This window comes from Pseudoruegeria aquimaris, from assembly GCF_900172235.1.
GTDB lineage: Bacteria > Pseudomonadota > Alphaproteobacteria > Rhodobacterales > Rhodobacteraceae > Pseudoruegeria > Pseudoruegeria aquimaris.
This window is the reverse complement of the sequence record NZ_FWFQ01000023.1, coordinates 1-54,830: the sequence shown is the minus strand read 5'-3', so window position 1 is coordinate 54,830 and position 54,830 is coordinate 1. Positions and strand designations below refer to the sequence as shown.

54 protein-coding genes and 1 tRNA gene (1 of these 55 running past the window's edge) are annotated in these 54,830 nt (G+C 67.1%); 31 read left to right on the top strand and 24 right to left on the bottom strand.

Features of this window, described 5'->3' with window-relative positions; all coding sequences use genetic code 11:
- Together mnmC2 and PSA7680_RS14665 are read left to right on the top strand one after the other, a co-directional pair.
- Positions 1-549: the 3' portion of a tRNA (5-methylaminomethyl-2-thiouridine)(34)-methyltransferase MnmC2 gene (mnmC2, locus tag PSA7680_RS14670; protein ID WP_085869477.1), read on the top strand. 144 nt of this gene lie to the left of the window's left edge; the window shows 549 of its 693 coding nt (coding positions 145-693); its start codon lies off the left edge, out of view; it ends in the stop codon at positions 547-549.
- Positions 546-1,445 (top strand): DMT family transporter, encoded by a 900-nt coding sequence (locus PSA7680_RS14665; RefSeq protein ID WP_085869476.1) that lies wholly within the window; start codon positions 546-548, stop codon positions 1,443-1,445. Before mnmC2 ends, PSA7680_RS14665 begins: the two co-directional genes overlap by 4 nt.
- Positions 1,446-1,532: 87 nt before the next feature.
- On the opposite strand, the gene PSA7680_RS14660 is transcribed toward PSA7680_RS14665, so the two are convergent.
- Positions 1,533-3,476, bottom strand: a complete 1,944-nt coding sequence (locus PSA7680_RS14660) for a transglycosylase SLT domain-containing protein (protein WP_085869475.1) — start codon at positions 3,474-3,476, stop codon at positions 1,533-1,535.
- Positions 3,477-3,640: 164 nt separating this feature from the next.
- Between PSA7680_RS14660 and dapA the strand changes: the two genes are divergently transcribed.
- The gene (gene dapA, locus PSA7680_RS14655; RefSeq protein WP_085869474.1) at positions 3,641-4,516 is read left to right on the top strand and encodes a 4-hydroxy-tetrahydrodipicolinate synthase; all 876 of its coding nucleotides are present in this window, start codon (positions 3,641-3,643) and stop codon (positions 4,514-4,516) included.
- 36 nt (positions 4,517-4,552) lie between these two features.
- On the opposite strand, the gene PSA7680_RS14650 is transcribed toward dapA, so the two are convergent.
- Both PSA7680_RS14650 and PSA7680_RS14645 read right to left on the bottom strand, forming a co-directional pair.
- Positions 4,553-4,993, bottom strand: a complete 441-nt coding sequence (locus tag PSA7680_RS14650) for a c-type cytochrome (protein ID WP_085869473.1) — start codon at positions 4,991-4,993, stop codon at positions 4,553-4,555.
- Between the two features lie 2 nt (positions 4,994-4,995).
- On the bottom strand, positions 4,996-5,442 hold the full coding sequence (locus PSA7680_RS14645; protein WP_085869472.1) for a c-type cytochrome: 447 nt from the start codon (positions 5,440-5,442) through the stop codon (positions 4,996-4,998).
- A 135-nt stretch (positions 5,443-5,577) separates the two neighbouring features.
- On the opposite strand from PSA7680_RS14645, the gene smpB reads away from it, so the two are divergent.
- The 8 genes from smpB (at position 5,578) to PSA7680_RS14605 (ending at position 11,112) form a co-directional block, all read left to right on the top strand.
- A complete protein-coding gene (smpB, locus tag PSA7680_RS14640) occupies positions 5,578-6,063 on the top strand; it encodes an SsrA-binding protein SmpB (RefSeq protein WP_085869482.1) in 486 nt (161 codons plus the stop codon).
- A gap of 103 nt (positions 6,064-6,166) precedes the next feature.
- On the top strand, positions 6,167-7,024 hold the full coding sequence (gene sseA, locus PSA7680_RS14635) for a 3-mercaptopyruvate sulfurtransferase (RefSeq protein WP_085869471.1): 858 nt from the start codon (positions 6,167-6,169) through the stop codon (positions 7,022-7,024).
- A gap of 2 nt (positions 7,025-7,026) precedes the next feature.
- Positions 7,027-8,211, top strand: a complete 1,185-nt coding sequence (locus PSA7680_RS14630; protein ID WP_085869470.1) for an amino acid aminotransferase — start codon at positions 7,027-7,029, stop codon at positions 8,209-8,211.
- Between the two features lie 95 nt (positions 8,212-8,306).
- Positions 8,307-8,822, top strand: coding sequence for a DUF1643 domain-containing protein (locus PSA7680_RS14625; protein ID WP_085869469.1), 516 nt, complete (start codon positions 8,307-8,309; stop codon positions 8,820-8,822).
- Between the two features lie 87 nt (positions 8,823-8,909).
- Positions 8,910-9,221: a DUF5665 domain-containing protein gene (locus PSA7680_RS14620; protein WP_085869468.1), complete on the top strand. Its 312-nt coding sequence runs from the start codon at positions 8,910-8,912 to the stop codon at positions 9,219-9,221.
- 111 nt (positions 9,222-9,332) lie between these two features.
- The gene (locus PSA7680_RS14615; protein WP_085869467.1) at positions 9,333-10,211 is read left to right on the top strand and encodes a calcium-binding protein; all 879 of its coding nucleotides are present in this window, start codon (positions 9,333-9,335) and stop codon (positions 10,209-10,211) included.
- A gap of 156 nt (positions 10,212-10,367) precedes the next feature.
- Positions 10,368-10,637, top strand: coding sequence for a 30S ribosomal protein S15 (gene rpsO, locus PSA7680_RS14610; RefSeq protein WP_085869466.1), 270 nt, complete (start codon positions 10,368-10,370; stop codon positions 10,635-10,637).
- A 166-nt stretch (positions 10,638-10,803) separates the two neighbouring features.
- Positions 10,804-11,112, top strand: coding sequence for a hypothetical protein (locus PSA7680_RS14605; RefSeq protein ID WP_139838679.1), 309 nt, complete (start codon positions 10,804-10,806; stop codon positions 11,110-11,112).
- A gap of 153 nt (positions 11,113-11,265) precedes the next feature.
- On the opposite strand, the gene PSA7680_RS14600 is transcribed toward PSA7680_RS14605, so the two are convergent.
- The 4 genes from PSA7680_RS14600 to PSA7680_RS14585 all read right to left on the bottom strand — a co-directional run bounded on the left by PSA7680_RS14600 (position 11,266) and on the right by PSA7680_RS14585 (position 15,910).
- Entirely contained in the window at positions 11,266-12,630 is a 1,365-nt protein-coding gene (locus PSA7680_RS14600) for an ArsB/NhaD family transporter (RefSeq protein ID WP_085869464.1), read from the bottom strand.
- Positions 12,631-12,674: 44 nt separating this feature from the next.
- A complete protein-coding gene (locus PSA7680_RS14595) occupies positions 12,675-13,163 on the bottom strand; it encodes a CBS domain-containing protein (RefSeq protein WP_176244153.1) in 489 nt (162 codons plus the stop codon).
- A 426-nt stretch (positions 13,164-13,589) separates the two neighbouring features.
- Positions 13,590-14,927 carry an NDP-hexose 2,3-dehydratase family protein gene (locus PSA7680_RS14590; protein ID WP_085869462.1) on the bottom strand — a complete coding sequence of 446 codons (1,338 nt, stop codon included), beginning with the start codon at positions 14,925-14,927 and terminating at the stop codon, positions 13,590-13,592.
- Entirely contained in the window at positions 14,924-15,910 is a 987-nt protein-coding gene (locus PSA7680_RS14585; RefSeq protein ID WP_176244152.1) for a glycosyltransferase family 2 protein, read from the bottom strand. Before PSA7680_RS14585 ends, PSA7680_RS14590 begins: the two co-directional genes overlap by 4 nt.
- Positions 15,911-16,205: 295 nt before the next feature.
- On the opposite strand from PSA7680_RS14585, the gene pnp reads away from it, so the two are divergent.
- The gene (gene pnp / locus PSA7680_RS14580; RefSeq protein WP_085869460.1) at positions 16,206-18,347 is read left to right on the top strand and encodes a polyribonucleotide nucleotidyltransferase; all 2,142 of its coding nucleotides are present in this window, start codon (positions 16,206-16,208) and stop codon (positions 18,345-18,347) included.
- A gap of 79 nt (positions 18,348-18,426) precedes the next feature.
- On the opposite strand, the gene PSA7680_RS14575 is transcribed toward pnp, so the two are convergent.
- The gene (locus PSA7680_RS14575; RefSeq protein WP_085869459.1) at positions 18,427-18,714 is read right to left on the bottom strand and encodes a hypothetical protein; all 288 of its coding nucleotides are present in this window, start codon (positions 18,712-18,714) and stop codon (positions 18,427-18,429) included.
- 301 nt (positions 18,715-19,015) lie between these two features.
- Between PSA7680_RS14575 and PSA7680_RS18990 the strand changes: the two genes are divergently transcribed.
- Both PSA7680_RS18990 and PSA7680_RS14565 read left to right on the top strand, forming a co-directional pair.
- Positions 19,016-19,585 (top strand): peptide-methionine (R)-S-oxide reductase, encoded by a 570-nt coding sequence (locus tag PSA7680_RS18990; protein ID WP_085869458.1) that lies wholly within the window; start codon positions 19,016-19,018, stop codon positions 19,583-19,585.
- Between the two features lie 72 nt (positions 19,586-19,657).
- Complete coding sequence (locus PSA7680_RS14565; protein WP_085869457.1) at positions 19,658-19,894, top strand: hypothetical protein; 237 nt, start codon at positions 19,658-19,660, stop codon at positions 19,892-19,894.
- A gap of 3 nt (positions 19,895-19,897) precedes the next feature.
- On the opposite strand, the gene PSA7680_RS14560 is transcribed toward PSA7680_RS14565, so the two are convergent.
- Positions 19,898-20,290: a rhodanese-like domain-containing protein gene (locus tag PSA7680_RS14560; RefSeq protein ID WP_085869456.1), complete on the bottom strand. Its 393-nt coding sequence runs from the start codon at positions 20,288-20,290 to the stop codon at positions 19,898-19,900.
- A gap of 153 nt (positions 20,291-20,443) precedes the next feature.
- Between PSA7680_RS14560 and PSA7680_RS18600 the strand changes: the two genes are divergently transcribed.
- Positions 20,444-20,581 carry an entericidin A/B family lipoprotein gene (locus PSA7680_RS18600; RefSeq protein ID WP_139838678.1) on the top strand — a complete coding sequence of 46 codons (138 nt, stop codon included), beginning with the start codon at positions 20,444-20,446 and terminating at the stop codon, positions 20,579-20,581.
- A gap of 60 nt (positions 20,582-20,641) precedes the next feature.
- On the opposite strand, the gene lepA is transcribed toward PSA7680_RS18600, so the two are convergent.
- From lepA to PSA7680_RS14525, 6 genes are all read right to left on the bottom strand, one after another.
- Complete coding sequence (gene lepA / locus PSA7680_RS14550; RefSeq protein ID WP_085869454.1) at positions 20,642-22,441, bottom strand: translation elongation factor 4; 1,800 nt, start codon at positions 22,439-22,441, stop codon at positions 20,642-20,644.
- A gap of 157 nt (positions 22,442-22,598) precedes the next feature.
- Positions 22,599-23,144, bottom strand: a complete 546-nt coding sequence (locus tag PSA7680_RS14545) for a sarcosine oxidase subunit gamma (RefSeq protein WP_085869453.1) — start codon at positions 23,142-23,144, stop codon at positions 22,599-22,601.
- A complete protein-coding gene (locus PSA7680_RS14540) occupies positions 23,137-26,067 on the bottom strand; it encodes a sarcosine oxidase subunit alpha family protein (RefSeq protein WP_085869452.1) in 2,931 nt (976 codons plus the stop codon). Before PSA7680_RS14540 ends, PSA7680_RS14545 begins: the two co-directional genes overlap by 8 nt.
- Positions 26,064-26,348 (bottom strand): sarcosine oxidase subunit delta, encoded by a 285-nt coding sequence (locus PSA7680_RS14535; protein WP_085869451.1) that lies wholly within the window; start codon positions 26,346-26,348, stop codon positions 26,064-26,066. The genes PSA7680_RS14540 and PSA7680_RS14535 overlap by 4 nt, the downstream gene beginning before the upstream one ends.
- 12 nt (positions 26,349-26,360) lie before the next feature.
- The gene (locus PSA7680_RS14530; RefSeq protein WP_085869450.1) at positions 26,361-27,614 is read right to left on the bottom strand and encodes a sarcosine oxidase subunit beta family protein; all 1,254 of its coding nucleotides are present in this window, start codon (positions 27,612-27,614) and stop codon (positions 26,361-26,363) included.
- Between the two features lie 145 nt (positions 27,615-27,759).
- Entirely contained in the window at positions 27,760-29,190 is a 1,431-nt protein-coding gene (locus tag PSA7680_RS14525) for a Glu/Leu/Phe/Val family dehydrogenase (protein ID WP_085869481.1), read from the bottom strand.
- A 380-nt stretch (positions 29,191-29,570) separates the two neighbouring features.
- On the opposite strand from PSA7680_RS14525, the gene PSA7680_RS14520 reads away from it, so the two are divergent.
- The 4 genes from PSA7680_RS14520 to PSA7680_RS14505 all read left to right on the top strand — a co-directional run bounded on the left by PSA7680_RS14520 (position 29,571) and on the right by PSA7680_RS14505 (position 33,140).
- The gene (locus PSA7680_RS14520; RefSeq protein WP_176244151.1) at positions 29,571-31,316 is read left to right on the top strand and encodes a TadE/TadG family type IV pilus assembly protein; all 1,746 of its coding nucleotides are present in this window, start codon (positions 29,571-29,573) and stop codon (positions 31,314-31,316) included.
- Positions 31,317-31,321: 5 nt separating this feature from the next.
- The gene (locus tag PSA7680_RS14515; protein ID WP_176244150.1) at positions 31,322-31,867 is read left to right on the top strand and encodes a TadE/TadG family type IV pilus assembly protein; all 546 of its coding nucleotides are present in this window, start codon (positions 31,322-31,324) and stop codon (positions 31,865-31,867) included.
- Positions 31,867-32,448 carry a TadE/TadG family type IV pilus assembly protein gene (locus tag PSA7680_RS14510; protein ID WP_085869447.1) on the top strand — a complete coding sequence of 194 codons (582 nt, stop codon included), beginning with the start codon at positions 31,867-31,869 and terminating at the stop codon, positions 32,446-32,448. Before PSA7680_RS14515 ends, PSA7680_RS14510 begins: the two co-directional genes overlap by 1 nt.
- 140 nt (positions 32,449-32,588) lie before the next feature.
- Positions 32,589-33,140, top strand: coding sequence for a ricin-type beta-trefoil lectin domain protein (locus PSA7680_RS14505; protein WP_085869446.1), 552 nt, complete (start codon positions 32,589-32,591; stop codon positions 33,138-33,140).
- Positions 33,141-33,177: 37 nt separating this feature from the next.
- On the opposite strand, the gene PSA7680_RS19135 is transcribed toward PSA7680_RS14505, so the two are convergent.
- Both PSA7680_RS19135 and PSA7680_RS14495 read right to left on the bottom strand, forming a co-directional pair.
- The gene (locus PSA7680_RS19135) at positions 33,178-34,218 is read right to left on the bottom strand and encodes a DUF4274 domain-containing protein (RefSeq protein ID WP_176244149.1); all 1,041 of its coding nucleotides are present in this window, start codon (positions 34,216-34,218) and stop codon (positions 33,178-33,180) included.
- Positions 34,219-34,292: 74 nt separating this feature from the next.
- Positions 34,293-35,246, bottom strand: coding sequence for an NAD(P)-dependent oxidoreductase (locus tag PSA7680_RS14495; RefSeq protein WP_085869445.1), 954 nt, complete (start codon positions 35,244-35,246; stop codon positions 34,293-34,295).
- Between the two features lie 208 nt (positions 35,247-35,454).
- Between PSA7680_RS14495 and PSA7680_RS14490 the strand changes: the two genes are divergently transcribed.
- A complete protein-coding gene (locus tag PSA7680_RS14490; RefSeq protein WP_085869444.1) occupies positions 35,455-36,366 on the top strand; it encodes a pirin family protein in 912 nt (303 codons plus the stop codon).
- A 133-nt stretch (positions 36,367-36,499) separates the two neighbouring features.
- Here the strand turns inward: PSA7680_RS14490 and PSA7680_RS14485 are convergent, their stop codons facing one another.
- Positions 36,500-37,087: a TetR/AcrR family transcriptional regulator gene (locus tag PSA7680_RS14485; protein ID WP_085869443.1), complete on the bottom strand. Its 588-nt coding sequence runs from the start codon at positions 37,085-37,087 to the stop codon at positions 36,500-36,502.
- Positions 37,088-37,210: 123 nt separating this feature from the next.
- On the opposite strand from PSA7680_RS14485, the gene PSA7680_RS14480 reads away from it, so the two are divergent.
- The 9 genes from PSA7680_RS14480 to PSA7680_RS18860 all read left to right on the top strand — a co-directional run bounded on the left by PSA7680_RS14480 (position 37,211) and on the right by PSA7680_RS18860 (position 44,207).
- Positions 37,211-37,462, top strand: a complete 252-nt coding sequence (locus tag PSA7680_RS14480; RefSeq protein WP_085869442.1) for a hypothetical protein — start codon at positions 37,211-37,213, stop codon at positions 37,460-37,462.
- Between the two features lie 140 nt (positions 37,463-37,602).
- Positions 37,603-38,889: a homoserine dehydrogenase gene (locus PSA7680_RS14475; RefSeq protein ID WP_085869441.1), complete on the top strand. Its 1,287-nt coding sequence runs from the start codon at positions 37,603-37,605 to the stop codon at positions 38,887-38,889.
- 69 nt (positions 38,890-38,958) lie between these two features.
- Positions 38,959-39,924 (top strand): class II fructose-bisphosphatase, encoded by a 966-nt coding sequence (gene glpX / locus PSA7680_RS14470; RefSeq protein ID WP_085869440.1) that lies wholly within the window; start codon positions 38,959-38,961, stop codon positions 39,922-39,924.
- Positions 39,925-39,932: 8 nt separating this feature from the next.
- Positions 39,933-40,487, top strand: a complete 555-nt coding sequence (locus tag PSA7680_RS14465; RefSeq protein WP_085869439.1) for a cysteine hydrolase family protein — start codon at positions 39,933-39,935, stop codon at positions 40,485-40,487.
- 2 nt (positions 40,488-40,489) lie between these two features.
- A complete protein-coding gene (recJ, locus tag PSA7680_RS14460; protein WP_085869438.1) occupies positions 40,490-42,229 on the top strand; it encodes a single-stranded-DNA-specific exonuclease RecJ in 1,740 nt (579 codons plus the stop codon).
- 126 nt (positions 42,230-42,355) lie between these two features.
- Positions 42,356-42,430: transfer RNA gene (locus PSA7680_RS14455), tRNA-Glu, on the top strand.
- A gap of 175 nt (positions 42,431-42,605) precedes the next feature.
- On the top strand, positions 42,606-42,959 hold the full coding sequence (locus PSA7680_RS14450; protein ID WP_085869437.1) for a hypothetical protein: 354 nt from the start codon (positions 42,606-42,608) through the stop codon (positions 42,957-42,959).
- Positions 42,960-42,996: 37 nt separating this feature from the next.
- Complete coding sequence (locus tag PSA7680_RS14445) at positions 42,997-43,539, top strand: hemerythrin domain-containing protein (RefSeq protein WP_085869436.1); 543 nt, start codon at positions 42,997-42,999, stop codon at positions 43,537-43,539.
- 104 nt (positions 43,540-43,643) lie between these two features.
- Entirely contained in the window at positions 43,644-44,207 is a 564-nt protein-coding gene (locus PSA7680_RS18860) for a PhnA domain-containing protein (RefSeq protein ID WP_085869435.1), read from the top strand.
- 124 nt (positions 44,208-44,331) lie between these two features.
- Here the strand turns inward: PSA7680_RS18860 and uvrB are convergent, their stop codons facing one another.
- Positions 44,332-46,512 carry an excinuclease ABC subunit UvrB gene (uvrB, locus tag PSA7680_RS14435; RefSeq protein WP_085869434.1) on the bottom strand — a complete coding sequence of 727 codons (2,181 nt, stop codon included), beginning with the start codon at positions 46,510-46,512 and terminating at the stop codon, positions 44,332-44,334.
- Between the two features lie 266 nt (positions 46,513-46,778).
- Between uvrB and PSA7680_RS14430 the strand changes: the two genes are divergently transcribed.
- Both PSA7680_RS14430 and PSA7680_RS14425 read left to right on the top strand, forming a co-directional pair.
- Positions 46,779-47,090, top strand: a complete 312-nt coding sequence (locus tag PSA7680_RS14430) for an ETC complex I subunit (RefSeq protein WP_085869433.1) — start codon at positions 46,779-46,781, stop codon at positions 47,088-47,090.
- A gap of 120 nt (positions 47,091-47,210) precedes the next feature.
- The gene (locus PSA7680_RS14425; RefSeq protein ID WP_085869432.1) at positions 47,211-48,128 is read left to right on the top strand and encodes an MYG1 family protein; all 918 of its coding nucleotides are present in this window, start codon (positions 47,211-47,213) and stop codon (positions 48,126-48,128) included.
- Positions 48,129-48,180: 52 nt separating this feature from the next.
- Here the strand turns inward: PSA7680_RS14425 and PSA7680_RS14420 are convergent, their stop codons facing one another.
- From PSA7680_RS14420 to PSA7680_RS14400, 5 genes are all read right to left on the bottom strand, one after another.
- On the bottom strand, positions 48,181-49,068 hold the full coding sequence (locus PSA7680_RS14420; RefSeq protein ID WP_085869431.1) for an NAD-dependent epimerase/dehydratase family protein: 888 nt from the start codon (positions 49,066-49,068) through the stop codon (positions 48,181-48,183).
- Between the two features lie 60 nt (positions 49,069-49,128).
- On the bottom strand, positions 49,129-49,968 hold the full coding sequence (locus tag PSA7680_RS14415) for a c-type cytochrome (protein ID WP_085869430.1): 840 nt from the start codon (positions 49,966-49,968) through the stop codon (positions 49,129-49,131).
- A 108-nt stretch (positions 49,969-50,076) separates the two neighbouring features.
- The gene (locus PSA7680_RS14410) at positions 50,077-53,277 is read right to left on the bottom strand and encodes an efflux RND transporter permease subunit (protein WP_085869429.1); all 3,201 of its coding nucleotides are present in this window, start codon (positions 53,275-53,277) and stop codon (positions 50,077-50,079) included.
- Positions 53,278-53,281: 4 nt separating this feature from the next.
- Positions 53,282-54,475: an efflux RND transporter periplasmic adaptor subunit gene (locus PSA7680_RS14405; protein ID WP_085869428.1), complete on the bottom strand. Its 1,194-nt coding sequence runs from the start codon at positions 54,473-54,475 to the stop codon at positions 53,282-53,284.
- Between the two features lie 163 nt (positions 54,476-54,638).
- The coding region (locus tag PSA7680_RS14400; protein WP_217808310.1) for a transposase at positions 54,639-54,830 on the bottom strand (192 nt) is incomplete at its 5' end.

Genomic DNA, 54,830 nt, shown 5'->3' with positions numbered 1-54,830 from the left:
CGCTTCCGCCCCGGCTTCCACATCGCGGAGCTGGGCTTCGGCACAGGGCTCAACCTCTTCGCCGCGCTGCTCTGCTGGCGTGAAAGCGGGCAGCAGGGGCCGCTGGCCTTCACCAGTTTCGAAGCCTACCCGATGCGCGCCGAGGAGATGGCCCGCGCGCTCGCGGCCTTCCCCGAGGCCCGCGCCATCGCCGATCCCTTCCTGGAACAATGGGAAGCCGGCGCGCGACGGATCACCCTGCCCGATCTCACGGCCGACATCCGCATCGGCGATGCCCGGCGGGAACTGGCAAATTGGGAAGGCAAGGCCGACGCCTGGTTCCTCGACGGCTTCGCACCCGCGCGCAACCCCGAGCTCTGGGAGGAAGCGCTGATGGCCGAGGTCGCCCGCCACACCGCGCCCGGCGGCAGCGCCGCCACCTACACGGCCGCCGGCTTCGTGCGCCGCGGCCTCGAAGCCGCCGGCTTCACGGTGGAGCGCACCCCCGGCTACGGCCGCAAGCGCCACATGACCCGCGCCACCCTCACCGGGGCCCCCACCCCGCCATGACCGAGCAGAACACCCGCCTCGGCATCCTGCTGATGATCGCCACCACCTTCGTCTTCGCCCTGCAGGACGGCATCTCCCGCCACCTGGCGGCGGAATACAACACGCTGATGGTGGTGATGATCCGCTACTGGTTCTTCGCGGCCTTCGTCGTGGTGCTCGCCGCGCGCAGCCCCGGCGGACTGGCAGCCACCGCCCGCACCGGGCAGCCCCTGCTGCAGATCTTCCGCGGCCTGCTGCTGGCCTGCGAGATCTGCGTCATGGTGCTGGCCTTCGTGCTGCTGGGGCTGGTGGAGAGCCACGCGGTCTTCGCCAGCTACCCGCTCATCATCGCCGCGCTCTCGGGGCCGGTCCTGGGCGAAAAGGTCGGCTGGCGGCGCTGGGGCGCGATCGGCATCGGCTTTCTCGGCGTGCTCATCATCCTGCAACCGGGCGCCGGCGTCTTCGCCGCGGCCGCCGTCGTGCCGCTGATCTCCGCCACGCTCTTCGCCTGCTACGGCCTCGCCACCCGCTACGCCGCCCGCAAGGACAGCGCCGCCACCAGCTTCTTCTGGACGGGCACCGTCGGCGCCGCCGCCATGACGGCCGTGGGGCTCTGGTCCTGGCAGCCCATGGCCGCGGCCGATTGGGGCTGGATGGCGCTGCTGTGCGTCTTCGGCGCCCTTGGCCACTGGCTGCTGATCAAATGCTACGCCGTGGCCGAGGCCAGCGCGGTGCAGCCCTTCGCCTACCTGCAACTCGTCTTCGCCGCCTCGATGGGCATCCTCGTCTTCGGCGAAGCCCTGCGGCCCAACGTGGCGCTCGGCGCAGCCATCGTCACCGCCGCCGGCATCTTCACCCTGCTGCGCAGCCGCAAACCGGCCCCACCTCCCGAGGATCCGGCCAAACCGGCCTCCTGATCCACTTTGTTCCGCAAATATCCCGGGGTGTGGGGCAGCGCCCCACATGATCCCTGCACGTGGGGCAGCGCGTCCCGGCAAGCCCCGTCAGGAGCCGTTCAGCTCTTCCGCCAGCCGCGGCCGCCCGACCTGCCCCGACATCCGCGCCCGGTAGATCGGCAGCGCCTCGGTGACCCGCATCACGTAGTTGCGGGTCTCTGTGAAAGGGATGTGCTCGATCCAGTCGACGATATCCACCCCGGCGGAGCGCGGATCCCCGCGTTCCTCGATCCAGCGCCGCGCGCGGCTCGGCCCGGCGTTGTAGGCGACGGAGACGAGGATGTAGTTCTCGCCGAACTCGTCGATCAGCTCCTTCAGATAGGCGGTGCCGAGTTTCGCGTTGTAGGCCCAGTCGCTCAGCAGCCGCCCCGGCGAATAGCTGACGCCGACCTCGCGGGCCATGTCCTGCGCGGTGCCCGGCATCAGCTGCATCAGCCCGCGCGCCCCGACGGGGCTGACGACCTCGGGATTGAACTCGCTCTCCCGGCGCGCGATGGCGAGCGCCAGCTCCGGCGGCACCGGGATCGGGCCGTCCACCAGCTCGTGCAGCGGGTAGTAGGCCTTGTCGATCACCAGCCCGCGCGAGGCCGCCTGCTTGGCGATCATCAGCGCGATATGCGGCTCGTTCAGGGCGAAGGCCAGATCCCCGAGCTGCCCGAGGCCCGTGCGATCCTGGGTTTCGGCCAGATGCACCAGGAACCGGCGCGCGAGGCTCAACTCGCCCGCCTTGTGCAGGATGAGCGCCGCGTGCAGCACCTCGCTGTCCATGAAGGCGGCCTCGCGCCAGTCCGGAAAGACCTCCGCCCCCACCAGCGCCGGGTCCATCGGCAGGCCGGCGGCCTCGGCGGCGAGCTGGCCGTAGAAACTGGACTGGTAGGTCGCCCCGAAGGCGTAGGCCTCGCGCGCGCCCTCGGCGTTGCCCATGGCCTCCAGCGCCCGCCCCTGCCAGTAGCCCGCCCGGCCGAGGCTGATCGGCGAGGAAACCGCGGCACGGAAGCGGGAGAAATGCTCCAGCGCGAGGCGCGGGTCGTCAAGGTAGCGCAGGGCGAGGTAGCCCGAAAGCCATTCCAGATCGGCATAGGCGCTGCCCTCGGTCAGGAAATGGCGCGAAGCGATGCGATAGGCCGTCTGTGCGCGCCCGGCGCGCATCTCGGAGCGCGCCAGCGCGCGGCGCCACCCGGCCCAGCGGCCGGGCTCGCCCAGCGCCTGCGCCGAGGTGCTGCGTTCCAGCAGAAGCGCGATGGCATCCTCGTTGCGCCCCTTGCGGGCGCGCCAGTTGAAGCGCTCGTAGGCCAGCCCCGGGTCATCGGCGAGCGAAGAAGGCACCTTCTCGATCAGGGCATCGACGCCGGGCACCTGCTGGCGCAGGCCGATGCGGGCCGCCGCCAGCGCCTTCCAGCCTTCCGAAACGAAGGGCAGCATGGCCTCGGCCTGCACGCGCTCCCCGCGCCACAGAAGCATGTCGAGACGGGCCTCGTCGTGGGGCGCGATCAGCCGCCCGTGGCGCTGCTGGAAAGCCTCCCGCTCCTCGCGGGTGAGATCGAGCGTGCGCCAGGCGAGCACCAGCACGGCCTCGGCCTCGCCCTTCTGGCCCAGCGCCGCATGGGCTTCGGCCAGCCGCAGCGCGCCGACGCCGGTGCGGGGCTCGGCGCCTTCGAAGAAGGCCAGTACCCGGCGCGGATCGGCGCCGCGCGGAATGCTGTCTTCGCCCCGTTCACGCAGCAGCGGCAGGCCCGGCCAGTCGGCGTTGTTCTGCAGGAAGGCGAGGTAGTCGCCCATCTCGCCACGGCCGGAGCGCAGGCGGTGCCATTCCACGAGATCTTCCACCACCTCGGGCCCGGCGCGTGCCCGACGCGTGGCTTCCTCCCAGTCGCCCTGCCGCATGGCGTCGAAGGCGTTGGAGAGAATGCGCGCCTCGGAGGGCTGCTGCGCGCCAGCGGCCGGCGCCACGCACAACAGGGCAATGCTTACCAGTAAGCTCAGAACTCGCATTCGCGCAAAACCCCTGCTCGGATTCGGGCCTTCCCCGGAGAACTCTAGCCCGGCCCGGCCCGGGTGCAATTCACAAACTTGGCAAGCGCCATGATCGCGGATAGGGTCCGCGCGCTTGCAACCGGGCGACTCGCCCGCACCATACAGAATAGAGGAGACGTGTCATGTTCAAAGGGTCCATTCCAGCCCTGGTGACGCCGTTCAAGAACGGCGAGCTGGATATCGACACGCTCAAACGCCTGGTGGACTGGCACATCGCCGAAGGGTCAAGCGGGTTCGTGCCCGTGGGCACCACCGGCGAAAGCCCCACGCTGACCCACCGCGAACATGAAATCGTGGTTGAAGAAGTGGTGAAGGCCGCCGCGGGGCGCGTGCCCGTGATCGCCGGCGCCGGCTCCAACAACACCGCGGAATCCATCCACCTTGCCAAGCACGCCGAGGCGGTGGGCGCCGATGCCATCCTCGTGGTCACGCCCTACTACAACAAGCCGACGCAGGAGGGGCTGAAGGCCCATTTCGAAGCGATCCACGACGCCTGCAACCTGCCGATCATCATCTACAACATCCCCGGCCGCTCCATCGTGGACATGACGCCGGAAACCATGGGCGAACTGGCGCGTCTGCCCCGGATCGTGGGCGTGAAGGATGCCACCGGCGATCTCTCCCGCGTGCCGCAGCAACGCATCACCTGCGGCCCGGATTTCATCCAGCTCTCCGGCGAGGACGCCACCGCGCTCGGCTTCAACGCCCATGGCGGCGTGGGCTGCATCTCGGTGACGGCGAACGTCGCGCCGAAGCTCTGCGCCGAGTTCCAGGCGGCCACGCTGAGCGGCGATTACACCACCGCGCTCGCGCTACTGGACCGGCTGATGCCGCTGCATATCGCCATCTTCACCGAACCCGGCCTCGTGGGGGCGAAATACGCCATGAGCCGGCTCGGCCTCTGCAGCGACGAGATCCGCCTGCCGCTCACCCCGGCCACGGCACCGACCCGCGCCAAGATCGACGACGCGCTGCGCCACGCCGGCCTGCTGAACTGAGGCCGGAGAGCCACCGATCGACCGGACCCCGCCGCCTCAATGCGGCGGGTTTCGTTTTTTCTGGATGTCCCGGATCCCTTCAGGCCACGTCGAGGCGATGTAGGCGAGCGTATCCCAGATCTGATCATCGCTCAGAACGCCTTCGAAAGCCGGCATCCCGCTCTTGAAATCCGCAAGGCCGCGCGCCTCCAGCGCCCCGGCCCCGCCCAGACGAGTGTAATCGAACAGGAGCCCGTTGTCGTGGTGCCAGGTGTGGCCGGTTTCGTCGTGGGGCGGAGCCGGAAGCACGCCGTCCGGGCCGGCGCTGCGCCAGTTCGGCTGCCCTTCCAGCTTCGCCCCGTGGCAGGCCGCGCAGTTTTCCACATAGAGCACCTTGCCGGCTTCGATGTCCCGGCCTTCCAGTTCATGGCCCGCGAACGCCGGGGCCGCCGCGAGGCAACCGAGAGCCAGGCCAGCCAAAACCGCGCGCACCGTCATGGTCACTCGATCCCGTTGGCGCGCTGCAGTTCGCGCACGTAGGCGATGATCATCGCCACGTCGGCCCGGCTCAGCCCGGCCACGGGCGGCATGTTGCCGAAGCTCCAGTGATGGGCGCGCACGCCCTGCGCGACGGCCCGCTGGAAGCTTTCGTCGCCGTGGTGGGAAGGCTCGTAGATCTTGTGCACCAGCGGCGGCGCCACGCCGTTCTGCCCCGCGGCATTTGCCCCGTGGCACTCCGCGCAATTGGCGTCGAACGCCCGTTTGCCGATCACCGCGTTCTCCGACAGTGCCTCCGGCAGCACGATCCGAACCATCGCCTCGGTGCCCGGTTGCGCCCCTTCCGCCCCCGTGCCGCCGGAAACGGCCACCTCGTTATTCGTCCGCAACCATGCGAGCCCGCCCAGTGCCACCAGCACGAGGGCCACACCGATCATCGCCTTGCGCATCCCGCCTCCTTTCGCGACTGCTTTCCTTCGCCCCTCCCTGCGGCTTCCACCAAGGGGAAGGTCAACGCCTTTTCCCGCGCGCAGGCCGGCGCTGCGCCTCTGGACTTACGCCCTCCCACCGCTTAGATGCCGCCCATGGCCAAGAAAAAGCAGACCCCGGAAGAAAAGAACTACAAGGTGATCGCCGAGAACCGGCGCGCCCGCTACGATTACGCGATCGAGGACGATCTCGAATGCGGCATCGTGCTTCAGGGTTCCGAGGTCAAATCCCTGCGGAGCGGGCAGGCCAACATCGCCGAAAGCTACGCCTCGGTGGAGAACGGAGAGCTCTGGCTCACCAACAGCTACATCGCACCCTACGAGCAGGCCAGAACCTTCGGCCACGAAGAGCGCCGCAAGCGCAAGCTGCTGGTCTCCCGCAAGGAGCTGGCCCGCCTCTGGAGCGACACCCAGCGCAAGGGCATGACGCTGGTGCCGCTGGTGCTCTACTTCAACCACAAGGGCTACGTGAAACTGAAGATCGGCATCGCCAAGGGCAAGAAGACGGTGGACAAGCGCGAGACCGAGGCCAAGCGCGATTGGGGCCGGCAGAAGCAGCGCCTGCTGCGCCACGGCGAGTAGGCCGCCTATTTGCTTGCCCTTCGCCCGTCCCGGCGCTAGGCAAGGGCTGCCCGCCCGGGGCGCGTCCCGGCCGGCTGCGGGCTGCGCAATCAGGGGGGAAGGCATGGCAACCGACGATCCGAAAACGCTGGTATCCACGGAGTGGCTCGCGGCCCATCTGAAGGATCCCGATCTGCGGATTCTCGACGCTTCCTGGTATCTGCCCACCGAGGGCCGCGATCCGAAGGCCGAATACGACGCCGCTCACATCCCCGGCGCACGTTTCTTCGACATCGAAGAGATCAGCGATCACCGCTCCGAGATGCCCCACATGGCGCCCCCGGTGGAGAAGTTCATGTCCCGCATGCGCGCCATGGGCGTGGGCGACGGCCACCAGGTCGTGGTCTACGACGGCGCCGGGCTGTTCTCCGCCGCCCGCGTCTGGTGGCTGTTCAGGCTCATGGGCAAGACGGACGTGGCCGTGCTCGACGGCGGCCTGCCCAAATGGCAGGCCGAGGGCCGCCCGGTGGAGGACATGCCCCCGATCATCCGCGACCGCCACATGACGGTGCAGCGCCAGGCGCAACTGGTGAAGGACGTCACCCAGGTGGCCCACGCGGCGAAGCTGGGCGATCACGCCATCGTCGATGCCCGTTCGCCCTCGCGCTTCCGTGGCGAAGATCCGGAGCCCCGCCCCGGCCTGCGCGCCGGCCACATCCCCGGTTCGCGCAACGTGCATTACGCCAGCCTGCTCAACGCCGATGCCACGATGAAATCGCCCGAGGAAACCCGCGCGATCTTCGAAGCCGCCGGCGTGGATCTGGCCAAGCCCGTGATCACCACCTGCGGCTCCGGCATCACCGCCGCCATTCTCTCCCTCGCGCTGGAGCGCCTGGGCCACCGCGACCACGCGCTCTACGACGGCTCCTGGGCCGAGTGGGGCATGTTCCCTTACCTCAACGTAGCAACCGGCGAAGCGTAACCATGCTCGAACTCCTCCAACCCCAACCCGCCGACAAGATCCTCGCCCTGATGCAGGCCTTCCGCGAAGACCCCCGCGCGGGCAAGATCGACCTGGGCGTCGGCGTCTACAAGAACGCCGAGGGCGTCACCCCGGTGATGCGCGCCATCAAGGCCGCCGAGAAGACGCTCTGGGAAACCGAGACCACCAAGGCCTACACCGGGCTCGCAGGCGATCCCGCCTTCAGCGACGCGATGATCGATCTGGTGCTGGGCACCTCCGTCGAACGCGCCCGCATCGCCGCCGTGGCAACCCCGGGCGGCACCGGCGCCATCCGGCAGGGCTTCGAACTGATCAAATGGGTGAACCCCGAAGCCACCGTCTGGCTCTCCGCCCCGACCTGGCCCAACCACCCCTCGATCCTGAAATTCCTCAAGATGCCGTTGGCGGAGTACCGCTACTTCGACGACGAAACCCGCGGCGTCGATTTCGAAGGCATGCTCGAAGATCTCGCGCAGGTGAAGGCCGGTGACGTGGTGCTGCTGCACGGCTGCTGCCACAACCCTACGGGCGCCAACCTCACGCTGGCGCAATGGGCCGAGGTGATCGCCGTCCTGCAGGAGGTCGGCGCGGTGCCCTTCGTGGACATCGCCTACCAGGGCTTCGGCGACGGGCTCGAGGAAGACGCCGCCGCCGTGCGCATGGTCGCGAGCGAGATGCCCGAGTGCCTGATCGCCGCCTCCTGCTCCAAGAACTTCGGCATCTACCGCGAGCGCACCGGCGTTCTGATGGCGATCTCGGAAAAGGCCGACGGCCAGCCCCTCGCACAGGGGAGCCTCGCCTTCCTGAACCGCCAGAACTACTCCTTCCCGCCTGATCACGGCGCCCGGCTGGTGACGATGATCCTCACCGATCCCGCCCTGCGCGCCGACTGGGAGGCCGAACTGGAAGAGGTGCGCCTCGGCATGCTCGCGCTGCGCGAACAGCTCGCAAGCGAGCTCCAGCGTCTCTCGGGCTCCGACCGCTTCGGTTTCCTCGCCCAGCACCGCGGCATGTTTTCCCGCCTCGGCACCACGCCGGAGATGGTGGAGAAACTGCGCGCAGATCACGCGATCTACATGGTCGGCGACAGCCGCATGAACATCGCCGGCCTCAACGCGCAGACCGTTCCGATCCTCGCCCAGGCGATCGTGGACGCCGGAATCTGACCCAGCGGGGCGCCCAAAGAGCGCCCTGCTCCACTTTGTTCCGCAAATATCCCCGCCGGAGGCATCCGACATCGCCACCGGCGGGCCATCAGAGCATGATCACCCGCACCCACCAGAAAGACGACGCCGCCTCCACCGCGATCTACTCCGATTGCGAGCGCTACCGCTACGCGCTGACCCGCACGTGGGATCCGGCCGGGCGCCGGGCCTTCTTCCTGATGCTCAACCCCTCCACGGCCACGGAAGTGCAGAACGATCCCACCGTGGAACGCTGCGAACGCCGGGCGCGCACGCTGGGCTTCGGGGCCTTCCGCGTCTGCAACATCTTCGCCTGGCGCGACACCGATCCGCGCAAGATGCGCGCCGCGGCCGATCCGGTGGGCCCCGAGAACGACGCCGCCATCCTCGAAGCCGCCCATTGGGCCGATCAGATCATCTGCGCCTGGGGCACCCACGGCGAACACCTCGGACGCGGCCCCGCGGTGGAAGCCCTGCTACGCGAAACCGGCCTGCCGCTCTTCCACCTCGGCCTCTCCAAGGCCGGCCACCCCAAGCATCCGCTCTACATAGCCTACAGCGAGGCCCCGCGCCCCTGGCTGCCCACGCCCTGACCCCGCCCCCCCCTTTTGCATCGCCCTTGCGCAGGCCTTGCACCGCCGCGCGGGACGGGTAACGTGGAGCAAACCGGAAGGGACAGGATGAGCACAGACCAGGACAAGCTGAACGAAGAGCTCGCCGGCATCCGCCGCGAACTCGAGATCTTCAACAACCACCGCATCGTGCGCATCAACAACAACATCTGGCGCACGCTGATGTTCCAGTTCGCGCGCGGCCTCGCGCTGGGGCTGGGCACGGTCATCGGCGCCTCGGTGCTCGTCTCGGCGGTGATCTACTCGCTCTCCAAGATCGATTTCATCCCGATCGTGGGCGACTGGGCCAGCGAGATCGCCCAGGAAATCCAGGCCGGGCAGAACGGCCGCAACACCCCGGTCGAGTCGGCGGGCGAATAGGATTTACCTAAAAGTTTCTCAATTATTAACGCCGTCCTAATCTGCCTCGGGTTTAGTTTTCCTGAGGCCCGCGAATCGCTTGCGCGGGCGTGAACGGTGAGGCGGTTTGCCATGTTGGGATTGGTGGGATTGTTCGGCCTGCTGGCCGCGGGCGTGATGGCCGACGTGATGCTCGGCGGCGAGGACGTCGAGGGCGGCGAAGGCGATGACGTGCTGGAAGGCACGGAAGGCGACGACGTGATCTCCGGCAACGGCGGCAACGATCTGCTCGCCGGCGGCGGCGGGCACGACATCATCGACGGCGGCGCAGGCTCCGACGACATTCTCGGCCAGTCCGGAGACGATCTCCTGACGGGCGGCACCGGGGCGGACGACGTGGTCGGTGGTGACGGAAACGATGCCCTGCTCGGCGGCGAAGGCGACGATCTCCTGCGCGGCTGGGGTGGCGACGATACGCTCTCCGGCGAAGGCGGGGCCGATACGCTGATCGGCGGCGAGGGCGATGACAGGCTCGCCGGCGGCGCGGGAGACGACCTGCTCGAAGGCGGCTACGGCGATGATACCGTGTCCGGCGGCGAAGGCGCGGATGCCATCATGGGCGGCGCCGGCAACGACACGCTGATCGGCACCGTGGAAGGCCCGGACGGAAGCGAGATCGACGATCAGGATTTCCTCAACGGCGGCGAGGGTGACGATACCCTCGCGCTCGGCAACGAGGACGTGGGCACCGGCGGCGAAGGCTCGGATGCCTTCCTCGTGGGCGACTGGATCGAAGAGGGCGGCGAGGCCACCATCATGGATTTCAACGTCGATGAGGATGCCCTGCTGATCCAGTATTCCGGCCCGGCCGACGTGCTGCCGGAAATCACGCTCCAGGAAGTGGACACCGGTTCCGGGCCCGACAGCGAGATCTTCCTCGACGGCGTGCATATCGCCACGCTGAAGGGCGTCTCCGGGCTCGATCCCAGCCAGATCGCCCTGCTCACCTAGGGCCAGCCCGCCGCCAGCCTGCATTTTTCCCTTTCCACGCGCCGCGATTCTGCGTATACGCGCCCATCTTCCCCCTGCGGGAAGGCCTCCACGGGCCCTGCTGGACGACATCCCGGCTTGCGCCATGACATGAACTCAAACCTTTAGGAGACCCCGATGTCGATCACCGTTGAAGAAAAAGAACGCGTCATCAAGGAATTCGCCACCAAGGAAGGCGATACCGGCTCCCCGGAAGTCCAGGTTGCCATCCTGACCTCGCGCATCAACACGCTCACCGAGCACTTCAAGACCCACAAGAAGGACAACCACGGCCGCCGTGGCCTTCTGAAGATGGTCGCCCAGCGCCGCAAGCTGCTGGACTACCTGAAGGGCAAGGATGAAGCCCGTTACCAGAGCCTGATCGAGCGCCTCGGCATCCGCCGCTGAGCCACGATCGCCACAGTCTCTGTGCGACAGGCCGCGCCTCTCCGGAGGCGCGGTTTTTTTGTGCCTGCTCGCACGGATGTTCCGGATCCTCGTGGATTTTTCGGCGACGGAAGCCGGGCGCTGCTTCGTTTCAGAAATCCAAGACACGAAAAGACGGAGCAGACAGGTGACAAAACCTCTCCAATTCGCCCTCGCGCTCACCGCGGCCCTGGCCTGCGCACCAGCGGTTTCCGCCCAGGCGCGCCAGGGGCCGCCGAAACCCGCCTTCGACAGGATCGCCGCGGATCTCGGCCTCAGCGAAAGCGCCGTATCCGCCTGCTTCCCGAAGATGGAGCGCGGTGGCGGCCAACGCCCCGAGCGCCCCGACCTCTCGGCCGTCGAGTCCTGCCTGAAACGTGCAAATCCCGCGCTGGGATCCGACGAGATCCGCGCCGCCCTTGAGCGGAACAAGCCCGAGGGCGCCCCCCGCAGGTAACCGGATCCCGCTCCGGGCGCATCCCCCCGATGCGGGAAGAGGCAGCGGACAACAGGCAAAGCAGCCGCAGATGCGAGCAGGCAACAAAAAGGGGCAAGCGGCGCCAGCCGCTTGCCCCTGTCGTTCAGGAAGCCTTTTGGCGAGACGCGCCGCTCAGAAGTAGCGCAGCCAGATGTAGACGTGGGAGATCGCCAGCGTCAGCAGCATGATCGGGAAGGCGTATTTCGTGAATTGCACGAAGCCGATCGGCTGTTTCGCCTTCTCCGCGAAGGCCGCGACGGTGAGGTTGGCGGAGGCGCCCAGCAGGGTGCCGTTGCCGCCGAGGCAGGCGCCCAGCGCCAGCGCCCACCACAGCGGCTCGATCGCGTCCGGGCCGCCGAAGGTGTCCGCCGTGCTTTCGATCAGCGGGATCATCGTGGCCACGAAGGGGATGTTGTCGAGGATCGCCGAGAGGATGCCCGAAGCCCAGAAGATCAGCAGCGCCGTCTTCTCCAGGTCGCCCTCGGTGATTTCCAGCACCTTGTGCGCGAAGAACTCCAGCAGGCCGACATGCTCCACGCCGGCCACGATGACGAAGAGGCCGCCGAAGAAGAAGATGGTGATCCATTCCACTTCGCCGAAGATGTGGTGCACGGATTCGGACTGCTCCTCGCCGTGCTGGTGGCCGTAGGCCAGCAGCATCAGAAGGCCCGCGCCGGCCAGTGCCGAAGTGCCCGGCTGGATGCCGTAGCTGTGGCCGAGCGTGAAGCCCAGCAGCACCAGCGCCAGCACGCAGAGCGACTTGATCATCAGGCCGCGGTCGGTGATGGCCTCGCCCTCGTTGAACTTCATGATCCGCTCGGAGGCCGATTTCGGGATCGCTGCCAGCGCCTTGCGGTTCATCAGGTAGATGATCCCGGTCAGCACCACGAGGCAGATGGCCGCGATCGGCGCGAGGTTCACGACGAACTCGTTGAAGCTCAGCCCGGCCGCCGAGCCGATGATGATGTTGGGCGGATCACCGATCAGCGTGGCCGTGCCGCCCACGTTGGAGGCGAGGATCTCGGCCAGGAAGAAGGGAAACACCTTGGTTTCCAGCGCATCGGTGATCAGCAGCGTGATCGGCGCGATCAGCAGCACGGTCGTCACGTTGTCGAGCAGCGCCGAGAAGACGGCGGTGATCAGCGTGAGCATGATGAGGATGCCGGTGGGATCGGCCTTCACCGATTTCGCCGCCTTGATCGCGACGAACTGGAAAAGGCCGCTCTTGGAGGTGATGCCAACGATCACCATCATGCCGATGAGCAGCGCCAGCGTGTTGGCGTCCACGCCGTTGACGGCCTGCTCCTGGTTCAGGATGCCGAAGAGCACCATCAGCGAGGCGCCGAGCATGGCGAGGATGGCGCGGTTCACCTTCTCGGTGATCAGCACCGCGTAGACGAGGACGAGGATGCCGGTGGCGACCCAGAGCGGATCGATACCGAGGAGATCGGGGACGGAGAATGCGGCTTCTCCGTGGGAGGCGGTGTGTTCTGACACGGGTTCTGTCCGTTTGTTCTTGGAGGAGATTGGGGAGGAGAAGCTCAGCTGAGCGCGCGATCCAGCAGCGAGTTGCTGGACACGGTGCCGACGAACCGCCCGGTTTCCGGATCGACGAGAACGACGTGGCGCTTGAACTTGTAGTAGAGGAAGATGCCTTCCATGATCGGCGTGTCCGGGGCCGCGACGGGAATGTTGTCGGGGTTGGACATGTTGTTCACGACTTTCTCGTATTTCAGCGCCTCGAGCTGGTTGTCGAAATCTTCCTTCTCGAGGTTCATGAAGGTCAGGTGCCCCATGCTCATGCGGCTGGTGGAGTCGTTCAGGCCAATGATCGCGGCCTTGGGCAGGAAGAGCTTCAGCAGCGTCGGCGCGGTGAACACGCCCAGATACCTGCCTTCTTCATCGACCACCGGCAGGAAACGCGCGCGGTTCTTGCGCATAAGCTGGAAGGCGGTGGCAACGCTTTCTTCGGGGCCGATGGTGATCTGCTCTTCCGGCGGCACCATCACGTCCTTGCACGTCAGTCCCATGACTTTTGACCTTTTCTTTTCCGGGCACCGGGGCGCCCTTTTCGGATCCCTCGCGCGGCGGGGCATCGGCAGTGCTCCGATACCCGAGATCCCCACCCGGACAGGGCAGGCGGTCCGCGCCATGGCGCGCTACATTCCACTCCGCGCGGCGCATGGCTAGGGGAGAAATCACAGGTTTCAAGAGGGCGGGGCCCGAAAGGGCCGTTTCGCGGGGGAAACCACGCCGCCGCCGCCGCCAACGCATTGAAAAAAATGGATAAAGAGAAAACAGGGGCGACAGGGTCGCCTCTCTGCAGGCAAGCCATGCAGGAATGTCGCAGCAGCTATGCACGAGGCGCAAATTGCACCCGGTGGAATTGGTTAGCTTTCCAAACCGGTTCGCATGTTTCGCCCGCGCCTTCCGGGCGCCGGCCCGCGACTCAACCCCTAGAGATCCGCGCAGGCCGCATCGAATGCGCGGCTCAGGATCATCGAGGCCAGCGTGCGCAGCTCGTTGGTGGTGCGCCCGGCGGTGCGGCAGAGCTTCTCCAGCGTCGAGAGATCGACCCAGGCCCCGACGGGCATGCGCTGCTTCGGTGGCGGGTTCTGCAACAGAACGATGCGGTAGACGGCATCCGCACGCATGAAGCGCCCGCCCTCGTCGCTCTGCCGCAGCGCCATGATCTTCCGCGGCTCCCCCTGCCGGCGCCAGTTGCGCAGGAAGGGGGGCGTGTCGAACTCGGAGCTCGTCGAAGCCCCGAACTCGCGCCTGCGTCCGAATCCGACCTCGTGATAGACGCGCAGGTAGAATTCCGCCTTGCCTGCATCGATGCGCATGAAAAGCACCTGCTCCGCCGGCTGCGTACCCACCAGGAAGGGTTGCTGCCAGTGCCCCACTTCACGCCCCGCGAGTTCCACGTCATAGCAGGCCACGGCTTCCTGTCCGGCGGGATCACGCAGCGCGCCATCACGCATCTGCCAGCCCTCCAGCCCGGTCAGCGGCACCCGCCGCCAGTTCGGGGCGCGCAACGGGCCAAGAGGCGAGACGAGCGGCTTGAGCTGTTCCGCCTCCCATGGCTTTTCCAACTCGTAGGAGGCGCGCAGGACGTCCGCCGAGAACAGCGGGCCACCATCGGCCAAAAGCGCCCAGGGCGCCGTCGCGATCACCGAGCGCGCATCGGTGTTGACGAGGTGGTTGACCGACAGACTCTCGCGCAACGCGGCGGAGGTCGCCCAGCGCCAGAGCCGCCCGTCCGCGGCCTCGGGTTCCATGCCCGCTTCGACCGCGGCAACGCTGTTGCGATTGAACTTCCAGAGGAATTTCGTGCCCTGTTCGGAGTGGGGCGCATCGGACAGGAAGGCCGGCGCCTCCGTCAACCGATCCAGAAAACGCGTCGCCTCGCCCCCGTGCACCCGTTCGAAGTTCGAGCGCGTCGCTTGCACGGTCGGCGCGATGCTGGTTTCGGCCAGGTTTCCCGGCTCCGTCTTGGCCTGAAGCAACCATTGGAGCCCCGCATCGGAAGGACGCACGAGAAAGGCCAGCCAGCCGACCTCGGGCTGGTCGATCATCACGCAGTCCGCCGGCATGCGGCTGTGCATCGTCGGCGGCGCGGAGATCCCGGCCACCGAGAAATACCGGCCGCTGCGATGGGCGAAGGCACCGTCCGGGGTGAAATGCCAATCGCGGCAGTCCTCGAAAGCAACGCGCCGGATCTTCTTGCCCGCCGCGGCGCGCACCGCTGCCACGAAATCGGACACCGCCTTCCTGCCCTCGAGCACCTTCATCCCAGCGCCCCCTTGGCGAAACGGATCATCTCTGCAAGATCGGGCTGGCGGGCAAGGGCCTTCCCCGTCCGGTTTTCCAACGTCCGGTTCAGCAGCGCCGGGGCCCTGCCCCGCGCCCGCTCTTCCAGATCGCGCAGATTGATGCCGGTCTGCCGGTCGGCGCGCAGCGGATCGACGCGCGCGCCGTCGCCCCGCTCGATGGCGGGCCTGCGGTGCAGTTCCAGCGCCTCCGAAAGCCAGATGTCCTCGCGGATTTCCGCCCGGATCGCATCGCCCTGCCCCGCCTCGATCATCCGCACCCAGCGCTCGGCGTAATCCGCCGGATCGGCGTAGATCGGCGGCGGGACGTGCATGTTGTCCTTGAGCACGGTGATCTCCGCCCCGTTGGCCACCTCATACCCGTGCCGGGCCGCGCGCATGGCGAATTCCGCGATCGGGGTCAGCCCCGTCTGGCTGGCCAGCTTCCACGGGCCAAGCGCCTCCAGAGCGCTGCGGCGGGCAGCCCAGGAGCTCAGCGGTTCGGCCACGAAGAACTTGTGCGTGTGGAGATCGGCGAACGTCCGGCCCGGCGGCGACAGCTCCAAGAAGAAGGTCCGCTCCGGCGCGGCCCCCCGGTTGGTGAAGAAGGCCGCGCGCGACCAGTAGAAGGGGGCCTCGCCGCCCTTCAAACCGTCGAGGCAGCTTTCCAGGTGGGTCTCCAGCCAGTAGTCATCGTGGTTCAGGAAGGTCACGTAGGGCGTCTGCGCCAGCGCCATCCCGACGGAATTCGGCCCCGCCTGTTCGCCGAACCGCTCCGGCAGGTTGACGTAGCGCAGGCGCGGATCCCGGAAGGCCGCGATCATCTCGCCGGTTTCGGCATCACAGCCATCGCCGATGATGAGCGCCTCCCAATCCTGCACCGTCTGCGCCCGAACCGTGCGCAGCACCCGTTGCAGCACCTTCGGGCGGTTGTATGTCGCGATGACGATGGTGATTTCGCCCAAGGGTGCCACTCCGAAGCCTCTGCGGACACACAACCAAAAGTTGCTTCAGGCGTCAATTCCACGAGCGCACCGGCGGTGGTGTCTGTCAGATGCGGCAGGGGTGCCTTGTGCAACGCCCGATCGCACCCGCCCCCTTCCAATCCGGACCATTCTCTAGTATGCGCGAAACATCTGAGACGTTGCGCAGGGGCCCCGGCGCTCGAAGTTAAGATGGATGGGGCCGGCGGCAATGGGGCCGCCATTTCATCAGGGAGACCCGGGAACGCCCGGATATCTTCCTTACAGGATACGCTAGATGTTTGATGTAACCAAGAAATCGATGCAGTGGGGCGACGAAACCCTCACTCTCGAAACGGGCAAGGTTGCCCGCCAGGCCGATGGCACCGTCATCGCCACCCTCGGCGAAACCTCGGTCATGGCCAACGTGACCTTCGCCAAGGAACAGAAGCCGGGGCAGGATTTCTTCCCGCTCACGGTGCACTACCAGGAAAAATACTACGCCGCCGGCAAGATCCCGGGCGGCTTCTTCAAGCGCGAGGCGCGCCCGACCGAGAAGGAAACGCTGACCGCGCGCCTGATCGACCGCCCGATCCGCCCGCTCTTCGTCCCCGGTTTCAAGAACGAAGTGCTCGTGATGTGCACCGTTCTGTCCCATGACCTCGTGAACGATCCCGACATCGTTGCCATGATCGCCGCTTCGGCCGCGCTCACCATCTCCGGCGCGCCCTTCATGGGCCCGATCGCCGGCGCCCGCGTGGGCTACGTGGATGGCGAATACGTGCTGAACCCGTCCTGCGACGACATGCACATGCTGCGCACCAACCCGGAGCAGCGCCTGGACCTCGTCGTCGCCGGCACCAAGGACGCCGTGATGATGGTGGAATCGGAAGCCTACGAGCTGACCGAAGCCGAGATGCTGGGCGCCGTGAACTTCGCGCACCAGCAGATCCAACCGGTGATCGACCTGATCATCTCGCTGGCCGAGGAATGCGCGAAAGAGCCCTTCCAGTTCGAAGCCCCGGACTACAGCGCCCTCTACGAGGCCGTGAAAGCCGCCGGCGAGGAGCAGATGCGCGCCGCCTACGCGATCACCGACAAGCAAGAGCGCGTGGCCGCCGTGGCCGCCGCCCGCGAGGCGATCAAGGCCGCGCTCACCGAGGAACAGCTCGAAGACGCCAACCTCGGCTCCGCGCTCAAGAAGCTCGAGTCCACCATCCTGCGCGGCGACGTCGTGAAGAAGGGCCTCCGCATCGACGGCCGCTCCACCACCACGGTGCGCCCCATCGAGAGCGAAGTCTCCGTTCTGCCCCGCGCCCACGGCTCCGCCCTGTTCACCCGCGGCGAGACCCAGGCGCTGGTGGTCACCACGCTGGGCACCGGCGACGACGAGCAGATGATCGACGCGCTGACCGGCACCTACAAGTCCAACTTCCTGCTGCACTACAACTTCCCCCCGTATTCCGTGGGTGAAGTGGGCCGTGTCGGCTCGCCGGGCCGCCGCGAAATCGGCCACGGCAAGCTGGCCTGGCGCGCGCTGCAGGCGGTTCTGCCGGCTCCGACCGATTTCCCCTACACCATCCGCGTGGTGTCGGAGATCACCGAGTCCAACGGCTCCTCCTCGATGGCCTCCGTCTGCGGCGGCTCGCTGTCGATGATGGATGCGGGCGTCCCGCTGAAGGCACCGGTCGCCGGCGTGGCCATGGGCCTCGTGCTGGAAGAAGACGGCTCCTACGCCATCCTGACCGACATCCTGGGCGACGAGGATCACCTCGGCGACATGGACTTCAAGGTGGCAGGCACCGAAGCCGGGATCACCTCCCTGCAGATGGACATCAAGGTTGCCGGCATCACGCCCGAGATCATGGAGAAAGCCCTGGCGCAAGCCAAGGAAGGCCGCCTCCACATCCTCGGCGAGATGTCCAAGGCCCTGTCCGAGGCCGGAGCGTTCTCCGATCATGCCCCGCGCATCGAGACGATGACCGTGCCGACCGACAAGATCCGCGAAGTCATCGGCTCCGGCGGCAAGGTCATCCGCGAAATCGTGGAAACCTCCGGCGCGAAAGTCGACATCAACGACGACGGCGTGATCAAGATCGCCTCCGCCGACGCGGAAGCCATCAAGAAGGCCCACGACATGATCTACTCGATCGTGGCGGAGCCGGAAGCCGGCCAGATCTACGACGGCAAGGTCGTGAAGATCGTCGATTTCGGCGCCTTCGTGAACTTCTTCGGCAAGCGTGACGGCCTCGTGCACGTCTCGCAGATCGAAAACCGCCGCCTGAACCACCCCTCCGACGTGCTGAAAGAGGGCCAGGACGTGAAAGTGAAGCTGCTCGGCTTCGACGATCGCGGCAAGGTGCGCCTCTCCATGAAGGTCGTGGACCAGGAGACCGGCGAAGAGATCAAGGACGAGAAGAAGGAAAAGGCCGACGACTGAGTCGCCTCTCCTTCCTGACGACAGGAAAGGCCCCGGCGGATTGCCGGGGCCTTTTTCGTTGGTTCCGCTGCGCGGGGTGTCAGCGGGCGGCGGCGCGATCCAGGATCAACTCGATGCGGCGGGTCTTGTCGACTTCGGATTCCGAACCATCGCGCAGGATCAGCGAGATCTGCGCCGCCTCGTTGAGGGTCAGCTTGCTGACGCCGGAGGTATCCAGCCCGCTGGAGCTGAGCTGGTTGACGATCGCGCCCACGAGCATCGAATGCCCCATCGACATCACGTCCGCATCCGTCATCGCGGAGACCGCGCCGGCCGTGGGAACCATGAGCGTGGCGGCGGCCATCAGGGCTTTGAGTTGCTGTTTCATCTGTTTTTCCTTTCGCATGTCCTGCCACGCGGGAGCACGTGGCCTGATCCAAGCATCCAACGGCCGGCCGGTGGCGTAAATTAACGCTTGCTGACGGCCGAACACATGCGCAGGACGCGGCGTGATCGCCGGTTCACGCTCCGGCGCGCGCAAATGCCGGCGGCTGTAACCTGTTGGTGACGGCCCACGTGAGCTCACGGACTTTTCTCATTGTTCGCAGCCGCTTGGCGCAAATCTGCTCACCAATCCGTCACGGGGCTTTGCGTGGTGCGTGCGTGCCGGGGGCGCCTAGCATGGGCCGATCCCGCGCGCGCCCGCGCGGCCAACGAAAGGAGATCCCCATGCCCCACCCACACCTGAACCGCCGCGCTTTCCTGCGCAGCTCAGCCCTCGCCGCCGGCGCCCTGGGCGCAGCCCGCCCCGCAGCGCCCGCTATCTCAGCAGCGAAGACGGCTTCACCTACGAGATCACGAAAACCGCCGAGCAATGGCGTGCGCAACTGGGGGATCATGACTACGAGATCCTGCGCCGCGGGGGCACTGAAATCCCGAAAAGCAGCCCCTTCTGGAGCCAGGTTGCTGAAGGCACCTATGCCTGCAAGGGCTGCGCGCTGCCCCTCTACGAAGGCAAATGGCAGGTCGTGCTCGAAAAAGGTTGGGTGTTCTTCCGCCACGGCATCGCCAATGCGATCCTGATGGGCGTGGACTGGCCGGAGGGCTCGGACATGACGCCCGAACAAGCCGCGCTGGCCGCGGTGGAGGCGCATTGTCGCCGCTGCGGCGGGCACCTCGGCCACATCGTGATGATCGAGAACCAGCTTCTGCATTGCATCAACGGCGCCAGCCTGACCCTGACACCGCCGCCGGGCTGAGCGCGCCGGATGGTTGACTCGCCCCCGTCCACCCGGCCATGACTGGAAAGCCCCGAGCAGACAGGAGCGGCGATGTTTCTCACCCTTTTCGGCACCCTCGTGATCGCGGGGCTCGTTGGCTACGTCACCGAGCGCACCGGCTTCACCCACAACGGCTACCTGCCTTCGATCATCATCTGCCTTGGCGGGGCGCTGCTGTTCTACTTCGTGCGGATCATGTTCGGCCTCAGCTTCGGCTCACCGGGGCTGAACGCCATCGTCGCCTCCATCGGGGCGCTGATCATCGTGCCGACCCACTACCGGAAGTAACGGCTACATGCCCTTGTCCACCGGCTCGACGACGGCTCCGCCGCCCTCGACCCAATCCTTGAAGCCGCCGAGGTTGTAGACCTCGCCGTAGCCCATGTCCTTCAAGAGCTTGCCGGCCAGCGCCGCGCGGCCGCCGGAGGCGCAGTGCAGCACCACCGGGCGATCGGGGCGCAGTTCGGGATCGTGGAAGGGGCTGGCCGGGTCGGCCCGGAATTCCAGCATCCCGCGCGGAACATGATGGGAGCCCTGCGCGCGGCCGCTGGCCTCCAGTTCAGGGGCATCGCGGACATCCAGCAGAAGCGCGCCGGCGGCGATTTTCTCGGCCGCCTCGGTCTGGCTGATGCGGGGCACGACGGCGTTTGCGGCTGCGACGAGATCGGCGGCGGTCACGGGCATGGGGCTCTCCTGAGGGCAATGCGGGAACGGCGCAGAAATCCTAGAACCGGCAACGGCCAACTGGCAAGCCATTGCCTGTCGGGGCCGGCCCTCTGGCGCAGGTCGCGCAACCGGATTAGAGTACCTGCCGTCCAACCAACAAAGAGACAGACAATGCTCCGCCTGACCGCCCTGATTGCCGCCCTGCTGATGCTGACCGCCTGCGAAACCGTGAAGGGTGCGGGCAAGGATCTGGAAAGCGCCGGCAGCACCATCACGCGCGAAGCCGCGAAGATGCAGCAGAAATTCTAGGCGGCCCGAAACCGGGACTCTTGAAAGGAAAAAGGGCGGGAAAACCCCGCCCTTTGCCCGTCAGTCGTCCATCTTCAGCGCGGAGATGAACGCCTGCTGCGGGATCTCCACCTTGCCGAACTGGCGCATCTTCTTCTTGCCGGCCTTCTGCTTGTCCAGCAGCTTGCGCTTCCGGGTGGCGTCGCCGCCGTAGCATTTCGCCGTCACGTCCTTGCGCATGGCCGAGAGCGTTTCGCGCGCCACGACGCGCCCGCCCACGGCGGCCTGGATCGGGATCTTGAACATGTGGCGCGGGATCAGCTCCTTCAGCTTCTCCACCATGGCGCGGCCACGGGTTTCGGCCCGGTCGCGGTGGACCATGACGGAGAGCGCATCCACCGGCTCTTCGTTGACGAGGATCTGCATCTTCACGAGGTGATCCTCGCGGTAGCCGATCATCTGGTAGTCGAAGCTGGCGTAACCCTTCGTTACCGATTTCAGGCGATCATAGAAATCGAACACCACCTCGTTGAGCGGCAGGTCGTAGACGACCATGGCGCGGCTGCCGGCGTAGGTGAGATCAAGCTGGATGCCGCGGCGATCCTGGCAGAGCTTGAGCACGTCACCGAGATATTCGTCGGGCACGAGGATCGTCGCCTTGATGCGCGGCTCCTCGATGTGGTCGACATGGGTCAGATCGGGCATGTCGGCCGGGTTGTGCAGCTCGCGCACTTCGCCGTCGCGCATGTGCACGTGGTAGACGACGCTCGGCGCCGTGGTGATCAGTTCGATGCCGTATTCGCGTTCCAGCCGGTCGCGGATCACTTCAAGGTGCAGCAGGCCAAGGAAGCCGCAGCGGAAACCGAAGCCCAAGGCGGCAGAAGTCTCCATTTCCGACGAAAAGGAAGCATCGTTGAGCGAAAGCTTCTCGATGGCTGTGCGCAGATCCTCGAACTCGGCGTTGTCCACGGGGAAGAGCCCGCAGAACACCACCGGCTGGGCCGGCTTGAAGCCCGGCAGCGGCTTTTCACAGCCCTTCTTCTCGTGGGTGATCGTATCGCCCACGCGGGTATCGCGCACCTGCTTGATGGAGGCGGTGAGAAAGCCGATCTCGCCCGGCCCCAGCTCGTCGATCACCTGCATCGCCGGGCGGAAGACGCCGATGCGCTCCACCGGGTAGACGGCATTGGTGGACATCATGCGGATCCGGTCGCCCTTCTTCAGCACGCCGTCGACGATGCGCACCAGAACGATCACGCCGAGGTAGGCGTCATACCAGCTGTCCACCAGCATCGCCTTGAGCGGCGCGTCGCGGTCACCCTTGGGGGCGGGCAGGCGGTTGACGATGGCTTCCAGCGTCTCGTGAATGCCGACACCCGTCTTCGCGGACACGTGGATGGCGTCGGAGGCGTCGATGCCGATCACGTCCTCGATCTGCTCGGCGACGCGATCGCAGTCGGAGGCCGGCAGGTCGATCTTGTTGAGCACCGGCACGATCTCGTGGTCGGCCTCGATGGCCTGGTAGACGTTGGCCAGCGTCTGCGCCTCGACGCCCTGGGTGGAGTCCACCACCAGCAGCGAGCCTTCGACGGCCTGCATGGAGCGGGAGACCTCGTAGGCGAAATCGACGTGTCCGGGGGTGTCGATCAGGTTCAGCACGTAGGCTTCGCCGTCATCGGCCACGTAGTCGATGCGCACGGTGTTGGCCTTGATGGTGATCCCGCGCTCACGTTCGATGTCCATCGCGTCGAGCAGCTGCTCCTTCATGTCTCGGTCCTGGACGGTGCCGGTTTCCTGGATCAGGCGGTCTGCGAGCGTGGATTTCCCGTGGTCGATATGGGCGACGATGGAGAAATTGCGGATTTTGGCGAGATCGGTCATGGCTCGGCATATGATGTGGATTTGACCGCTGGTCAAGCACGGAAAACAAGGGCGTTGCGTCGCCTGCGCTCTCGTCGAGGGCGGCGCCCGCTCCGGGGCGGAAGCGAAGCGCCCGCCCGTGGGGCGGGGCGGGCGCTGCCCGACGATGTCGGGCGTTTCAGCCGCGCTGCGCCACCACGCTTTTCATGGCTTCCGAGACATCGTGCACCAGCGTCCGCGCCATGGAGCGAAAGGCGAAGATCTCGAAGCTTTCCGCGCCCGTGCGGGTGATCAGCGCGCTCATGTGGAAAAGCGCCGTGCGCGCAACGGCCCCTTCGGGGAAGGCACCGGCGCGCAGATCCACCGGAACGAGCCGGGCCAGCACCTCTTCCGCGCCGGGGCCGGACAGGCAGACGTGGGCCCAGCCGTCGCTCTGATCGGTCAGGGCGCAGTGGCGGGCGAGCGCGGCCACCGGCATCGGCCCCAGCAGCAGGGCCTGGTCGGGGCCGAACCAGAGCGCGCGCGCGGAGGCAGCACCCGTGGAGCGGCCCGGCGCCGGCCATCCCAGCCCGTGCGCCTTTTCGAGCGCCACGCCCAGCTGCGCGGCGCCGCGGTAGGCGGCGAGATGGTGGATCGCCGTGGGGGCGCATTCGGTGAGGCTCAGGCCCCCGTGGCGCACCGGCAGCAGCCCGGCGCAGGGGGTTTTAGCGATCAGTTCAGCCACGCATCCGTCCTCCGTCTGGGTCGATGAACACCGGGTCGCAGACGGTGCAGAGGGTCTCGACCCCGCGCAGGTGGTCCACGAGCTTCACCACCTCACCGCGGCGCAGCGGCCCGTTCTTCAGGAAGCCCAGTGCGATCTCGTGGCCGAGGCTCGGCGAGAAACAGGTCGAGGTCACGTAGCCTTCGCTGTTCTCCCGCGTGGGCGGCCGGTTCTCGGAGAAGAGATGCGCGCCGGCAGGCAGGCGGCCCTCCGGCAGCACCGGCCTCAGGCCGACGAGTTGCTCGCGCTCCGGCCCTGAAAGCCCTTCGCGGCGGGAGGCGGCCTTGCCGATGCAATCCTTCCGGGCCGAAACCATCCGCCCCATGCCGATGTCGAAGGCGGTGGTGCGGCCGTGGATCTCGGCGTGGGTGATGAAGCCCTTCTCGATGCGCAGCACGTTGAGCGCCTCCATCCCGTAGGCGCCCCCGCCCAGCACCTCGGCGCGGGCCACCAGATCGCCGTAGAGCGCGGCGCCGTAGCGGGCGGGCACGGCGATCTCGTAGGCGTGTTCGCCCGAGAAGGAGATGCGGAAGAGCCGCGCGGGCACCCCGGCCACGGTGACGGCGCCGCAGCCCATGAAGGGGAAAGCGCTTTCGTCCACCGGGGCATCCAGCAGGCTGTCCAGCAAGGCACGGGATTTCGGCCCGGCCACCGCGAACTGCGCCCAATGCTCGGTGACGGAGGTGAAGCTGACATCCAGCTCCGGGCGCAAAGCCTGGGAGACGAATTCGAGGTGCTTCATCACCTGCCCCGCCGCCGCGGTGGTCGTCGTCATCAGGTAGTGGGTTTCACCCAGCCGCGCGCAGGTGCCGTCGTCCATCACGTGGCCGTCCTCACGCAGCATCAAGCCGTAGCGCACCCGGCCTTCTTTCAGGGTGGAGAAGGTGTTGCAGTAGACGAAATCGAGGAAGGCCGCCGCATCCGGGCCCTGGATGTCGATCTTGCCCAGCGTGGAGACATCGCAGACGCCCACCGCGTTGCGCACGAAGCCCACCTCGCGGTTGCAGGCCTCCTGCCAGCCGGCATCGCCCGGACGCGGGAAGTAGGACGGGCGATACCAGAGTCCGGCCTCGATCATCGGCGCGCCGCGGGCGATGTTTGCGGCATGGGAGGTGGTAAAGCGCTCCGGCGCGAAGCCCTTGCCGCGCGCGCCCGCCCCCATCGCGGCGATGGAGACCGGCGCGAAGGGCGGGCGGAAGGTGGTGGTGCCGGTTTCGGGGATGCCGCGCCCGGTGGCGTCGGCCAGCACGGCGAGCGCGCCGACGTTGCTGTTCTTGCCCTGGTCGGTGGCCATGCCCTGCGTGGTGTAGCGCTTCATGTGCTCGACGGAGCGGAAGTTCTCCTGCGCCGCCTGCTTCACGTCTTTCACGGTGACGTCATTCTGGAAATCGAGCCAGGCGCGGCCCTTGCCGGGCACCTGCCAGAGCGGCGCGACGCTGTAGGGCGCATCCGAGGCCGCTGGCAGATCGCTTGCCTTTGCCTTGAGCCCCAGCGCCTTGAGCGCTTCTTTCGCGGCGCGCTGGCCATCGGCGAGGCATCCGGCGGTGGAGAAGATGCCCTTGGCAGCGCCCGCCGGGATCATGCCGGGCACGGATTTCTCCGCCGGCAGGAAGGCGGCCAGCGTTTCATCCCAGACGGGCCGCGCGCCCATGTGGCAGGTGAGGTGCAGCGTCGGGTTCCAGCCGCCGGAGACGGCGAGGCAATCGGCCTCGATCACCTCTTCGCGGCTTCCGGTGGAGACGGTGATGGATTTCAGCCCCATGTAGCCCTTGGTGTGGATGACCTGCGCGCCCTTGAAGGCGTTGAACCCCACCGGCAGTTCGGCCTCAGGCCGGCTGTCGACGAGCGCGGCCACTTCGACGCCGGCGGCGCGCAGATCCTCGGCTGTCTGACGGGCGCCGTCGTTGTTGCCGAAGACGGCCACGCGCTTGCCGGGGGCGACGTTGAAGCGGTGCAGGTAGCTGCGAAGCGCACTGGCCATCATCACGCCGGGGCGGTCGTTCATCGGGAAGGCGATGGGGCGCTCCAGCGCGCCGGCGGCCAGCACGCAGGCTTTCGCGGCGATGTGCCAGAAGGTCTCCAGCGGGCGATCGCCCGGATCGGCCATGTGCAGGGCGACGCGCTGCAGCGCGCCGTAGGTGCCCTGGTCGTAGGCCCCGGTCACCGTGGTGCGCTTCATCAGCCGCACGTTGGGCAGGCTGTCCAGCTCCGCCAGCACGGCCTGCACCCAATCCCGCGCAGGCGCGCCGTCGATCTCCTCGGCCTCGGAGTTGAGTCGCCCGCCGAAGGCGCTGTCTTCCTCGCAGAGGATGACATCGGCCCCGGCACGCGCGGCCGTGAGCGCGGCCATCAGCCCCGAGGGGCCGGAGCCGACCACCAGCAGATCGCAGAAGGCATAGGCGCGATCGTAGCGCGCGGTGTCAGGCGCGCCCGAAAGCGCCCCGAGCCCGGCGGCGCGGCGGATCACCGGCTCGTAGAGCTTTTCCCAGAAGCTGCGCGGCCACATGAAGGTCTTGTAGTAGAAACCCGCACCGAGGAAGGGGGAGAGCAGATCATTCACCGAAAGCAGATCAGCCGAGAGCGAGGGCCAGCGGTTCTGGCTGCGGGCCTCAAGCCCTTCGTAGATCTCCTGCACCGTGGCGCGCACGTTGGGCGTCTGCGCCGCGCCGCGCCCGACTGTCATCAGCGCGTTGGGCTCCTCGGACCCGGCCGTGAACACGCCACGCGGGCGGTGATACTTGAAGCTGCGCCCCATCAGCCGCACGCCGTTTGCCAGCAGCGCGGAGGCCAGCGTGTCGCCCTCGAAGCCTTGGTAGCTACGGCCATCGAAACTGAAGGTCACCGGTTTGTTGCGGTTGATCAGGCCCGCGCCGTCGATCCTCATCGCTTCGCCTCCCGGGCCTTGAGCGCCACGTCGCGCGCGAGGTCGCAGGCGAGGATCTCATGGGTCACCGTGTTGCGCGTCACCACGAGCCAGCTGGCGCAGCCCATCTCGTGATACCAGAGATCGCGGGTCACCCCGGCGGGGTTGTCGCGCAGATGCAGGTAGGCGTGCCATTCCTCGGGCGGCGCCTCGGCATCGGGGCGCTCCAGATCGCTGGCCGCGCCGCGGTAGGAGAATTCGCGCAGGTCGCGGGTGCCGCAATAGGGGCAGGTGATCCTCATGGCATGTGCTCCCTAGTGCAGGTTGTGCTGGCTGCCGGTGCCTTCTTCGTCCATCAGGCCGATGCCCGTGGCGAAGCGGTCGAGCCGGTATTTCGTGGCGGCCGCGTGCGGGCGGCCGGTGGCGATCAAGTGGGCGGTGACATGCCCTGAGCCCGGCACCGCCTTGAAGCCGCCGTAGCACCAGCCGCAGTTGAGGAAGAGGCCGTCGATGTGGGTGGTGTCGATGATGGGCGAGCCATCCGGGGACATGTCCATGATGCCGCCCCAGCTGCGCAGCACGCGGGCCTTGCCGATCATCGGCATCAGCGTCATCGCGGCTTCCATCACGTGTTCGGCCTGCGGCAGGTTCCCGCGCGCCGCATAGGACGCGTAGAAATCCAGATCGCCGCCGAACACCAGCCCGCCCTTGTCGGACTGGCTGATGTAGAAATGCCCCATGCCGAAGGTGACGACGGTATCGAGGCAGGGTTTCAGCCCTTCGGTCACGAAGGCCTGCAGGATGTGGCTTTCGATCGGCAGGCGCATCCCGGCCATCGCCGCCACCTGCCCTGAGCGCCCGGCGGCAACCATGGCGACCTTCTTGGCCTTGATGGCCCCGCGCGTCGTCTGCACGCCGGTGACGCGGCCCTGTTCGATGTCGATCCCCGTCACCTCGCAGTTCTGGATCAGGTCCACCCCGCGCCGGTCCGCGCCACGGGCAAAGCCCCAGGCCACGGCATCATGGCGGGCGGTGCCGCCGCGGGCGTGGTAGAGGCCGCCGTAGACGGGGAAGCGGATGTTGTCGTAGTCGAGGAAGGGCAGCATGGCGCGTACGCCTTCGCGATCCAGCAGGACGGCATCGTCGCCCTGGTTGATCATCGCGTTTCCGCGCCGGGCGGCGGCGTCGCGGGCGCCGTCGGAGTGGAACAGGTTGATGATGCCGCGCTGGGAATGCATCACGTTGTAGTTGAGATCGGCCTCCAGCCCCTCCCAGAGCTTCAGCGAATGCGAATAGAACTCGGAGTTGCCCGGCAGCCCGTAGTTGGCGCGCACGATGGTGGTGTTGCGCCCGACGTTGCCGCCGCCGATGTAGCCCTTTTCCAGCACCGCCACGTTGGTGATGCCATGTTCCTTGGCGAGGTAGTAGGCCGTGGCCAGCCCGTGGCCGCCGCCGCCGATGATGATCACGTCATAGGCCGGCTTGGGCTCCGGATCGCGCCAGTGGGCGCCCCAGCCCCTGTTGCCGGTGAGCCCTTCCTTCAGCACCTGCCAGGCGGAAAATCGCATGCCTTGCCCTCTCCAAGGGCACCCCATGCACCCTGCCCCGCGATGGTGGCGCGGGTTGGGGCCAGAGGTAAAGCCCCTTGCCGACAGCGGCTGGCCCTTTCGCGACGCAAAATGACGCGAAAGGGGGATTGGTTTGGAGGAAGCCTTACAGCCCCTTGGCCTCGTAGCTCTTCGCCACGCGCCCGATGGAGACGATGAACCCCGCGGTGCGCAGGTCTTCCACCTCGGGGCGGCTGTGCCAGACCTCGCGCATGGACTGGTAGGCAATGCGCATGGTGTCATCCAGCCCGGAGCGCACGAGCTCCAGCTCGTCGGCGCCACGCAGGTATTTCTCCTTGAAGTTCGGCGTCATCGACCACGCATCGCCCAGGTAGCGGTCCAGCCGCTCCAGCTCGTCCACCAGGAGTTGGTGGCGCGCTTCCTCCTGCCGGCGCTGCATTCGCCCGAAGCGGATGTGGGAGAGGTTCTTGACCCATTCGAAATAGGAGACCGTCACGCCGCCGGCGTTGGCGTAGAGATCGGGGATGATGACGGTACCCTTCTTGCGCAGGATCTCGTCCGCCCCGGCGGTGATCGGGCCGTTGGCGGCCTCGATGATGAGCGGCGCCTTGATGCGCGCGGCGTTGTCGAGGTTGATCACCCCCTCCAGCGCGGCCGGGATCAGGATGTCGCATTCCTCTTCCAGAAGCTTGGCGCCGTCCTTGATGTATTGCGGCCCGGGGAACATGTTCACCCCGCCGTGCTTGCGGATGTAGGCGGATATGGCCTCCACATCGAGCCCTTCGGGATCGTAGAGCGCACCGTCACGCTCGATGATGCCGATGACTTTCGCGCCGTCCTCCTGGCTCAGGAACTTGGCGGCGTGGTAGCCCACGTTCCCCAACCCCTGCACGATCACGCGCTTGCCGTCGAGCTTGCCGGAAAGCCCGGCCTGCGCCTTGTCTTCCTCGTGGCGGAAGAACTCCTGCAAGGCGTATTGCACGCCTCGGCCCGTGGCCTCCACCCGGCCCGAGATGCCGCCGGCGTGCAGCGGCTTGCCGGTGACGCAGGCGCGGGCGTTGATGTCGGTGGTGTTCATGCGGGCGTATTGATCGGCGATCCAGGCCATCTCGCGCTCGCCGGTGCCCATGTCGGGCGCAGGGACGTTCTGGCTCGGGTTGATCAGATCGCGCTTGGCCAGCTCGTAGGCGAAGCGGCGGGTGATGCGCTCCAGTTCGTCGGGCTCGTATTCGCGCGGATCGATGCACAGCCCGCCCTTGGAGCCGCCGAAAGGCGCCTCCACGAGGGCGCATTTATATGTCATCAGGGCGGCGAGCGCCTCGACCTCGTCCTGGTTGACGCCCAGCGCGTAGCGGATGCCGCCCTTCACCGGCTCCATGTGCTCGGAATGCACGGAGCGATAGCCCGTGAACGTCTTGACCTCGCCCCGCAGCCGCACCCCGAAACGGACGGTATAGGTGGCGTTGACCACGCGGATCTTCTCTTCCAGCCCCGGCTCCAGATCCATCAGGCCCGCCGCCCGGTTGAACATCAGATCCACGGATTCCCGGAAACTCGGCTCGCGCTTCGTGCTCATGAACTTTTCTCCCTGATCCCGCGCCATGAGACGATCGGCGCGGTGCACCCATTCGCATTCCGCAAGCCTAGGCCCGTGGGAGACAGGGGGGAAGAGCATAATTATTAAGCAGTTTGAAAACTTTTCCTTTTCACCCTCGCGCCGCGCCTTTTCACGGCCCGAATCATTAACCGCCTGAGTGGAAGTCGAGCCGGGATTTCAACATTTCGAACGGTATCGAAGAACTATTTCAGAGGGCGAAACAGTATCGTTCAAGCATGGGAAACAAAACCTTAACGGCGGCAATATTCCCCATAACCCCCTGAACTCTGCCCTATTTCTGCCACACGTCGGGCGCAGACATGCAGGATTGGGAACACCCTGGACGCAGGATTACCGCCATGAAGAAGATGATTTCGACACCCAGCGCCCGGCGCACCGTCAGCCTGACCGAAGCCTACGCCTTCGCGCGCCGCTTCGGCCAGAAGGAAGACGGCACGCTGACGATCTTCGCGCTGTTCATCTTCATCATGATGATCCTGATCGGCGGCATCGCCGTGGACCTGATGAAATTCGAAAGCGAGCGCGTCACGCTCCAGAATACGCTCGACCGCGCGGTTCTGGCCGCCGCCGACCGCGACCAGCAGCTTTCCCCCAAGGAGGTGGTGCTGGACTATTTCGACAAGGCGGGGCTGGGCAACTACATCAGTGAATCCGACATCACGGTGGACCAGGACGAACTGGTCTCCTACCGGATCGTTTCGGCCACCGCGAGCAAGACGATCACCACCCATTTCATGAAGATGACGGGCATCTACGAGTTGGACGCCCCCGCCTCCGGCACCGCCGAGGAGCGCATCCGCGATCTGGAGATCTCGCTGGTGCTCGACGTGTCGGGCTCCATGCGCCACACGTCGGCGGACGGCACGACGACGAAGCTCGCCAACCTGAAGACGGCCGCGCAGGAGTTCATCGACCAGATCTCCTCCTCCTCGATCGACGGCACGGTTTCCTACTCGATCATCCCCTATGCCACGCAGGTGAATGCCGGCGAAATGCTGGCGAAATACTACAACCTGACCGACGAACACGCCTATTCGCACTGCGTGGACTTCGAGGAAGAGGATTTCCTCACCACCGAGCTCTCCACTACGGAGCTGATGCAGCGCACCGGCCATTTCGACCCCTGGTACGAGTGGTCCAAGCCCAACAACACCAACGCCAACAACAACCGGCTGCTGGTCTGCCAGACCGAAGCGAGCCGCGAAATCATGCCGTGGGAGAAGAACACCACGAAGCTGAAGAACCACATCAACAGCTTCTTCGCCGACGGCAACACCTCGATCGACGTGGGGGTGAAATGGGGCGTGGCGCTTCTGGACCCCGGCACGCAGGGCGTGGTGGCGGACATGATCGATGCCGGCGAAGTGGATGCTGCCTTCGAGAACCGGCCCTTCGAGTATGATTACAACGGCGGCATGAAGGTGCTGATCGTCATGACCGACGGCATCAACACCAGCCAGTATTACCTGAAGGACGATTTCATCAACGGCTACTCCGACGTCTACGAGAACGATCACGACGGCTATCTCTCCGTCTACTGGCCGGAGAAGAACAAATACTGGTGGGAATACGACGACGATCTGCACGATCTGCCCTACGGCGACGGCGCCGAGATCGAGACGATCGAATACCAGAAGGTGCTGGTTTGCCGCGAAAACAAGAAAGGCAAGACCAAGTGCCGTTACCAGGACAAGGAAGTGACCGTTCTCACCCCCGTCGCGGGTGAAGCCGTGCGCCAGACCTACCCTGAACTGTGGAACGACTACTCGCTGGAATACGTGGCCGACAAGATCTACGAGCCGATGACGGGCAGCAGCTCCTACGCCGACAAGTTCGATCCCGGCGCGCGCTCCTACGTCTCGGCCTCGACAAAGGATGACCGCCTCGACGACATCTGCACCGCGGCGAAGAACAAGAACATCATCATCTTCACCATCGGCTACGAGGTGACCGATCACTCCAAGCAGGTGATGAAGGACTGCGCCTCGACCTACAACCACTTCTACGACGTGCAGGATCTCGAAATCCGCGATGCCTTCGCCAGCATCGCCACCCAGATCAACAACCTGAAGCTGACCCAATGAAACGCATGCTGAAACATATGTGCCGCGCGGTTGCCGGCTTCGGCCGGCGCCAGGACGGGCACGCGACGATCGAATTCGCGATCTGGACTCCGCTTTTCATCACCCTGCTCTTCGCCGCGGCGGAAGCGGGCATGATGACGGCCAAGCAGGTTGCCCTGGATCGCGGCGTGGACATGACGGTGCGGGACCTGCGGCTGGGCAAATACAAGGCGCCCGATGCCGACGACCTGCGTGCAAGCGTCTGTTTCTACGCCGGGGTGATCATCCCGAACTGCGAAGCCAACACAATGGTCGAGCTCCGGACGGTGGACAGCTCCAGCTGGGAAACCCTCGATCCAGACGCCACCTGCGTGGAATACCAGGACGACGAGATCGTCGTGCAGGATGATCCCGTCTTCATCGGCGTGGAGAACAACCTGATGCTGGTGCGGGTCTGCACCTTGGTGGACACGATCTTCCCCAGCACCGAATTCACCACCAACCTCGGCCTGAACTCGAAGAACCAGACGGCTCTGGTCTCGGCGACGGCCTTCGTGAACGAGCCTTCGTGATGCGCCTGATCAATCATATCCGCAAAGGGCTGCGCCGCTTCTGCCGGGGCAGCGAGGGCGGCCTGAGCGTGGAGGCCGTGGTGATCCTGCCGCTGATGATGCTCGGCTTCGGCCTCACCGCCACCTACTACGATGCCTTCCGCGCCCGCACCGCCAACGTGAAGGCGGCCTATACCGTGGGCGATCTTCTGTCGCGCCAGAAGGAGCCGATCGACCAGGAGTTCATCGACGGGCTGGCCGACATCTTCGACTACCTGACCGACGACACCGACCAATCCTGGATCCGGGTCTCCGTGGTGAGCTGGAGCGTCTCGCAGGACAAGCTGCTGCTGAAATGGAGCAAGGTCTCGGGCACCTCGCCCGATCCGGTGCTCACCCAGGAAGACATCGAGAACATGGCCGACCGCATCCCGGTGATGGCCGACGGCGACACCATCATCCTCGTGGAAACCCACATGGATTATTCTTCGGTGCTGGAGCAGCTTCCGTTCTACACGAAGTGGCTGAACTCCGGCATCGAGTTCGACAATTTCGTCGTCACCAGCCCGCGCTTCGTGCCGAAGCTGGAATTCACCTCTTGATCCCCGCCCCGGCCCGCCCGGGGCGCGCTGTCCAATTCCGCCCATTTTTTTGCGCCGGAACCGCGATCTCTCTGCGTAAGACCGATACGCGCACCCGATAGACAGGGCGGCGCGATGAAGAATTGCAAGGAGACAAACGGATGAAACGCCCCACCCTCACCCCCGGCTTCGCCGCCTCGCTGGCCCTCGCCTCGGGCCTCGCCGGGGCCGGAGCCGCACACGCCGAAAACGTCGAGATCTACCTTCTCGACATGCTGGACAACACGCAGGCCGGCTACTGCTTCGACATCGCCGGCGGCCGCGAGGCCGAGGCGGACCCGGCGGACGGGCTCCAGGGCCACACCTGCTACAGCCCCGGCGGGGCCCTCGGCATCGACCAGACCTTCGACTCGGAGAAATTCTCCGACGGCCTGCTTTACATGACGGAGTTCGATGTCTGCGCCGAGATCACGGCACCCGAAGCCGGAGCCGCGCTGGCGCTGAACAGCTGCGACGGCAGCGACGCCCAGAGCTTCCTGTTCAGCGGCGAGGGGCGCGTCACCCCGGCTTCCGCGCCTGACCTCTGCGTGACCCTCGGCGAAGCGACCCGCTCCGGCCGCAGCGATGCCAACCAGATCAAGGCCATGACGCTGGAAACCTGCGACAGCGCCCGCGCGGCCTACCAGACCTGGGGCATCCGCACCGCGAACTGATCGGCGGGGCGCCCGGGGGCGGCGGGCGGAGGCGCCGTCAGTCGCCCCAGCGCTCCGGCTGATCGGGATAGGCCCATTCCACCATTGGGCGCGGCAGGCCTTCGGTGTAGCGCTCTTCGGAGAGATCCCGGCCACCGCGCGCCTGCCAGAACCAATCGGGCAAGGGGGTGGGCAGGCCGGCGGCCTGCGCGCGGGCTTCGACCTCGGCCCGGTCGGCCTCGGAATGGCCGGCGAAGGCAATTTCGGCGCGGCCGTAGCCGCCGGCGACCAGTTGCCCGGCGATGGCGCTCAGGATCGCGTCCGACACCGCGCTCTCCGCCTGTTCCGACATCGCACGCCAGAACAGCGTGGCCACCGTGGCCCTGTCGCAGGACGGCTGTGCCAGCATCCACCGGAGCGGTTCGACGGACCGGGCGAAATCGTAGTTGAGCGCCACTTCGTGCCAATCGTCCGGATCCCGCATCGACAGCCAGCCCAGCAGCCCGGCGGTGATGCGCTCGTCCACGGGCATGTCGGGATCGGGCTCGGCGTCGGCCTGCGGCGAGGGGGCGTTGCGCGCCGCCATCAGCGCCTCGGTGAAGGCATTGGCGCCGGAGGCCCCGGCCCGCTCGGCCAGCATCGCCGCAATGATTTCACTCATCATCTTGGCCTGGCTCGCCGCCGTCACCCCGCCGACCCCAACGCGGCCCGCAACCCGCCACCAGAGCCCCGGTGCCCAGGCGCGCGGCCCGCCCCCCTTCACCCGCAGCAGGAAGCCGTTGGAGGGCTTCATCGCGAAGACGCCACGGCTCACGTCGGTGATGTCTTCGACCCGGCAGAGCACCCGGCCCGAGCTTTCGCGCAGCTCCTCGCGGGTCAGTTCCACCACGTGGCGGGTGGCCTTGCCCAGCACCACCGCCGCCCAGACGGAGAAGGCGCCGAAGGCGATCAGGAAGATCTGCCACCCCACCGAGGCGGGCGGGCTGCTGAAGGCGATGTAGATCAAGAGCACGCCGAGCGCGCCGAGCACGCCCATCGCGAAAAAGCGCCGGGGCGCCGAAGCGCTCACCGTTGCCAGCACATCATCCTGTCTTGCCATGCCTGAGCCTCTCCCTGCCTGTTGCGCCCGTTTAAACCGGCGCGGCGGAAAGAGCCAGCCCGCATGCGCCGGCGTCAGCGCGGCGGCACCACCTCGTAGCCCGGCGCCTCAGGCTCGTCGTCCACCATCTCGGGCGGAAAACCCGGCGCCAGCACCGAAAGGCCGGTGGCCTCTTCCAGCCGCTTGATGATGTTGGGCGAAAACTCGCGCTCCCCGAAACGGGCGATGCCGTCCCGGAAGATCTCGATCATCAGCGGGTTCATCTCCAGCGGCACCCCTGCGCGGTCCGCCACCTCCTGGAACAGGCCGATGTCCTTCAGGACGAGATCCATGGTGAAGCTGATGTCGCGGCTGCCGTTGAGGATCACCTGGCTTTCGGTCTCGTGCACGAAACTGTTGCCCGAGGAGATGCGGATCGCCTCGAAGGCGGTGTTCAGATCCATCCCCGCGCCCTTGGCCACGGTGAGCGCCTCCGCGCAGGAAATGAGGTTCGCCGTGGCCAGGAAATTGGTGATGACCTTCAGCACCGAAGCGCTGCCCAGATCGCCCGTGTGCAGCACCCGACGCCCCATCGTGGTGAGCAAAGGCAGGATGCGCTCGAAGGTCTCGCGGGTGCAGCCGGCGAAGATGGCGATGTTGCCGGTCGCGGCCCGATGGCAGCCGCCCGACACCGGGCAGTCCACCGCGGCGCCGCCCGCGGCGATCACTTTTGCGCCCAGCCGCTTCACCTCGGCCTCGTCGGTGGTGGACATCTCCAGCCAGATCTTGCCCGGTCCCATCGCCGTCAGCAGCCCGTTTTCGCCTTCCACCACCGCCGCCGAAGCCGCCGGGCTCGGCAGGCAGGTGATGACCGCTTCGCAAGCCTCCATCAGCGCCGCAGGGCTGTCGGCCACCCAGGCCCCCTTGGCGGCGAACGCCGCGCGCTTCTGCGCGTCGAGATCGAGCACACCCACGTCATGCCCGTTGCGCAGCAGGCTGCCGCAGAGCTTGCCGCCCACGTTGCCCAAACCCACGAAGCCGATCCTCATTCCGCGCACTCCCCTGTTGCATGCCCTTCTTGCAGGCAGCGTGAAACACCGGTCTGGGCGCGGTCTGTCCCGAAAACGACGCCCGCCCCCTGCAAACGGAGAGCCAGCCTTATTGCACAGATGCACACTCAAAGCGCATGAACGCGCAGCGCCCTGCATTGCCGCACAGGCCCGCCGGCTCTATCTCTGGGGCGAAAGGAGTTCTGCCATGTCCATCAGACCCGTCAAATCCATCTCCCGCGCCGTGCCCACCATGGAAGGTGCCGGGGTGAAACTGCACCGCGCCTTCGGCTTCGAGGATCCGACGATGCTCGATCCCTTCCTGCTGTTCGACGATTTCCGCAACGAGCGGCCCGAAGACTTCCTGAAAGGCTTCCCCTGGCATCCGCACCGGGGCATCGAAACCATCACCTACGTGCTGAGCGGCACGGTGGAGCACGGGGATTCCCTGGGCAACGAAGGCACGCTCGCCGCCGGTGACGTGCAATGGATGACGGCCGGATCCGGCATCCTCCACCAGGAAATGCCCAAGGGCAACGCGCAGGGGCAGATGCACGGCTTCCAGCTCTGGGCCAACCTGCCGGCCAGCCTCAAGATGACGGCGCCCCGCTACCAGGACGTGCAGGGCAAGGACATTCCCGAGATCATCGACGACGACGGCACCCGCGTGAAGGTGATCGTCGGCGAATTCTGGGGCAAGCGCGGCCCCGTGGACGGCATCGCCGCCGATCCGCAGTATCTGGATGTCTACGTGCCCGCCGGGCTGCGCAAGACCTTCCGGATCGACACCTACCGCCATGCCTTCGCCTACATCTTCGACGGCTCCGGACGCTTCGCAGATGCCTCCGCCCCGCGCGGCGTGCTGCTGGAGAAGGAGGTGCGCGGCGAGGAGCTCAACATTCGCGATCTTTCCGGCAACCGCACCCTCGTGCAGTTCTCCTCCGGCGAAGAGGTGACGGTGCAGGCCGGCCCGGAAGGCATCCGCTTCCTGCTGATCTCCGGCGCCCCGCTACAGGAGCCTGTGGCCTGGCACGGTCCGATCGTGATGAACACGCGCGAAGAGCTGATGCAGGCCTTCGCGGAACTGCGCAACGGCACCTTCATCAAGCCCGCGCACTGAGGCCGGAAAGAAGCGGGGCTCTGCCCCGCACCCCGGGATATTTGAAGAACAAAGTCGGCGGTTTCCTCTCGCGAAAAATACCTCGGGGGAGGCGCGCCGACGGGCGCGGCGGGGGCAGCGCCCCCTGCCCGCATCAGGATTTGAGGATCCGGCGGATCATGTTCTCGTAGATGCGGTCCAGCTTCTCTTCCGGGAAGTCGGGATGGGCGGCCTGCCAGTCCGGCAGGGCCGCGAGCAATGTCAGGATGGCGTCGGCGATCAGATCCTCGTCGGGGACCTGGAAGGCACCCTTGTCGCGGCCCAGTCTCAGAAGCGCCTTCAGGTGATCGCGGTAGCCTTTCTCGAAAGCGGCGACGATGGCGGCGTAATCGCCGGCCAGCGCGCGGGCCTCGTTGCGCACGAGCCGCGCGGCGGCGGGCGCGGCGCGGTTCGTTGCGACATGGGCCTGAATGAAGCTCTTCAGCTGCGGATAGGGGTTGCCCTGCGGATCCAGCGGCGGCAGCGCGTGCTGCCGGGCCTGCAGAAACTCCGTCATCAGGCTGTAGAGGAGCGTCTGCTTGTCCTTGGTGTGCAGGTAGATCGCCCCAGCCTGCACCCCGGAGGCCCCGGCGATCTGGCGCATGGAGACGGCATCGAAGCCGTGTTCGGAAAACAGCGCGAGTGCGGCTGCGTGAATTCTGGCGCCGGTGTCGGCGGCGCTCCGTCCGGATGTGCGTGCCATGGGGGCAGTGTCCACTGAACGGGCGTTCCGATCAAGCCCCGCGGACCGCCCCGCGGCCGGCCTCGCTTGCCTGCCGCCGGGTGAGTGCCTATGGTCGCCGCGACTACCCCGTGAGAGCCCGCCATGCGCCCTGCCCCCTATCTTGCGCTCTGCCTGTCCGGCCTGCTGCTGGCAGGCTGCCTGACACCGCCCGAGATCGAGGCGCTGGACGATTCAGCCCCGGTGGAAGGCCCCTTCCCCGAGCTTGCGCCGGTGAGCGCCCTGCCGCCGCCTTCGCCCGATCCGGAACGGGGCGCGCTGGAAGCCCAGGCCCTTGAAGCGAGGGCTGCCGGCCTGCGGGCACGGGCACAGGCGCTGAGCGCCCGCCGCCCCTGATCCCGCCTCCTGAGCGCAGCGAGCCCAGACGCCGCCCATGCCCCTGCGGGCACCGGGCGCGCGGCAGCCTGCGCGCCTGCGTTGCAAGCCCCGGTGTTTCCCGATAACAGGGCGCGAGCAGACCACGGACGGAGACCCCCATGACTCACCCTTTGCGCCTCGGAATCGCCGGCCTCGGGACCGTCGGCATCGGCGTCGTGAAGATCGTGCGCCAGAAGGCTGCGCTTCTGGAAGCCCGCACCGGGCGCCCGATCGAGATCACGGCGGTGAGCGCGCGCACCCGCAGGAAGGACCGTGGGGTGAACCTGGACGGCTACGCCTGGGAAGATGACCCCGTGAAACTGGCCCAACGCGAGGACGTGGATGTCTACGTCGAGCTGATGGGCGGCTCCAACGGCCCCGCCAAGGCCTCCATCGAGGCCGCGATCGCGGCAGGCAAGGACGTGGTGACTGCCAACAAGGCGCTGTTGGCGCTGCATGGCCAGGCGCTTGCGGAATCCGCCGAGGCCGTGGGCCGGGTGATCCGTTTCGAGGCCGCCGTGGCCGGCGGCATCCCGGTGGTCAAGGCCCTGACCGAAGGGCTGGCCGGCAACGAGATCACCCGCGTGATGGGGGTGATGAACGGCACCTGCAACTACATCCTCACCCGCATGGAAAGCGCCGGGCTCTCCTACGAGGAGGTCTTCAAGGAGGCCAGCGACCTGGGCTATCTCGAAGCCGACCCGACGCTGGACGTGGGCGGCATCGACGCCGGGCACAAGCTGGCGCTCCTTGCCTCCATCGCCTTCGGCACCAAGGTGGATTTCGAGGCGGTGCGCCTTGAGGGCATCGAGCGCATCACCAGCGAAGACATCGCCGCCGCCGCCGACATGGACTACAAGATCAAGCTGCTCGGCGTGGCGCAGATGACGGGCCGCGGCCTCGTGCAGCGCATGACCCCCTGCCTCGTGCCCGACAGCTCGCCGCTGGGCCAGCTGCAGAACGCCACCAACATGGTGGTGATCGAGGGCGACAGCGTGGGCCAGATCGTGCTGCGCGGGGCCGGCGCCGGCGAAGGCCCCACGGCCTCCGCCGTGATGGCCGACGTACTCGACATCGCGCGAGGCATCCGACTTTCGACCTTCGGCCAGCCCGCCGCGAGCCTGAAGCCCGCGAAGGTGGCCGAGGTGAGCGTGCCCGCCCCCTACTACCTGCGTCTCAAGCTCCAGGACAAACCGGGCGCCCTTGCGAAAGTGGCCAAGGTGCTGGGTGAAAACGGCATCTCCATCGACCGGATGCGACAGTACGGCCATGCCGACACCACCGCGCCGGTGCTCATCGTCACCCACAAGACGGACCGCGACGCGCTGGACAACGCGCTGGAAGAATTCGCCAAAACGGGCGTTCTGGAGGCAGAGCCGGTGGCAATCCGCATCGAGACGGTATGACGGCTTGCCCGGCGTGGCCCTGCGGGCTATGCCGGGATCGGCCCACATCAAGTTTCAGGATTGCATTCCATGCCCGATATCATTGAATTCCACGACCGCATGCTGTCGCTCGGCCTCGCGCGCGTTTCCGAAGCCGCCGCCATCGCCTCCGCCGATCTGGTTGGCCGGGGCGACGAGAAAGCCGCCGACCAGGCGGCCGTGAACGCCATGCGCAACCAGCTCAACATGCTCGACATCGCAGGTGTCGTGGTGATCGGGGAAGGCGAGCGCGACGAGGCGCCGATGCTCTACATCGGCGAGGAAGTGGGCACCGGCAAGGGCCCGGCGGTGGATATCGCGCTGGATCCGCTGGAAGGCACCACGCTGACCGCCAAGGACATGCCCAACGCGCTCACCGTGATCGCCATGGCCCCGCGCGGCACGCTGCTGCACGCGCCCGATGTCTACATGGACAAGCTGGCGATCGGCCCCGGCTACCCGAAGGACGTCGTTTCGCTGGAGATGAGCCCGGCGGAACGCGTGCGCGCCCTCGCGAAGGCCAAGGGCTGCGACGACGACGACATCACCGTCTGCATTCTCGAACGCCCCCGCCACGAAGAGCTGATCGCCGAGGTGCGCTCCACCGGCGCCGCGATCCGCCTCATCACCGACGGCGACGTGGCCGGGGTGATCCACTGCGCCGAGGCGCAGAAAACGGGCATCGACATGTACATGGGCTCGGGCGGCGCGCCGGAAGGCGTGCTCGCGGCTTCGGCGCTGAAGTGCATGGGCGGCCAGATGTGGGGCCGGCTGCTGTTCCGCAACGACGACGAGCGCGGCCGCGCCGCCAAGGCCGGCATCACCGATCTGGACCGCGTCTACGCGCGCGACGATCTGGTGACCCAGGACGTGATCTTCGCCGCAACCGGCGTGACCGATGGCTCCATCGTCTCGGGACTGAAGCGCGAGCCGCAAGCGCTGACCACGGAAACCATCCTGATGCGTTCCAAGACGGGCTCCGTGCGCCGGATGGTCTACCGCAACCCGATCCGCTGAGCCGCCGCATGGAGGGGTTGCTTCTGATCGATTTCCAGACGGGTTTCGACAGCCCGGTCTGGGGCGCGCGGAACAACCCCGACGCGGAAAGCGAGGCCGCGCGGCTGCTCGCGGCATGGCGGGGCGGGCGCGGGCCGGTCTTCCACGTGCGCCATTGCAGCGTGGAAGCGGGAAGCCCGCTCACGCCTGAAGCCGGCGGAACGGCCTTCAAGCCGGAGCTGGCGCCCCTGCCCGGCGAAGCGACCTATGAAAAGACGGTGAATTCCGCCTTCATCGGCACCGCGCTGGAAGCGGACCTCCGCGCGCGCGGGGTGACGGATCTCGTCGTCTGCGGGCTGACGACGCCCCATTGCGTTTCCACCTCCTGCCGCATGGCGGCGAACTTCGGCTTCGCCGTCACCCTCGCCCACGATGCCTGCGCGGCCTACGCGGCCAATGCCGACGTGAGCTGGGCGCCCGGACGCGCGCCGATGGGCCCGGAGGAGATCCACGCCGCCGCCGTCTCGCACCTGCACGCCGAATTCGTGACCGCCCGCCGCACGGCGGAGATCCTCGGGGGCTGACGATGGCGTTTCTCGGGGTGGAAAGCTCGATCACCGGGCGGCGCTGGACCGGGCTCACGGGCGACCAGGAGCGCCAGGCCGAGGCGATGGCGCAGGCCACGCAGCTGCCGCTGCCGCTCTGCCGCACGCTGGCCCGCCTCGGCGTGCCCGTCGATCAGGCCACCGCCTATCTCTCCCCCGCCCTGCGCGACCTGCTGCCCGATCCCCGGAGCCTGAAGGACATGGAGCCCGCCGCCGCGCGGTTCCTCGCGGCGGTGAAGGCGCGCCAGCGCATCGCCATCTTCGCCGACTACGACGTGGACGGCGGCACCTCCGCGGCGCTGCTGATCTCCTGGCTGCGCGCCATGGGGCGGCAGGCGACGCTCTACATCCCCGATCGCATCGACGAGGGCTACGGCCCCAACGAGCCGGCGATGGCGGCGCTTGCCGCCGATCATGACCTGATCGTCTGCGTCGATTGCGGCACGCTTTCGCACGGGCCGATCGAGGCCGCCAAGGGGGCGGACGTGATCGTGCTCGATCACCACCTCGGCGGCGAGACCCTGCCCGCGGCCTGCGCGGTGGTGAACCCGAACCGGCAGGACGAAACCGGCGACCTCGCCCATCTCTGCGCCGCCGGAGTCGTCTTCCTGATGCTGGTGGAGGCCAACCGCCAACTGCGCGGCGAAGGCGTGCAGGGGCCCGATCTGATGTCGATGCTCGATCTCGTGGCGCTCGGCACAGTCGCGGATGTGGCCCCGCTGATCGGGGTGAACCGCGCGTTGGTGCGGCAGGGGCTGAAGGTGATGGCGCGGCGCCAGCGCCCCGGTCTCGTGGCGCTCTCCGATGTCGCGCGGATGGACACGGCCCCAAACACCTATCACCTTGGCTACCTGCTGGGCCCGCGCGTGAACGCCGGCGGGCGCATCGGCGCCGCCGATCTGGGCGCGCGGCTGCTGGCCACCGACGACATCCACGAGGCCCGCGCCCTGGCCGAGAGGCTGGACGAACTCAACACCGAGCGGCGCGACATCGAGGCCGCCGTGCGCGCGCAGGCGATGGAACAGGCCGAGGCCCGCGGGCTCGACGCGCCGCTCGTCTGGGCTGCCGGCAAGGGCTGGCACCCGGGCGTCGTGGGCATCGTCGCCTCGCGCCTGAAGGAGGCCACCAACCGCCCGGCGGTGGTGATCGGGCTGGAGGGCGGCGAAGGCAAGGGCTCGGGCCGCTCCATCGCCGGGGTGGATCTGGGCGCCGCGATCCACCGGGTGGCGGCGGAAGGGCTGCTGATCAAGGGCGGCGGCCACAAGATGGCGGCCGGGCTGACGGTGTCGGAAGACAAGCTCGAAGCCGCGATGGAACGGCTCGCCGAACTGCTGGCAAAGCAGGGCGCAGGCCGCGCCGGGCCGGCCGATCTGCGGCTCGACGGGCTGCTGATGCCCGGCGCCGCCACGGTGGAACTGGTGGAGCAGATCGAGGCCGCGGGCCCCTTCGGCGCCGGTGCGCCCGGCCCGCGCTACGCCTTCCCCGACCAGATGATCCATTTCGCCAAGCGCCTCGGCGACAGCCATCTGAAGGTCACGTTTTCCGACGGCATGGGCCCGCGGCTCGAAGCGATTTCCTTCGGCGCCTTCGACGGCCCCCTGGGCCCGGCTCTGGAGGCCCACAACGGCGCGCGCTTCCACCTTGCCGGCCGGATCGAGATCAACACGTGGAACGGCCGCAGCAAGGTCCAGCTTAAGCTGGAGGACGCCGCCCCGGCCTGACGCCAGCCCCCACGCTGCCCCACGACACACGTCCTCGACCGCTGCAAATTTTTCGCACCCCGAGGCGAAAGAATCGCTTGCAGAGCCGTCGCGCATTTCCTAAATAGCGCCCCACGCGGCAAGGTTGCTCCGTTCGTCTATCGGTTAGGACGCCAGGTTTTCAACCTGGAAAGAGGGGTTCGATTCCCCTACGGAGTACCACCCGCGCTTCCCCTGAAAATCTGTTTCGCCCACCCGCGTCAGCGTGATTTCGTGCCATTTTCGGCGGCCCGTGGCCCGCAGGGGCTCTCGTCATGACCACGGGAAAACCCCACGGCTTTTGACATGCGCCCCATGATGGGCGAGGCTTGCGGAACTGTCTGGAAGGATTGCCGCCATGCTGAACCGCCGCCATTTTCTCGCGGGGTGCCTCTTTGCCCCCTTTGCGCTGGCCACCTCCGCCGCCCACGCCGACAAGAAGGGCAAGGCGGTGCCACCCGGGCAGATCAAGCGCCACGGCAACGGGGCGGCCAAAGCCATTCCGCCGGGGCAGGCAAGAAAGTGGGTGCGCGGCGACGTGCTGCCGGCCGATCTCAAGTATGACGATATCGTCGATCTGTCGGGCTGGAAACTGAAGCCACCGGGCGCCGGCAACAAGTACATCAAGGTCGACAACGAAATCTACGAGATCGCCAAGGATACGGGCAAGGTCGTGGAGGCGATCGGGATCGTCGGCGACTGGCTCAAGTGATCCCTGCACCGCCCACTTCGCGCGCCGGGCTCTGATCATGGACGCGTCGCTCGATCTGGCCCGCCGCGAGGGCCTGCCCCCGGCGCTGCGCGTGCTTCTGGAGGAAATCCCGCGCGAAGGCTGGGAAGCGCATCCGGCCTTCGGCGAACTGGTGCGGTTCTGGCTGGACCGCCACCTGATGTTCCGCCGTCTCACCGGGGCGATGCAGGCGGATGTCGAGGCGCTGATCGACGGGCGGCTGGGCTTTGACGGCTGCGCGCCGCGGCTGTCGCGTTACGGCGGCCTGCTGCTGAACGAGCTGCACGGCCACCACCAGATCGAGGATCATCACTACTTTCCCCGCCTTGCCAGGCTCGATACCCGCATCGAACGCGGCTTCGAGCTGCTGGAAAACGATCACGCGGCGATGGACGGCCTGCTGCACGGGATGGCGGACGCGGCCAATGCGCTTTTGCAGGGCGGCGAGGCCGGGGTGTTTGCGGATCAGCTGGCCAATTTCACCCGCCTGCTCGATCGCCACCTCGTGGACGAAGAAGACATCATCGTGCCGGTGATCCTGAAGAGCGGATTTCGCGGTTAGGCGCTGCGACGATATGCAGGCTGCCCACCGGGCGGTGGCAGGCGTAAGGGGCGGCGGCGCACCTTGGGGTGCGCGCCTGCGAAACACGAACCCGGATCACCGAATTGTCCCTCGCCGATCAACTTGCCGCGCGTGCCGGCTCCGTCTGTGAACTCTGTGGCGCCGCCGACGGGCTGGCCGCCTTCGACGTGGGGCCGGAGCCTGACGGCACCGTGGACACCGCCGTCCTGCTGTGCCCCACCTGCGCCGCGCAGGCTGCGGGGGGCAAGGCAGACCCGGCCCATTGGCGCGGGCTCTCCAGCACCATGTGGAGCGAACACGCCCCGGTTCAGGTGATGGCGTGGCGGATGCTCGACAGGCTCAAGGGCGAGGACTGGGCGCGTGACCTGCTCGACATGCTCTACATGGAAGAGGACCGCCTCGCCTGGGCCAAGGCCGGCGTGCAGGTCGAAGGGGTTGTCCACCGTGACAGCAACGGCGCCGTGCTCTCCGCCGGAGATACGGTGACGCTGATCAAGGATCTGCCGGTGAAGGGTGCGGGCTTCACCGCCAAGCGCGGCACGGCGGTGCGGGGCATTTCGCTCGTGGCCGACAATCCCGGACAGATCGAGGGGCGCGTGGAAGGCCAGCGGATCGTGATCCTCACCGAGTTCGTCCGCAAGCGCTGAGGTAGCGGCGAAGCGCGGGTTTCGGCCTGATCGCCCGACGGCACCGCCGGGCTGCGCCTGCCTGCCCCGCCCGGCAGGCGCTTGTGCGCCCGCCCCGTCAGGCGCGGCCCTCGGGACAGGGCCATTACCCCCGTTTCCGCTTCACGTTCCCGCCGCGTTGCCCGGGCCGCCCGGCGGTGGAGCGGCCCTTGCTTTTCACGGCGGCCTCGCTGGCGGCTTCCACCGCGCTCTGGCGGGCGAGCGGATCGTCGGAGACGGCAAGATCCACCGCTTCGAGCCGCTTGATCTCGTCGCGCAGGCGGGCGGCCTCCTCGAATTCGAGGTTCTCGGCGGCCTTGCGCATCTCGGCGCGCAGGCCTTCGAGGTGGGCCATCAGGTTGGCGCCGTGCATCGGTTTCTCGATGGTGGCGGTGACGCGGTTCATGTCCACGTCGCCGTCGTAGAGGCCGGCCAGCACGTCTTCGACGTTCTTCTTGACCGTCTCCGGCGTGATCCCGTGTTCGAGGTTGTAGGCCATCTGCTTTTCGCGCCGGCGCTCGGTTTCGCGCAGCGCGCGCTCCATCGAACCGGTGATGCGGTCGGCATACATGATGACCTTGCCCTCGGCGTTGCGCGCGGCGCGGCCGATGGTCTGGATGAGCGAGGTCTCGGAGCGCAGGAAGCCTTCCTTGTCGGCGTCCAGGATCGCCACCAGGCCGCATTCGGGGATGTCGAGCCCCTCGCGCAGCAGGTTGATGCCCACGAGCACGTCAAAGGCCCCGAGCCGCAGATCGCGCAGGATCTCGATACGCTCCAGCGTGTCGATGTCGGAATGCATGTAGCGCACCTTGATGCCCTGCTCGTGCAGGTATTCCGTCAGATCCTCGGCCATGCGCTTGGTGAGCACGGTGACGAGCGTGCGGAAGCCGCGCTCGGTGACGCGGCGGATTTCGTCCAGCAGGTCGTCCACCTGCATCTCCACGGGGCGGATCTCCACCTCCGGGTCCAGCAGGCCGGTGGGGCGGATCACCTGCTCGGTGAAGACGCCGCCGGCCTGCTCCAGCTCCCAGGCGGCAGGCGTGGCCGACACGAAAACGCTCTGCGGGCGCATCGCGTCCCATTCCTCGAACTTCAGCGGGCGGTTGTCCATGCAGGAGGGCAGCCGGAAGCCATGTTCGGCCAGCGTGAACTTGCGGCGGTGATCGCCCCGGTACATGCCGCCGATCTGCGGCACCGACACGTGGCTTTCGTCGGCGAAGACGATGGCGTTGTCGGGGATGTACTCAAACAGCGTGGGCGGCGGCTCACCCGGTGCGCGGCCCGTGAGGTAGCGGGAATAGTTCTCGATGCCGTTGCAGTAGCCCTGCGCCTCCAGCATCTCGAGATCGAACTTGGTGCGCTGCTCCAGCCGCTGGGCCTCCAGCAGCTTGCCCTCTTCCTCGAACTGCTTGAGGCGCAGGGCCAGCTCCTGCTTGATGCCCTTGATCGCCTGCACCAGCGTCGGGCGCGGGGTGACGTAGTGGCTGTTGGCGTAGACGCGCACCTTCTCCAGCGTCGCCGTGCGCTCGCCGGTGAGCGTGTCGAACTCGGTGATCTGCTCCAGTTCCTCGCCGAAGAAGGAGAAGCGCCAGCCGCGATCTTCCAGGTGGCTGGGCCAGATCTCGAGGCTGTCGCCGCGCACGCGGAAGGCGCCGCGGGAGAAGGCGTTGTCGGCGCGGCGGTATTGCTGGGCCACGAAGCCCTTCATCACCTCGCGCTGATCGTATTCCTTGCCGACTTCCAGATCCTGCGTCATCTCGGTGTAGGTTTCCGGCGAGCCGATGCCGTAGATGCAGGAAACCGAGGCGATGATGATCACGTCGTCACGCTCCAAGAGCGCGCGGGTGGCGGAGTGGCGCATCCGGTCGATCTGCTCGTTGATGGCGCTGTCCTTCTCGATGAAGGTATCGGTGCGCGGCACGTAGGCCTCGGGCTGGTAGTAATCGTAGAAGGAGACGAAATACTCTACCGCGTTCTCGGGAAAGAAGCCCTTGAACTCGCCGTAGAGCTGGGCGGCGAGCGTCTTGTTGGGGGCGAGGATGATCGCCGGGCGCTGGGTCTCTTCGATGACCTTGGCCATGGTGAAGGTCTTGCCGGTGCCGGTGGCGCCGAGCAGCACCTGGTTGCGCTCGCCGTCCAACACACCCTGCGCCAGTTCCCGGATCGCATTGGGCTGATCGCCCGCCGGCTCGAAGGCCGTGTGCATCACGAAGCGCCGGCCGCCTTCGAGCTTGACCCGCCCGCGGGTGGCGGCGGGATCGGGGATCTGGGGCATCGGGTTGTCCATGCGGGCGGCTCCTGTTGGCGGCGGTCTGCGGCTGTCCGGGCCTGCGGCGCGGACGAAGGGGGGGCCGCCCTAATGTGCGGTCTTTGGTGGAAGGTTCAAGCCACTGCTGACACACTCCTGACAAGAGGGTGTCAGCAGGGCGCTGATGCGGCGGGCGGACATGGGGCGCGAAGGGTCGGCGCGCGGCGCCGGGGCGCGATGACGCACCGCTTGCGCGGCGCGCGCAAATCCCCGATAACCATGCGCAGAACCGAGAGGATTTCGCCATGCGCGCACGCATCTACCAGCCGTCCCGCAATGCCATGCAATCCGGCCAGGCCAAGACCCGTGACTGGGTGCTGGAATTCGCCCCGGCCGCCGCGCGCGAGGTCGATCCGCTGATGGGCTGGACCGGCTCGCGCGATACCCAGGGCCAGGTGAAGCTGCGCTTCGAGAGCCGCGAGGCGGCGGAAGCCTACGCCAAGGCCCACGGCATCGACTACCTCGTGCAGCCGCCCCACAAGCGCAAGCCCAACATCCGCCCCGGCGGCTACGGCGAGAATTTCGCCACCAACCGCCGCAGCGCTTGGACGCACTGAGCCCTTCCCGATCCATGCGAGGGCGCTGCCCTCGCGCTCCCGAGGTATTTGGGGCGAGAGGAAGGGGCCAGCGCCTTCGCCGATCCGCCCGCAGGGATGCCACCGGCAAGGAGGCCTGCCATGATCATCACCCATCTCGTGACCCATTCCGGCGGTTTCCACGCGGATGAACTGCTGTCCTCGGTGGTTCTGACGCGGCTGTTTCCCGAGGCCGACCTCGTGCGCAGCCGGGATGCCGCCTGGATCACGCCTGCTGCGGGGCGTATCATCTACGACGTGGGCCGGGCCTACGATCCGGAGGCGGGGATCTTCGATCACCACCAGCGGCCCAACCCGCTGCGCCCCGACGGTCAGCCCTACAGCTCCTTCGGGTTGATCTGGGCGCATTTCGGCCGCGACTACCTGCGCGCGCTTTCGGTGCCCGAGGAAGAGATCGACACCGTGCATGCCGCCGTGGACACGGGATTCGTGCTGCCGGTGGACCTCGTGGACAACGGTGCCATCGAACCCTCTCAGGCCGGGGTTCTGGCGGGGTTGACGCTGCCGAGCCTGCTGGAGACGCTGAAGCCGCCCTTCGATGCCCGAACCGAGGGGGCTGACGATGCGGCTTTCCGGGCCGCGCTCGAGGTGGCCCGGCCCTTCCTGGAAGCGGCCGCGGCGCAGGCGGCGGCCAAGCGGCGCGCGGCGGCCATCGTGGCGGAGGCGATCGCGCGCGCCGGGGAGTCGCCGATTCTGGAGCTGCCCATGGGCATGCCGTTTCGCGCCGCGATCGAGGCGGCGGGTGCCGATCACCTGCTCTTCGTCGTGCATCCGCGCGAGGGGGGCGACTGGGCGCTGACCACGATCCGCAAGGGTGGCAACACCTTCGAGAGCCGCGCCGATCTGCCGGAGGCCTGGGCCGGGCTCAACGGCGCAGCGCTTGAGGCGGTGACAGGCGTGGCGGGGGCCGTCTTCTGCCACAACGCCCGCTTCATCGCCGTGGCGCGCTCGCGCGAGGCCATTCTGGAGATGGCGGCGCAGGCGGTCGCGGCCCTTTAGGGAGCGAGGGCGCTGCCCTCGCGCTCCCGAGGTATTTGGGGCGAGAGGAAGATCAGGGCTTGAGCACGTCCCGCCAGCTATGTTGCGGGGCGAAGCCGAGCAGGCGCCTTGCTTTCTCGATGCTGTAGAAGGTTTCGGTTTCGCCCATCTCCCGCTTGACCGGCACGCCCTGATAGAAGCGGGCGCGGACCTCCGCGTTGCTGATCGCCACCGAGAGATCGGGGTTGGCGACGTTGAAGACCTGGTAGCCGAGGCCGTCGGTCTGAAGGCAGCGCTCCACCATGTGGCCGAGATCGCGGGCATCGATGTAGGCGAAGATGTTGCGCCGCCGCAGGGCGGGATCCTTCAAAAAGGCGGGGAACATGGTTTCGTATTCGTGGGGCTCGATCACGTTGTTGAGGCGCAGCCCGTAGACATCCGCTCCGGAGCGGGCCTGGAAGCTGCGGGCGCAGGCCTCGTTGGCGACCTTGGACATGGCGTAGCTGTCGTGGGGCACTGTGGGATGCTCTTCATCCACGGGCAGGTAGTCGGGCTTTTTCTCGCCCTGCGCGAAGCAGATGCCGTAGGTCGTTTCGGAGGAGGCGAAGATCACCTTGGGGATGCGGAGCTTGGTGGCGGCTTCCAGCACGTTGTAGGTGGAAATCGCGTTCTCGGCGAAGGTGACGTTGTCGGGCTGGATCAGGATGCGCGGCACGGCGGCGAAATGCACGACGGCATCGAAGCGCGGCACTTCGGGGGCGTCCAGCTCGTCGAAATCCGCCAGCGAGGTGAGCGCGTTGAAGACCTGGCCGCTGTCGGTGAGTTCGACGGTCAGGTTGTCAACGCCGGGCAGATCCAGCGGTACGCGGTCGGCGTTGACGACGCGGTGGCCCTGGGCGAGCAGGTGGGCGATGGCATGGCGGCCGGCCTTGCCGGAGCCGCCGGTGAAGAAGATGCGCATGGGTGTCCTCCCGGTGGTTGGCCGGGAGGATAGGCACCCTGCGGCTGGGCGCAAGGGCGTTCAGCCGTCGGGCAGCGCCGGGAGGCTGCGCAGGTAGAGGACGATGGCGTTGAGATCGGTTGCGTCCATCTGCGCGAGATAGCCGTAGGGCATCGGCGGCATCATCGGGCTGCCGTCCGGGCGCAGGCCTTTCACGATCATCGCCTTCACCTCGTCATCCGAGTAACCGGCGAGCCCGTCTGCGTGGCTGGTGATGTTGGAGGCCACGGAGGTGCCCCAGGGGCCGTGGAACTCGAAGCCGCCGCGGCCGAGATCGGTGTCGAGCATCGGGCCAGTCGGCCCCATCGGCGTATGGCACTCCATGCAATGGGCGACGGGGCCGGCAAGATAGGCGCCGTATTCCACGGTCTCGCCCTTGGCGGGCGCGGTGACGCTCTCCACCGGCGGGCCGTAGGCCGGGGGCAGCGGGATGTTGTAGGTGGAGGCCGGGACCTCGTTCTCGACCGCGGGCACCGTCCGCAGGAAGGCGACGATGGCGGCGAGATCCTCGTCCCCGAGGCCGCGATACATGGCGTAGGGCATCGGCGGGCCGATGAGGCTGCCGTCGGGCCGGATGCCTTCGCGGATGGCGCGGGCCAGTTCGGCGTCGCTCCAGCCGGCAACGCGGCCTGCCGGGGTGATGTTGGGGGCGATGGCGGTGAACATCTCGTTCTGCTCCACCAGCCGCCCGGCCAGTTCCTTGCCCATGTCGGGGCCTTCCGGCCCGAAGGGCGTGTGGCAGTTGCCGCAGCCGGCGATGCCGCGCACGAGGTAGGCGCCGCGCTCGACAGGCGTTTCGGCAAGCGCGGCCACGCCGGAGAGCGCCGCTGCGAAGACGGCGCAGGCGAATACGTGTTTCATGGTCTGTCCCTTCTCTAGGTGATCTTCGTCGATCTGCTCGAAAGGGCCTGAATGCGAAGGGGCGCCCGATCCGGGCGCCCCGTTCCTCGTTTCACACTGCCCGCAGGATCAACTCTCCTGCGGGGTGCCCACCGGCGGCGGAGCCCCCGTCGGCGATGGGGTATCTTCCGGTGCAGGGCGTTCGAGCGGCGTATCCGCACCGTTATAGGTGCCTTTCAGCCGTTCCCGCAGGATCTGCATCACCACGTATAGCACAGGTATCAGGATGACGCCCACGACGGTGGCCATGAGCATCCCGCCGAAGACCGCGTAGCCGATCGCCTTCTGGCTGGCCGCACCGGCGCCGGAGGCCGTCATCAGCGGCACCACGCCCAGCAGGAAGGAGAGCGCCGTCATCATCACCGCGCGGAAGCGCATGTGCGCCGCGGTGATGGCCGCTTCGCGGATGGATTTGCCCGAGGCGCGCAGTTCCATGGCGAATTCGACGATGAGAATGGCGTTCTTCGCCCCTAGCCCGATCAGCATAATCATCCCGATCTGGGTGTAGAGGTTGATGTCCCCGCCCGTGACGAAGACGGCCAGAACGGCGCCGAAGAGCGCCACGATCACCGAGAGCAGAATCGCCAGCGGCATGGACCAGCTCTCGTATTGCGCCACGAGGAACAGGTAGCCGAAGACGACCGCCAGCAGCAGGATCACCTGCACCAGCCCCTCGCTAGCCTGCTGCTGCTGGGCCGTGCCCGTCCATTCGAAGCTGTAACCCGGCGGCAGAGCCGTCGCGGCTTCTTCCTCCATGGCGCGGATCACGTCGCCCGTGGCCATGCCGGGCGCGGGCACGCCGGTGACGGTGGCGGAGCGGAACAGGTTATAGCGGTTCAGCACCGTCGGCCCGAGCACGTTCTCGACGTCCACCAGCGTGCCCAGCGGCACCATGTCCCCCGTGGCGGAACGGACGTAGAGATTGCCGATGTCCTCCACCTGGTCGCGGTAGCTGCCTTCGGCCTGCATCATCACCCGGTAGACGCGCCCGAAGAGATTGAAGTCGTTCACGTAGTAGGAGCCGAGGTAGGCCTGCATCGTCTGGAAGACTTCGGAGACGGGCACCTGCAGCGACTTGGCCTTCTCGCGATCCAGATCGACGAAGACCTGGGGCACGTTGGCGCGGAAGGTGGTGTAGCCCTGCCCCAGTTCCGGGCGCTGGTTGATGGCGTAGACGAAGCCGCCCAGCACGGCGGAGAGATCCTGCGCCGTGCCGCCGGCCGTCTGCTGCACCTTCATCTCCACGCCCGCGCTCATCCCGAGGCCGGGAATCGGCGGCGGGTTGAAGGCGACGATGCTGGCCGCGGCCTCCTGGTTGGCGATGGCGAGGATGCGGGAGAGGATGCCGTCGGCCTTCAGATCCGGCGTCTGGCGCAGATCCCAGTTGTCCAGCGTCACGATCATCAGCGCACCGTTGGAGCCGGCGCCGTTGAGCAGCGAGAAGCCGTTGACGACGACGGTATCCGTCACGCCCGGCACTTCGAGCACCTGCTCCGTCACGCGGGCCGAGACCGTTTCCGTGCGCGACAGAGAGGCGGCGTCGGGCAGCTGGATGTCCACGAAGAGGTAGCCGTTGTCTTCCAGCGGCAGGAAGCCGGCGGGAAGGGCGCGCATCATGCCGCCGGCGGCGACGACGATGCCCGCGAGCACCACGAGGCTGAACAGCGCCACGCGCACGAAGCGGCTGACGATGGCCACGTAGCCGCCCCGCACCGAGCCGATCACCTTCTCGAACAGCGCGAAGACGCCGCGCGGAGGGCCGGAGCGCGGCTTGAGCACGAGGGCGCACATCGCCGGCGAGAGGGTCAGCGCGTTGATCGAGGAAATCAGCACCGCCACGGAGATGGTGATCGCGAACTGCGAATAGAGCTGCCCGGTGATGCCGGGCATGAAGGTCACCGGCACGAAGACGGCCAGCAGCACCAGCGTCGTGGCGATCACCGGCCCGGTGATCTGCACCATGGCCTTGCGCGTGGCCTCGGGCGGCGGCAGCCCCTCCTCGGCCATGATCCGCTCCACGTTTTCCACCACCACGATGGCGTCATCCACCACGATGCCGATGGCCAAAACGAGGGCGAAGAGCGAGATCGTGTTGAGCGACATGCCGAAGGCCAGCAGGAAGGCGAAGGTCCCGATCAGAGAGACCGGGATCGCCAGCATGGGGACAAGCGTGGCGCGCAGGTTTCCGAGGAAGATGAACACCACCGCCATCACCAGCGCGAAGGTCATCATCAGCGTGGTTACCACGTCGTTGAGGGATTGCTCCACGTAGTCGGTGGTGTTGAAGGGCACCTGGTATTCCACGTCGTCGGGGAAGACGCGGCTGAGGCGTTCCAGCTCCGCGAGCACCGCCTCGGAGACCGCCAGCGCGTTCGCGCCCGGCGCCTGGTAGACGGCGAGCACCGTGGCGGGCTTGCCCGAGAAGCGGCCCGAGGCATTGTAGTAGCTCGCCCCCAGTTCGACGCGGGCGACGTCGGATATGGTCACGATGGCGCCGTCATCGCCGGTGCGCAGAACGATGTTCTCGAACTCGCTGGCGGAGACGAGCCGGCCCTGCGCCTTGATCGTATACTGGAACTGCTGATCCCCCGGCACCGGCGGCGTGCCGATCTGCCCGGCGGAAACTTCGAGGTTCTGCTCGCGGATGGCGTTGATCACGTCGCCGACGGAAAGGCCGAGGCTGGCCATGCGGTCCGGGTCCAGCCAGATGCGCATCGCATAGGCGAAATCGGTCATCACCTCGGCCTTGCCCACGCCGTTCACCCGCGCCAACGCGTCTTTCAGGTTGATGGAGGCGTAGTTGGACAGGAACACCTCGTCATAGGTGCCGTTGGGCGAGACGAGAACCGCGGTGAGCAGCATGCTGGTGGAGGATTTCTGCGTCACCACCCCGCGCTGCGTCACCTCGGCGGGCAGGCTCGCCATGGCCTGCGCCACGCGGTTCTGCACGTTCACCGAGGCGATGTCGGCATCGGTGCCCACTTCGAAGGTGACGTTGAGCGAATAGGAGCCGTTGTCGGAGCTGTCCGACGACATGTAGATCATGTCGTCCACGCCGTTGACCTGCGCCTCGATGGGCGCGGCGACGGCGTTCTCCACGGTATCTGCGGCGGCGCCGGAATAGTTGGCCGAGACGTTCACCACCGGCGGCGTGATGTCGGGGAACTGCTCCACCGGCAGCACGCTGTAGGAGATGAACCCCATGATCGACAGCACCAGCGAGATCACCAGCGCCGTTTTCGGGCGGGAAATGAAGATCGATGAAAACATGGGATCAGCCCTCGTCGGTGGCGGCAGCGCCATCGGCAGGCGCGTCCGTCGCGGCTTCGGGCGCGGCCCCGGCCTGCACGGCCTCCACCTCGACGCCCGCGCGCACCCGCTGCAGGCCCTCCACGATCACGCTTTCGCCCGGTTGGAGGCCTTCCTCGACGATGTAGCCCGTCTCATGCTGGCCGTTGATCGTGATGTAACGCTGCTCCACCACGCCCTGTTGGTTCACCAGAAGGACGAAATCGCCCTTCTGATCCCGCTGGACGGCGGCCTGCGGCACCAGGGTCCGGGCCTCGGGTTCCAGCGCCTGGATGTGGACATGCACGAAGGCGCCGTCCACCAGCATCTGGCTTTCGTTGGAGAACTCGGCCCGGATCGAGATGGAGCCGGTGGCCGGATTGATGCGGTTGTCGGCAAAGGCGATGTGGCCGGTTTCCTCCAGCCGGTCGCCGTTGGGCAGATCCACGAAGACATCGGGCGAGCGCTCGGCATCGGCCAGCCCGCCCGCGTGGGTGTCCAGCGCCTTGAGCACGTCGGCCAGCTGCTTTTCGTTGAGCGAGAAGCTCACGTACATCGGCGCCTGGCGCACCACCGTCACCAGCGGGCCGCTGCTGGGGCCGACCAGATCGCCGACGCTGGCGGAGATGCGGCCGATGCGGCCGTCGAAGGGGGCGCTGACGTCGGTGTAGCTCAGATCGAGCCGCGCCTGTTCAAGCGCCGCTTCCGCCGCCTTGATCTGGGCTTCGGCCACGGCGGCATTGGCGCGGGCGATGTCGAGTTCGCTTTCGGGCGAGGTACCCTTGGCCACGAGCTGCTGCTTGCGGTCCAGCTCGATGTTGGCCAGTTCGAGATTGGCCTTGGCGCTGGCCAGATCCGCTTCGCGCGCCGAGACGGCGGCCTCGTAGGCCTCCTTCTCGATGGAGAAGAGCGGCGTGCCGGCCGCAATGTTGCTGCCCTCTCCCACCAGCACGTCCCGCAGGTAACCCTGCACGCGGGCAATCACGTCCACGCTGTCGATGGCCTCGACCTTGCCGATAAAGACCGCCTCTTCGGTGATGTCGGCCTGGTAGGCCGCCGCCACCGAAACCTTCGGGGCCGCGGCGGCCTGGGGGGCGGCGGCGTCCTCCTCGTTGCAGGCGGCAAGCAGGAACGCACTGACGCCGAGCGCGGCAAGGGCGAGGGATTTCTTCGGGCTCATGAAATCTGGCCTCCGGGATATTGCATGAAATCGGGCCGCGGGGCGGCGCCGGGCTGTCGTTGCCGCGATATAAGCCCAACGGTCCCGTCATTTCTACCAAAACATCCCCCATGCCGGCACTGAACCGCCGCGCGCCGGGCTTGCCCGGGCGCGCCTCGCACGCCTAGGTCGTGGACTCATAATGTCTGATCCAGAGCCTTGAGCAAGCGAGGTGAAGTGCGGCGAGGAAGTTTGCTGCGGTTTTGAAGTATCGCGTTGCGATGCCGCGGAAGTGTTTGAGACGATTGAAGAACCGTTCGACCTTGTTGCGTTCGCGGTAGAGGTCTCGGTCGACGGTCCTGACCACGCGGACGTT

Excerpts from the sequence above, each read along its gene's own strand:
- PSA7680_RS14665 (WP_085869476.1), top strand. The coding sequence starts at position 546 with ATGACCGAGCAGAACACCCGCCTCGGCATCCTGCTGATGATCGCCACC.
- PSA7680_RS14660 (WP_085869475.1), bottom strand. The coding sequence starts at position 3,476 with ATGCGAGTTCTGAGCTTACTGGTAAGCATTGCCCTGTTGTGCGTGGCG.
- dapA (WP_085869474.1), top strand. The coding sequence starts at position 3,641 with ATGTTCAAAGGGTCCATTCCAGCCCTGGTGACGCCGTTCAAGAACGGC.
- PSA7680_RS14650 (WP_085869473.1), bottom strand. The coding sequence starts at position 4,993 with ATGACGGTGCGCGCGGTTTTGGCTGGCCTGGCTCTCGGTTGCCTCGCG.
- PSA7680_RS14645 (WP_085869472.1), bottom strand. The coding sequence starts at position 5,442 with ATGCGCAAGGCGATGATCGGTGTGGCCCTCGTGCTGGTGGCACTGGGC.
- smpB (WP_085869482.1), top strand. The coding sequence starts at position 5,578 with ATGGCCAAGAAAAAGCAGACCCCGGAAGAAAAGAACTACAAGGTGATC.
- sseA (WP_085869471.1), top strand. The coding sequence starts at position 6,167 with ATGGCAACCGACGATCCGAAAACGCTGGTATCCACGGAGTGGCTCGCG.
- PSA7680_RS14630 (WP_085869470.1), top strand. The coding sequence starts at position 7,027 with ATGCTCGAACTCCTCCAACCCCAACCCGCCGACAAGATCCTCGCCCTG.
- PSA7680_RS14625 (WP_085869469.1), top strand. The coding sequence starts at position 8,307 with ATGATCACCCGCACCCACCAGAAAGACGACGCCGCCTCCACCGCGATC.
- PSA7680_RS14620 (WP_085869468.1), top strand. The coding sequence starts at position 8,910 with ATGAGCACAGACCAGGACAAGCTGAACGAAGAGCTCGCCGGCATCCGC.
- PSA7680_RS14615 (WP_085869467.1), top strand. The coding sequence starts at position 9,333 with ATGTTGGGATTGGTGGGATTGTTCGGCCTGCTGGCCGCGGGCGTGATG.
- rpsO (WP_085869466.1), top strand. The coding sequence starts at position 10,368 with ATGTCGATCACCGTTGAAGAAAAAGAACGCGTCATCAAGGAATTCGCC.
- PSA7680_RS14595 (WP_176244153.1), bottom strand. The coding sequence starts at position 13,163 with ATGGGACTGACGTGCAAGGACGTGATGGTGCCGCCGGAAGAGCAGATC.
- PSA7680_RS14590 (WP_085869462.1), bottom strand. The coding sequence starts at position 14,927 with ATGAAGGTGCTCGAGGGCAGGAAGGCGGTGTCCGATTTCGTGGCAGCG.
- pnp (WP_085869460.1), top strand. The coding sequence starts at position 16,206 with ATGTTTGATGTAACCAAGAAATCGATGCAGTGGGGCGACGAAACCCTC.
- PSA7680_RS14575 (WP_085869459.1), bottom strand. The coding sequence starts at position 18,714 with ATGAAACAGCAACTCAAAGCCCTGATGGCCGCCGCCACGCTCATGGTT.
- PSA7680_RS14565 (WP_085869457.1), top strand. The coding sequence starts at position 19,658 with ATGTTTCTCACCCTTTTCGGCACCCTCGTGATCGCGGGGCTCGTTGGC.
- PSA7680_RS14560 (WP_085869456.1), bottom strand. The coding sequence starts at position 20,290 with ATGCCCGTGACCGCCGCCGATCTCGTCGCAGCCGCAAACGCCGTCGTG.
- PSA7680_RS18600 (WP_139838678.1), top strand. The coding sequence starts at position 20,444 with ATGCTCCGCCTGACCGCCCTGATTGCCGCCCTGCTGATGCTGACCGCC.
- lepA (WP_085869454.1), bottom strand. The coding sequence starts at position 22,441 with ATGACCGATCTCGCCAAAATCCGCAATTTCTCCATCGTCGCCCATATC.
- PSA7680_RS14540 (WP_085869452.1), bottom strand. The coding sequence starts at position 26,067 with ATGAGGATCGACGGCGCGGGCCTGATCAACCGCAACAAACCGGTGACC.
- PSA7680_RS14535 (WP_085869451.1), bottom strand. The coding sequence starts at position 26,348 with ATGAGGATCACCTGCCCCTATTGCGGCACCCGCGACCTGCGCGAATTC.
- PSA7680_RS14530 (WP_085869450.1), bottom strand. The coding sequence starts at position 27,614 with ATGCGATTTTCCGCCTGGCAGGTGCTGAAGGAAGGGCTCACCGGCAAC.
- PSA7680_RS14525 (WP_085869481.1), bottom strand. The coding sequence starts at position 29,190 with ATGAGCACGAAGCGCGAGCCGAGTTTCCGGGAATCCGTGGATCTGATG.
- PSA7680_RS14520 (WP_176244151.1), top strand. The coding sequence starts at position 29,571 with ATGAAGAAGATGATTTCGACACCCAGCGCCCGGCGCACCGTCAGCCTG.
- PSA7680_RS14515 (WP_176244150.1), top strand. The coding sequence starts at position 31,322 with ATGCTGAAACATATGTGCCGCGCGGTTGCCGGCTTCGGCCGGCGCCAG.
- PSA7680_RS14510 (WP_085869447.1), top strand. The coding sequence starts at position 31,867 with ATGCGCCTGATCAATCATATCCGCAAAGGGCTGCGCCGCTTCTGCCGG.
- PSA7680_RS14505 (WP_085869446.1), top strand. The coding sequence starts at position 32,589 with ATGAAACGCCCCACCCTCACCCCCGGCTTCGCCGCCTCGCTGGCCCTC.
- PSA7680_RS19135 (WP_176244149.1), bottom strand. The coding sequence starts at position 34,218 with ATGGCAAGACAGGATGATGTGCTGGCAACGGTGAGCGCTTCGGCGCCC.
- PSA7680_RS14495 (WP_085869445.1), bottom strand. The coding sequence starts at position 35,246 with ATGAGGATCGGCTTCGTGGGTTTGGGCAACGTGGGCGGCAAGCTCTGC.
- PSA7680_RS14490 (WP_085869444.1), top strand. The coding sequence starts at position 35,455 with ATGTCCATCAGACCCGTCAAATCCATCTCCCGCGCCGTGCCCACCATG.
- PSA7680_RS14485 (WP_085869443.1), bottom strand. The coding sequence starts at position 37,087 with ATGGCACGCACATCCGGACGGAGCGCCGCCGACACCGGCGCCAGAATT.
- PSA7680_RS14480 (WP_085869442.1), top strand. The coding sequence starts at position 37,211 with ATGCGCCCTGCCCCCTATCTTGCGCTCTGCCTGTCCGGCCTGCTGCTG.
- PSA7680_RS14475 (WP_085869441.1), top strand. The coding sequence starts at position 37,603 with ATGACTCACCCTTTGCGCCTCGGAATCGCCGGCCTCGGGACCGTCGGC.
- glpX (WP_085869440.1), top strand. The coding sequence starts at position 38,959 with ATGCCCGATATCATTGAATTCCACGACCGCATGCTGTCGCTCGGCCTC.
- PSA7680_RS14465 (WP_085869439.1), top strand. The coding sequence starts at position 39,933 with ATGGAGGGGTTGCTTCTGATCGATTTCCAGACGGGTTTCGACAGCCCG.
- recJ (WP_085869438.1), top strand. The coding sequence starts at position 40,490 with ATGGCGTTTCTCGGGGTGGAAAGCTCGATCACCGGGCGGCGCTGGACC.
- PSA7680_RS14450 (WP_085869437.1), top strand. The coding sequence starts at position 42,606 with ATGCTGAACCGCCGCCATTTTCTCGCGGGGTGCCTCTTTGCCCCCTTT.
- PSA7680_RS14445 (WP_085869436.1), top strand. The coding sequence starts at position 42,997 with ATGGACGCGTCGCTCGATCTGGCCCGCCGCGAGGGCCTGCCCCCGGCG.
- uvrB (WP_085869434.1), bottom strand. The coding sequence starts at position 46,512 with ATGGACAACCCGATGCCCCAGATCCCCGATCCCGCCGCCACCCGCGGG.
- PSA7680_RS14430 (WP_085869433.1), top strand. The coding sequence starts at position 46,779 with ATGCGCGCACGCATCTACCAGCCGTCCCGCAATGCCATGCAATCCGGC.
- PSA7680_RS14425 (WP_085869432.1), top strand. The coding sequence starts at position 47,211 with ATGATCATCACCCATCTCGTGACCCATTCCGGCGGTTTCCACGCGGAT.
- PSA7680_RS14420 (WP_085869431.1), bottom strand. The coding sequence starts at position 49,068 with ATGCGCATCTTCTTCACCGGCGGCTCCGGCAAGGCCGGCCGCCATGCC.
- PSA7680_RS14415 (WP_085869430.1), bottom strand. The coding sequence starts at position 49,968 with ATGAAACACGTATTCGCCTGCGCCGTCTTCGCAGCGGCGCTCTCCGGC.
- PSA7680_RS14410 (WP_085869429.1), bottom strand. The coding sequence starts at position 53,277 with ATGTTTTCATCGATCTTCATTTCCCGCCCGAAAACGGCGCTGGTGATC.
- PSA7680_RS14405 (WP_085869428.1), bottom strand. The coding sequence starts at position 54,475 with ATGAGCCCGAAGAAATCCCTCGCCCTTGCCGCGCTCGGCGTCAGTGCG.